Raw genomic sequence first — 57,671 nt, forward strand, 5'->3', positions numbered from 1 at the left:
CGTAAGCTTTCAGTAGAAGATAACATCATGGCCGTACTTGAAACTCGTCAAGAAATGACGAGGGAAGAGCGCCAAGATAAACTGGAAGATTTGTTGGAAGAATTCCACATCCAGCACATCAGAACCAGTGCTGGTATGGCACTATCAGGGGGTGAGCGACGCAGGGTGGAAATCGCTCGAGCTTTAGCGGCCAACCCTCAGTTCATTTTATTGGATGAACCTTTCGCTGGTGTTGACCCAATTTCGGTTAATGACATCAAGAAAATCATTGAGCATCTGCGCGATCGTGGTCTCGGAGTGTTAATCACTGACCATAATGTACGTGAAACACTGGACGTATGTGAAAAAGCCTATATCGTGAGCCAAGGGCACCTAATTGCATCGGGAACTCCGGCAGAAGTTCTCAATAATGAACAGGTGAAACAAGTTTATCTCGGCGAACAATTCCGTCTATGATTATATTAGGAACGGTAAGATTCTGAGCATTACAAGGTAAGTAACACTGAATGAAACCTTCATTACAACTCAAGCTAGGTCAGCAGTTAGCCATGACGCCACAGTTGCAGCAAGCGATTCGCTTATTGCAATTGTCGACACTCGATCTTCAACAAGAAATCCAAGAAGCGTTGGACTCAAACCCATTATTGGAAGTTGAAGAAGGCCAAGACGAGCCTCTAGCAAACGGTGAAGATAAGTCAGCGGTCGAGGCTGCTGATAGCAACAGTGCTAGCGAACCAACAGAAATTGACGTTCCAGATAGCTCCGATGTGATAGAGAAATCAGAAATTAGCTCTGAACTTGAAATCGACACGACTTGGGATGACGTCTACAGCGCTAATACTGGTAGCACTGGCTTAGCTCTTGATGATGATATGCCCGTCTACCAAGGCGAAACCACTGAATCGTTACATGATTACCTCATGTGGCAGCTTGACCTAACACCATTCAGTGAAACCGACCGCACGATTGCATTAGCGATTATTGACGCTGTTGACGACTACGGCTATTTAACTTTGTCGCCTGAAGAGATTCATGAGAGCTTCGATAATGAAGAGATAGAGTTAGACGAAGTAGAAGCCGTTCGTAAACGCATTCAACAATTCGATCCTCTTGGAGTTGCATCACGTAACTTACAAGAATGTTTGTTACTGCAACTGACGACCTTCCCAGAAGACACGCCGTGGCTTGCTGAAGCCAAAATGATACTTGCGGATCATATTGATCACCTAGGCAACCGAGACTACAAGCTCGTCATCAAAGAGACTAAGCTGAAAGAAGCCGATCTTCGTGAAGTCTTAAAGCTTATCCAACAGTTAGATCCTCGTCCAGGTAGTCGCATCACTCCTGATGATACCGAGTACGTAATTCCAGACGTATCCGTTTTTAAAGACAATGGCAAATGGACCGTTTCTATAAACCCGGATAGCGTGCCAAAATTAAAAGTAAATCAACAATATGCTCAATTAGGCAAAGGTAATAGCGCGGATAGCCAGTACATCCGCAGCAATTTGCAAGAGGCAAAATGGTTAATTAAGAGCTTAGAGAGTAGAAACGAGACGCTACTCAAAGTTGCAAGATGTATTGTTGAACATCAACAAGATTTCTTCGAGTATGGTGAGGAAGCCATGAAGCCAATGGTACTCAATGATGTCGCTTTGGCTGTGGACATGCATGAATCCACGATTTCTCGTGTAACAACGCAAAAGTTTATGCATACACCACGTGGTATTTTTGAATTGAAGTACTTCTTCTCTAGCCATGTTAGTACTGACAACGGCGGAGAATGTTCGTCAACAGCAATTCGTGCACTCATTAAAAAACTGGTCGCAGCAGAGAATACTGCCAAACCACTGAGTGATAGCAAGATTGCTGCTCTTCTGGCTGACCAAGGGATTCAGGTCGCAAGACGTACGATAGCCAAATATCGCGAATCCTTGGGAATTGCCCCTTCAAGTCAGCGTAAACGCCTATTATAAGGCACTAACTGAAAAGGAAAGTCTATGCAAATCAATATTCAAGGCCATCACGTTGATCTTACCGATTCAATGCAAGACTATGTAAATTCTAAGTTTCAGAAGCTCGAAAGGTTCTTCGACCATATCAATCAAGTGCATGTTGTACTAAAAGTTGAAAAAATTACTCAAATCGCGGAAGCTACGCTTCACATAAATCAAGGCGAAATCCACGCATCAGCCGATGACGAAAATATGTATGCCGCGATCGATTCGCTGGTAGATAAATTGGTTCGCCAACTTAATAAGCACAAAGAAAAACTAAACAGTCATTAATCATGCAACTGAGCGAAATACTGTCATTGGACTGCACCAAAAGTGCGGTCCACTGCACGAGTAAAAAACGCGCCCTTGAAATGATCAGCCGTATCGTGGCTGATCAAACGGGCCAAGATTCTACCGAGCTGTTCGAATGCATGCTCAATAGAGAAAAAATGGGCAGTACCGGTATCGGAAACGGTATTGCGATCCCTCACGCGAGAATGCAATCAAGCGACAAGGCCATTGCTGTCTTACTGCAATGTGATGAAGCAATCGAATTTGATGCGATTGACAATCGACCTGTCGATCTTCTTTTTGCGCTCCTTGTACCAGAAGAACAGTGCAAAGAGCACCTCAAGACTCTATCCTCTATGGCAGAACGTCTGAGCGATAAGCAAGTATTAAAACTACTGCGTAATGCTCAGAGTGATGAAGAACTTTACGACATCATGATTCACCAATAAGCAGGACTAACTCCATGCGACTAATCGTTGTTAGCGGGCACTCAGGTGCCGGTAAAAGTATTGCGCTTCGTGTACTGGAAGACTTAGGTTACTACTGTGTTGATAACCTGCCAGTTAACTTGCTGGACGCATTTGTTCATTCTGTTGCTGACAGCAAACAGAATGTTGCAGTCAGCATTGATATTCGTAATATTCCTAAAAAGCTAAAAGAACTGACGAGTACACTAGAACAGTTAAAAACTGAGCTTGATGTGACCGTGCTTTTCTTGGACGCTAATAAAGAAACGCTACTCAAACGCTACAGCGAAACACGCCGAATTCACCCGTTATCTTTAGGTGGCACCTCCCTCTCGCTCGATCAAGCCATCGAGCGTGAGAAGCAAATTTTGACGCCACTCAAAGCGCATGCAGATCTGGTCCTAAATAGTAGTGGGCAGTCTTTGCATGAATTGAGTGAAACCGTGCGTATGCGCGTTGAAGGCAGAGATCGCAAAGGGCTCGTTATGGTATTTGAGTCTTTTGGTTTTAAATACGGCCTGCCTTCCGATGCCGATTACGTATTTGACGTTCGCTTCTTACCTAACCCACATTGGGAACCAGCACTACGCCCGCTTACAGGTCTGGATACTCCTATCGCCGCATTTTTAGAGCAACACCAATCGGTGTTAAGTTTGAAATATCAAATTGAAAGCTTTATAGAGAATTGGTTACCTCTGCTTGAGAAAAACAACCGCAGCTACCTGACCGTTGCAATAGGTTGTACTGGTGGTAAGCACCGCTCGGTGTACTTAACTCAGCAAATCGGTGAATACTTCGCCAACAAAGGACACCAAGTACAAATTCGCCATACCTCACTAGAGAAAAACGCTAAGGAGTAGCCGTGGAGTTAAGTCGTAAAGTATTGATTCAAAACCGCCTTGGCTTACATGCTCGTGCAGCAGTCAAACTGGTCGAACTGGCACAGAGCTTTGAAGCGGTCATCACCATCGACAATGAAGAAGACAAAACCGCCACAGCAGACAGCGTAATGGGCCTGTTAATGCTAGAGTCCGCTCAAGGACAATACGTCACGATCCACGCAACGGGTGGGCAAGCGGAAGAAGCACTGGATGCCGTTTGCCACTTGATCGAAGATAAATTTGATGAAGGCGAGTAGTTTACTCGCTTTTTTCTTACCTCCCATTATCTTTCTCTTCCCTGACCTAATAAATAAATTTGCTTAGTATCATAAGTTGTTATTAAAAGGCGCCTAGAATTAAGTTATTATTCAACGCATTGTAAATATCAGGAATTGGGAGGAATGAATGGCAGAGCAAATTGAATTCGACCAAGCTCACCAAGCCCTCCAAGAAGTCACAGAAGCGCTAGAAAATGGTCGCTTCGTCCATGTTCGTCGTCAATTACAGGACATGGAACCTGAGGATATCGCTCACCTTTTAGAAGCCTCCCCACGGAAGAGCCGTGAAGTTCTTTGGCAACTCACCGACCCTGAAGATTATGGTGAAATCCTTGACGAGCTGAACGAAGACGTCAAAGACAGCCTCGTATCCAAAATGGCACCAGAAGCGCTTGCAGAAGCGACAGAAGGCATGGATACCGATGACGTGGCTTACGTACTGCGTAGCTTGCCTGACAACCTGTCACGCGAAGTCCTGTCGCAAATGGACTCCTCTGACCGTCTACGGGTCGAAACCGCCCTATCCTACCCAGAAGACACTGCGGGTGGACTGATGAACACCGACGTCATCACAATTCGTGGTGACGTCGATGTGGACGTAGTTTTGCGTTATCTACGTATGAAAGGCGAGCTTCCAGAAGCTACGGATGCCCTGTATGTGATCGATGAAGAGAGTAAGCTCATCGGTGAACTGCCGATCACGACGCTTATTACCACTCAGCCAGACGTAAAAATCATTGATGTAATGGAAGACGCGGACGAGGCCATCACCGTCGATACTAGCGACTCAGATGTTGCGAGTCTGTTCGAACGCCGTAATTGGGTATCTGCACCTGTTGTTGATGAAAACTTGCATTTGGTCGGTCGTATCACCATCGATGACGTGGTTGACGTTATTCGTGAAGACGCGGAACACTCGATGATGAGTATGGCGGGTATGGACGATGACGAAGATACTTTCGCGCCTGTTGTAAAATCAGCTCGCAAACGCAGTATCTGGCTTGGCGCTAACGTATTAGCCGCCCTTGCTGCTGCTTCCGTTTCTAATATGTTTGAGGCCACATTAGATCAAATGGCGGCCATTGCAGTATTGATGACGATTGTTCCGTCCATGGGTGGTGTCGCTGGTAACCAAACCGTCGCACTAGTGATTCGTGGTCTTGCTCTTGGTCATATCGGTGACTCAAACAAACGCGAACTGTTAATGAAAGAAGCCTCGATCGGCTTACTTAACGGCATCATGTGGGCGCTGATTATTGGTGGTATTGTTGTTGCTTGGAAAGGTAACTGGATGCTCGGAGGAATCATTTCCGCCGCCATGCTGACCAACTTATTGGTCGCAGGTATTGCCGGAGTAACGATTCCAATCCTATTGAAAAAAATGAACATCGATCCTGCTTTAGCTGGTGGTATGGCATTAACAACAGTGACGGATGTGATTGGTTTATCTGTCTTCTTAGGGCTTGCCACAATACTGATTACCTAACAGCAAAAACGAAAAAGCCTGATGAACACATCAGGCTTTTTTGATTCTGAATTGCTAGAAAAGCTTATTCACCCGCCACTTTCATGGTATCCAGTAGGATAGAGCCCGTTTGGATTTGTGAGCGCGTTTCAATATCACTACCAACCGCTACAATCTTGGTGAACATGTCTTTTAGATTACCTGCGATGGTAATTTCTGATACTGGGTATTGGATCTCGCCGTTCTCAACCCAGAAGCCTGCGGCACCGCGAGAGTAATCCCCCGTTACCACGTTCACACCTTGTCCCATGACTTCTGTCACTAGAAGACCAGTACCGAGCTCTTTAAGCATTTGTTCGAAGTTTTGGCCTGTCGACTTCACGTACCAGTTATGAATCCCACCAGCGTGACCTGTCGGCGTCATCTTCATTTTACGTGCGGCATAACTGGTTAACAGATAAGTTGCTAGCGCACCGTCGGTAATGATCTCACGGTCTTGAGTGTACACACCTTCACTATCGAATGGACTTGATGCCAAACCACGCAATACATGCGGACGTTCTGAGATATTGAACCATTCAGGAAGCACTTGTTTGCCTAGATGGTCAAGTAAGAAAGAAGATTTTCGGTACAGGTTACCACCGCTGATCGCCATAACGAGATGGCCAATCAAGCCTGTCGCAACATCAGCCGCAAACATGATTGGGTATTGACCTGTTTTTAGACGCTGCGCATCTAAGCGGTTAACCGTATTCTCTGCCGCCTTACGACCCACCGTTTCTGGGGTCCATAAGTCATCACGATGACGTGCCACGGTGTAGCTGTAATCACGTTCCATCTCGCCGTTTTGACCAACGCCAATTACACAACAGCTAGTACTATGGCGGCTAGACGCATAACTAGCTAATAAGCCATGGCTATTGCCATACACTTTCACGCCGTAATGACTATCATAACTCGCGCCATCACTTTGTTTGATTGCACTGTTATAACTTAGCGCCTCTTTTTCTGCTGCAATCGCCACATTGGCAGCATAGTCTGGATCGGGTGCGTCAGGGTGGAAAAGATCAAGCTCAGGGATATCTTGCACCATGTATTCTTTTGCTGCAGGGCCTGCAAATGGGTCTTCAGATGTGTAATGTGCAATATCTAGCGCCGCTATAACGGTTTGCTCGATTGCCGCTTCACTTAAATCAGACGTGGAAGCACTGCCTTTGCGTTGACCTCGGTAAACGGTAATGCCCAGCGCACCATCGCTGTTGAACTCGACATTCTCTACTTCACCCATACGAGTTGAAACACTTAAACCAGTGCTTTTAGTAATTGCGACTTCGGCGGCGTCAGATTTTGCCGATGCAAGCTTTAAGGCTCTTGCGACGGCTTGCTCTAGCTCGGTACGTTGCTCAGCAACCTGCTGTTTAATATCCATTGTCTTTCACATCTTGTCTTTGATGAACAATAGGATAACAAGAATTTCGCTTTCTCCCCATGATTCTTGTTAAAATAGTCATAATATTAATCAAAACACAGGCAACTGAAATGGCACGTAAGAATCAAAAAGCGCCATGGGAACCAGAAGAAGAGATCATCTGGGTAAGTAAATCCGAGATGAAGCGAGACATGGAAGAACTGCAAAAGCTAGGTGAGGAGCTTGTCGGCCTCAAACCTTCAGTTCTAGAAAAGTTTCCATTGAGCGAAGATTTGCGAGAAGCAATTGCTGACGCGCAACGCTTTAAAAATGAAGCGCGTCGTCGCCAATTACAACGTATTGGTAAATTGATGCGTTACGAAGATCCAGAGCCAATCCAAGCCGCACTGGATAAAATTCGTAATAAGCACTCTCAATTAACGGCTGTATTCCACAAACTTGAAGCGTTGCGTGATCGCGTAGTGGAAGAAGGTGACAAAGCCATTGATGACGTAATGGAAATGTACCCAGAAGCGGATCGTCAGCGTCTACGCCAACTTGCTCGCCAAGCAGCGAAAGAGAAAAAAGCTGGGAAACCAGCAAAAGCGTACCGCGAAATCTTTCAGATCCTTAAAGGTCTAAACGAAGAAGAGTTTTAATTCGAGGGCTCACGCAATGAGCATTCGATTTAAACGCAAAAAGCAGACGTCAATGTCTGCTTTTTTTATCTTTGGTTTTACAGTCAGCGTTACACTAAGCGATTCACGCGGTCTCCGCGCTCGAAAGCGTTAATGTTCTCAATCAAGATTTCCGCTAAACGTTGAATAGATGAGTCGCTGCCCCATGCAACATGCGGTGTCAGTAACAAATTAGGTAAACTCATATTGGCAATCAGCGGATTGCTCTCATCAGCCGGTTCTTGTGTAAAAACATCAAAACCAGCCGCTGCAATTTCTTGCTGTTTTAAGGCATCCACCAGTGCGCTCTCATCCACCAAACCTCCACGCCCTGTATTAATCAAAATGGCGTTGGACTTCATTTGTTGCAACTCTGCTTGACCAATTAAATTCTGAGTATGATCGTTGAGCGGGCAATGCAAGGTCAGCGCATCGGAGCGTTTTAATACTTCCTCAAACGGCACATAACCAGGCCGACATTCTGCCGCCCCTTTACGCTCAGAAAACAACACGGTCATTCCTAACGCTTGAGCCAGATTCGCCGTCGCTTGCCCTAGCGCCCCGCTACCAACAACACCTAACGTGCTACCACCAATATCCCCGATTGGGTGCGTAAAAAAACAAAACTGCTGGTTACGCTGCCACTCACCTGCGGCAATATCTTGGTGGTACCCAAATAAATTCCGTCTTAAAGCGAATAACATTGCCATCACATGCTCGGGCACCGAACGCGTCGCGTAACCACGTACATTAGCAACCGCAATATCATGATTAGCACAGTAGTTCACATCGACGTTGTTAAAACCAGTTGCGGCAACCGCGATCATCCGTAATTTGGGTAGCTGCTCTAATACATGTTGGTCAAGCAGGACTTTATTGCTAATCACGATATCGGCATCTGCTAACCTTTCTATTACCTGCCCAGGCGCAGTTAGGTCGTACTCACGCCAGTGGTGCGGAAAGCTAGGTCGTGGGATCTCAATATGTTCTGGGATGGTCGCTCGATCTAAAAATACGATGCTTGGCAAAGACATAACAACTCCTTGTTCACGGCTGAAAGACAGGATACATCAACCACAGTAACGAAATAGCCAAAAATAGCGAACTAGAAAGAACCGCTGTTGAGTACAATTGGCATTAAGGGTGTGGCAACGTTTTATAATCAGGCAATGTACGCTCTGGCGAAAAATAGTTAAAGATCATCGCCTCGGCTTCAGAATAAAAGTCACAGGGTACAAAAATACTGCTCAGCTGATCCGTAGCTGGATGATAAAAACTTAGCTCCGCAGCGTGCAACTCTAAACGTTCTGAAAACTGATACGCCTCTTCGCTTGCATAAAACTCATCACCCACAATCGCATGACCAATCGCCATCAAATGCACGCGTAACTGATGCGATCGACCAGTAATGGGGAGTAACCGCACAACGGTCGTATGGGTGCCATCAGGGTGCACTTCACGCTTCACTACTTGGAATAAAGTTTGAGATGGTTTGCCGTCGTCAAAACATACTTTTTGTCGTGGACGATTTGGCCAATCACAATTTAATGGAAGATCAATATTCCCTTCTTGCGACTCAACATGCCCCCAAACACGTGCGTAATACACCTTGTGAGTGAGGCGATATTGGAACTGCTTTTTTAATGCTCGCTCCGCGGGTTTGTTTTTCGCCAGCAACATCAACCCTGATGTCGACATATCCAAGCGATGCACAACTTGAATTTCTGGATGCAACTCTTTGAGGCGGCTCCACATGCTGTCGTAATGCTCTGCAAGGCGACCAGGGACAGACAGCAGCCCTGATGGCTTATTCACTGCCAGAATGTCGTCATCCTCAAAAACGATATCAACCCAAGGGTCGGTGGGAGGGGTATATTCAAGCATTGCCATGGGAGATCTCTACAAAATAAAAACGCCGCGATTATATACCCAAATAGCACCCAGATGCAGGATTCTGAAGAAAAGTTCAACCCAATAAAACAAAGTCAATCCTTTAGCATAAAAACTAAAAATAGCACGTTGTAAATTTAGTTTGACAACAAGACGCATAACTGAATAGAGTGCTAGATGCACACAGCATGATATTCGCAAAGAATACTTAAAATAAATACATCAAAACACAGCATTTAAAAGACATTACCGTTGCGCAGTATAGGGCGATCGCTCAGCTTGTCATGTACTGCGGTATGTATCTCTTTAGAAAGATACATAAGATAAAAAGGACAATAAGCAATGGACTCCGCCGTTATAGATAAACCCCAATCCAAACTTTCCTTATTTTTTCGTTCGCTAGGCCCCGGCATATTAATGGCATCTGCTGCGGTCGGTGGCTCTCACCTCGTGGCATCAACCAAGGCTGGTGCGATTTATGGTTGGCAATTGGCTGCACTGATTCTGCTCGTAAACCTGTTTAAATACCCTTTTTTCCGAGCGGGCGTACAGTACACCATGGGGACAGGGCTGACCTTGGTTGAGGGCTACGCGAAATTAGGTCGGCCTTATCTATGGCTATTTCTATTTCTGAGCGTGGTATCGGCCGTCATCAATACCGCCGCTTTGTTGATGTTTAGCGCTAGCTTGCTGGGCTACTTCATTCCGTTTTCACTATCAATGGCATCACTCAGCATCATTGTGATTGTCACCTGCCTGATCATATTATTTGCTGGCCATTACAAAGCGCTCGATACGCTATCTAAAGTGATCATGTCGGTGTTAACCATCGCGACTTTACTCGCTGTTTCTATCGCCTTTGGTAACCCTGTTGAACAAGTGGCCAACTTCGAGCCGCCGTCACCTTGGTCTATTGCGGCTATTGGTTTTATCGTTGTGACAATGGGGTGGATGCCTGCACCGATAGAGATCTCCTGTTTAACCTCAGCATGGCTAAAACGCCAATCAAGCCAGCAAGAAGTAACATACCGCTCTGCTCTATTTGACTTTAATGTCGGTTATATTGGCACGGCGTTTCTTGCCATTATCTTTGTATCGCTAGGCTCTTTGATGCTTTATGGTTCTGGCGTTGCGCTTGAAAGCTCTGGCGTTGGCTTCTCCCACCAATTGGTTGGCTTATATGCGGCAACGATTGGCGAATGGTCTCGTTACTTAATCGCGGTAATTGCGTTTTTCTGTATCTTTGGCAGCACGATTACCGTTATTGATGGCTATTCGCGCGTTATTTCGGATTCTCAACGCCTACTGCGCTCGCAACCAGACACTAACCCTCAAACCACTTCAGCGATCATGCTGGTAGTCTCCTTACTTGCATTGGGTATTGTGGTTTTCTGGGCTTCTGCGTTATTGCCTATGCTGAACTTTGCGATGATCCTCGCCTTTATGACCACGCCATTCTTTGCTCTGCTAAATTACACCTTAGTGAGCAAAACTGAGTTACCGGAGCCTTTGGCTGTTGGACCTAAACTAAAGTGGTTATCGATTGCGGGCCTGATTTACTTGTTTGGCTTCTTGGCTGTGTTTATCTGGTGGAAGTGGTTGATGTAAATGAGGTAGCTATCAGTGATTAATGCATTCCGCATAAAGAAACTAAACCGTAAATAAAGAAAAAGGTCTTCAACTGAAGACCTTTTTAATGAGCAATAAATACTTACTTAGTTGTGGCTCACCACAATCAAACGCAGCGAGTCGAGCTGAACCTGAGCTTGGTTGATGTAACCAGTGAGCTCTTTAATTTGTGCGTCGATAGCTTCAATTTCTTCGTCACGAATATTTGGGTTCACCGCTTTCAGTGCTTGCAAACGCTCAAGCTCTGCATTCAAACTGTGCTGCATATCTTGATGAGCTTGTTTGCGTACTTCTTCAACCTTCTCTTCAATAAGAACATCACCGGCTTCAATTAAGCGGTGTACATCTTTCTGTACCGACGTAACCAACTTGCTACCTAAGTGACGGTTTACAGGGCTGAGCTGGCGGTTAAAGCTTTCAAACTCCACTTGAGCAGACAAATCATTACCACGCGAGTCCATCATTAAACGGATTGGCGTTTTCGGTAAGAAGCGCGCGATACCACTGCGTTTTGGCGCTTGCGCATCTACCGCGTAAATCAACTCAAGAAGAATAGTCCCGACTGGTAACGCTTTGTTTTTCAATAGAGATACCGCAGACGTCCCCACCCCTTCACTCATAAGAAGATCGATACCACCCTGGATCATTGGGTGTTCCCAACTGATAAAGTGCATATCTTCACGAGATAACGCTGTATCACGATCAAACGTGATCGTCGCTCCTTCGTATGGCAGACCTGGGTAGCTTGGCACCATCATGTGCTCAGATGGGGTCACAATCAGGGCGTTTTCACCTTTATCGTCTTGATTCAAGCCAATCGTGTCAAAAAGAGAAAGTGCGAAGGTGACCAGATTGGTATCGCCGTCAGTTGATTCAATTTTCTCAACGATTTGTTGTGCTTTTTCTCCGCCATTCGAATGCATTTCTAATAGGCGATCACGGCCTTGCTCCAATTGGGATTTCAGCTCTTTATTCATTTTTGCTGACGCTTCAATGATCTCATCTAGCGTGCTGGTATCACCAGAGGCAAGAATTTCAATCAGATCATCGGAGTACTTATCGTAAACAGCACGGCCTGTTGGGCAGGTTTCCGAAAAAGCGTTCAGGCCTTCATCGAACCAACGTGCTAGGATCGCTTGCGATGTGCCTTTCAGGTAAGGAACATGAATGTCGATATCGCGATTTTGACCGATACGGTCCAAACGACCAATACGTTGCTCAAGCAAGTCTGGGTTAAATGGCAAGTCGAACATGACAAGTTGGTTGGCAAACTGGAAGTTACGACCTTCAGAGCCGATTTCGCTACAGATAAGAACTTGTGCTCCACCTTCTTCTTGCGCAAAGTAAGCCGCCGCTTTATCACGTTCAAGAATCGACATACCTTCGTGGAAAACAGTGGCGCGGATACCTTCACGCTCACGCAGTGCTTGCTCCAATTGCAGCGCGGTACTCGCACGAGAAGCAATCACGAGGATTTTCTCGCTGCGCTTCTCTTTTACTTTTTCAAGCAACCAATTCACACGCGAGTCAAACTGCCACCAGCTCGCGTCATCGCCTTCAAATTCTTGGAAAATTTCTTCCGGGTAAAGGTTCTTCATCGCACGTGCTTCAGAACTCATCTTACCGCCAATCATTCCAGCAACACGCATTGATGTAGTGTATTGCGGTGGAATATCCATTGGCATCAGATGCACGTTACGCTTAGGGAAGCCTTTGATGGCCGCGCGCGTGTTACGGAACAGAACACGCCCTGTACCATGACGATCCATCAAGTTATCGATCAGCTCTTGGCGTGCCGACGCTTTAGCTTCTTCGTCCGCTTCACTTTCGATAATACGGAAAAGTGGTTCTACGTCTTGTTCAGACAACAACTCAGTGATCTGGTTTTTTGCTTCATTAGGTAGCTTTTCACCGGAAAAGAGTGAAGTAATCGCATCTGCTACGGGCGCGTATTGCTCTTCTTCCTCAACGAACGCTTCGTAATCATAGAAGCGGTCTGGATCCAACAAACGCAGACGAGCAAAGTGACTCTCACGACCAAGCTGCTCTGGCGTTGCAGTCAGTAGCAACACACCTGGAGTACGTTCAGCCAAGCCTTCTACCACTTGGTATTCACGGCTCGGTTTATCTTGGCTCCATTCAAGGTGATGCGCTTCATCGACAACCAGTAGGTCCCATTCACCTTCCAGTGCTTGTTCAAAACGCTTGCGGCTCTTGCGTAGGAAATCCAAAGAACACAGCACATATTGCTGAGTATCAAATGGGTTTTCTGCATCCGCAAACGCTTCGATACAGCGCTCTTCGTCAAAGATAGAGAAATGCAGATTGAAACGACGCATCATCTCAACCAGCCATTGATGCTGCAGTGTTTCAGGCACCACAATCAAAATGCGTTCGGCACGACCAGACAGAACTTGTTGGTGGATGATCATGCCCGCTTCGATGGTTTTACCCAAACCTACCTCATCCGCCAACAAGACGCGTGGCGCGTGACGACGGCCAACTTCGTGCGCGATGTAAAGCTGATGAGGGATCAAACCTGCACGCATACCACATAGGCCACGCATTGGGCTCTTATGCTGCTCAAACTGGTTGGTTAGCGCACGGTAACGCAGAACAAAGTTGTCCATACGGTCGATTTGACCGGCGTACAACTTATCTTGAGGTTTGTTAAAACGAATTTGGTTGCTAAGGAAAATCTCACGCAGAACAACAGCGGTTTCTTGCGTGTCTTCACGAGTACCGAAATAGGTGTAAAGACCTTCATCTTCCAGTACTTCTTCTACTTTTAGAGACCAACCTTCTTGGCAATCGATGACATCCCCAACATTAAAGGTGACTCGGGTAACAGGTGCATCGTTACGTGCGTAAACTCGGTTTTCCTCTGACGCTGCAAACATCAATGTCACAGTACGAGCATCCATTGCTACAACGGTACCTAAACCTAAATCGCTTTCCGTATCGCTAATCCAGCGCTGCCCCAAAGCAAATGTCATGAATTGACTACCTCGTTATTAGTTCTTGATTCGTATTTCTTGTTGGTCTACTCATGCCCGTGGGCATGGATAATAGTTTAGATCTGATTCTGGCTTCTGCTATGCCGATAGCATTCGTCATTTCAGTATGAACTGAGTATTTTTTAAGCCAGCTCAACATGATAAATCGGACGTAGCCTATACGCAGAAAAAGGTCGCTAATCTTACTTGAAGCTGTGATTTAGGTCACGCCGAAACCGCACCAAGCAGAAACTTTTTTTCCCAAACTCTAAATGCAATCAAATTGTAAAATACTCATGCCAATTATTAAGTTGTAGAACGTAAATATTACGTATACTTCTAATGAGGGGCGTTTAAAACCATTGCATATGATTTAAGCGCGTTAGTACACGATTAGGATCAACACGGGTTTGCAGTAAGTTGTCTTGCTACTCGGTTGCACACTAGCCGACATCAGCCCGACAACCTCTATTGCAAGCAATCAGAGTTAGGTCACTTCACACCTATTTGGAAACGACCTAACAACTCGCATGCAGAGCCGTACTACGGCAAGGAGACGCTATGGGCGATACCGATCGGAAACTGTTTGTACTCGATACCAACATTCTTCTTCATGAACCCTTTGCCATCTTCTCTTTCCAAGAACACGATGTCGTTATCCCCATGACCGTGTTGGAAGAACTCGACCGAATCAAAGACAGTAAGCGCGACGTTGCAAGAGATGCGCGCGTGGCTATTCGCACCTTGGAAGATTTGTTTAAAGAAGCAACGCCAGATGAAATCTCTGAAGGCATTCCTGTTTCTAAAGACAACCCCGACCAGGGTACTATTTCCATTTTGGCGGATTTTGAACTGCAGGAAACCGTCAAAGCCTTCGCCGACAAAGCCGGTGACAACCGTATTCTCAACGCGGTGCTTTATCTGCAAAATAAACGTGCACCACGTGAAGTGGTACTGATCACGAAAGACATCAACATGCGTCTGCGAGCCAAAGGGGCTGGTGTACGCTTTGTTGAGGACTATAGAACCGACCAACTGATTGACGACATTCAATACCTAACCAAAGGCTTTCAATTACGTGAAGGTGATTTCTGGAGCGGTATTGAGGAAGTAGAAAGCTATGCACTGGGCGGAAAAACTTACCACAAACTCAGTCGCGAACCCTTCGACCCAACCTTTATCAACCAATACGTTATTGATGAAGACAGTGACTTTGCTGGTCGCGTAGAAACCATCAATGAAGACAAGCTAACGCTTCTCGACCTGAGCCGCGAACGTCTAATGCATCGTAAGGCTTGGGACATCACACCTAAAAATATCTACCAGGGAATGGCGTTAGATGCCTTACTCGATCCAGAAATTGACTTGGTGATTCTAACGGGTGCGGCGGGTAGTGGTAAGACATTACTGGCAATGGCAGCAGCATTGGAGCAAACAATTGAAAAAAGCATGTTCGATAAAATTATCGTAACACGTAACACGCCAGATATCGGTGAATCCATCGGCTTCTTACCCGGCTCCGAAGAGGAGAAAATGATGCCGTGGTTAGCGGCGGTGACCGATACCTTGGAAGCGCTACATAAACACGATCACTGCACTGAAGGCTCATTGAAGTACATCTGCGATAAAGCCAACATTCAATTTAAATCGATCAACTTTATGCGTGGCCGTTCGATTCAAAATGCGTTTGTACTGCTTGATGAGTGTCAAAACCTCACTGCATCACAAATCAAAACCATCATTACCCGCTGTGGCGAAGGAACCAAAATCGTCTGCTCCGGTAACTTGGCGCAGATTGACTCTCATTACCTCACCCCAGTGACATCAGGATTGACGTACATGGTTGAGCGCTTCAAGAACTTTGAAGGCAGCGCAAATATTCACCTCAACGGCGTGGTTCGTAGCCGCTTGGCGGAATTTGCTGAAGAAAACCTGTAATTGACACCGACTCACAAAGCAAAAGAGCGCCTAATGAGCGCTCTTTTTATAACGATTCGACTGAGTTACTCCGTGCCACCCACTGTCAGTGAGTCCAGCTTCAAGGTCGGCTGACCAACACCAACCGGCACACTTTGACCTGCTTTACCACATACGCCAACGCCCTTGTCGATACTTAAGTCGTTACCGACCATAGACACTTGCTGCATTGCTTCGATACCTGAGCCAATCAACGTCGCACCTTTAACAGGGCGCGTAATTTTACCGTTTTCAATCAAGTATGCTTCGGATGCAGAGAACACAAACTTACCCGAAGTAATGTCCACCTGGCCGCCACCAAAGTTTGGCGCATACAACCCTTTCTCGACCGTCGAGATAATTTCTTCTGGCGTATGTTCACCTGGAAGCATGTAGGTGTTGGTCATACGAGGCATTGGCAAGTGTGCATACGATTCACGACGACCATTACCTGTTGGGTTCACACCCATTAACCGCGCGTTTAGCTTGTCTTGCATGTAACCTTTCAGCACACCATTTTCGATAAGCGTGTTGTACTGGCCGTTTACCCCTTCATCATCCACATTCAATGAACCACGAAGGTCTTTTAACGTGCCATCATCGACGATGGTACATAGTGAAGACGTCACTTGTTGACCCATTTTTCCAGAGAACACTGACGACTCTTTGCGGTTAAAGTCACCTTCTAGGCCATGACCTACCGCTTCGTGTAGCAATACGCCAGGCCAGCCAGAACCCAATACCACTGGCATCATGCCAGCTGGTGCTGCTTCTGCTTCAAGGTTGATTAACGCCATGCGAATCGCTTCGTCTGCGTAATGAAAAGCTTGTTTCACACCATTGCTTTCCGTTAAAAAGAAATCGTAACCGAAACGGCCGCCACCACCAGCGCTACCGCGTTCACGTCGTTCACCTTTTTGTGCAAGCACACTAATAGACAAACGCACCAAAGGACGAATATCGCCTGCATAAGTACCGTCTGTTGCCGCAACAAGCATCTGCTCATGCACACCGCTGATGCTGATCGAGACCTCTTTAATCAATGGTTCTTTAGTGCGGATGTAAGCATCTAGAGATTTGAGCAATTCTGTTTTTTGCTGCTTTTCCCATTCAGCTAGTGGATTCACAGCGGCGTAGTACGCTTGGTTTTCGGTGCGTTTAAACGCTTGGACTTTACCATTCTGCCCTTGCTGAGCAATACCGCGCGCCGCCATTGCACTCTGCTTCAGGCCTTCAGGCTGGATTTGATCAGAGTAGGCAAAGCCGGTTTTCTCGCCAGTTACTGCACGGACACCAACACCACAATCAATGTTAAAAGAGCCATCTTTGATGATGCTGTCTTCTAGAACCAGAGACTCATGCCAGCTGGACTGAAAGTAAATGTCCGCATAATCGATCTGGCGCGTCGCAATGCTGGCAAGCGTGTCAGCAATGTCTTGTTCTGTCAGACCATTTGGGGCAAGGAGTGCCTGTTCTATTTGGTTTGTGCTCATAGTTAGCTCTTTTATTTCCGTCTCAATTCATTTTGAAAGCGACTGTGTTGAGTCAGCGGCATATTCTGCCTTACTTGTTGGCTTTGTGACAAATCTATCTCAGTCACCAATAAACCTACTTCATCCTGAAGCTGTTTATGGATACGTCCCCAAGGGTCAACGACCATTGAGTGTCCCCATGTTTTTCGTCCACATGGATGCGTTCCAGTTTGTCCGCTTGCCAAAATCCAACATTGTGTCTCAATCGCTCTAGCTCGCAATAATACTTCCCAGTGAGCTTGCCCCGTCACAGCGGTAAACGCAGCGGGCACCACAATGATATCCGCCCCTTCTTGACGCAATACTTTATAAAGTTCTGGGAAACGTAAATCATAACAAATACTCAATCCAACACTGCCGATATCAGTTTCCGCAACGACTATTTGATTACCCGCCATAAACGTATCCGACTCACGATAACTACCATAACCATCGGCTACGTCGACATCAAACATATGCAGTTTGTCATAGTGAGCAATGCATTTACCGTGCGGCGGCAATACAAGTGTTGTGGTGGTGACACCTTTTGCGGTTTGAATGGGCATGCTTCCGACAATTAGCGTTAACTGGTTCTTTCTAGCGATTTCACAGAGCCGCTGTTGAATCATGCCACTGCCAAGTGGCTCTGCATGTTGATGATAAGCTTCGCGACTGGAAAATAGCACTGTATTTTCAGGAGTAAGAACAAGTTTGGCACCTTGCTTGCTCGCTAAAGCACACTGTTTTTCAATGAAGTCCAAATTCGCGTTAATATCCGGACCCGAAGTCATTTGAATAATGCCAACACGTTCCATGTGTTTCCTCCCTATTCCATTATATTCGGTGAGTTATTTGGCCTGTTCACGCAGTTTTTCTGGCAGCTTGTATTCACCTTTACTTCGCGAAATTTCTTTCACCGTTGGTGAATCTAGTGGGCCTTTCACTTCATAATTGACTTGAGTGAAGACCTCAACCACCGGAGATATCACCGTAGAGATGGCCAAGACATACAAAGCAGTTTGAGGCGCAACGGCAAACGCGGTCAGCATTGGTAGGCCTGATGTGATGTCTGGTGTGAATTTCACTTCCGCATCAACCATTCTGCTGTTCATATTAGCGATGCCGCGGATTTGCATTTCCCCTGCTAACGCATCCATTACGATATCATTGGTGATAAACACACCGTCTTGGATTTTGCCCGTTCCCGTGATCGAGTTGAATGCCATGCCTTTATCGAATACGTCGGTAAAGTCGAGCTGCATCTTACGGATGATAGAATCCAAGCTAAACAAGCCTAACAAGCGTGCCGCACCACTAACTTCACTGATCACGCCTTTACCAAATTCCGTTGAGACGTTTCCTTGCAAGGTTTGTGTCTTCATTGACCAAGGTGCGCCGTCCCATTCCATATTGGCATTGATCTCAAATGGTGCTTGTTGAATGCCTGATGTAATACCAAAGCGCTCCATAAGATCGGTGTTGTTATCACCTTTCATTTTCATGGTTAATTTGGAATGACTACTCTCTTTCGTCAGGTCCCACCAACCACTCATATCAATGCGGTTTTTGCCGCTACTAAAGGTGATATTTTTCCACTCCAAGCGGTTCTCGCGACGCTGCAAATCAACATTCACTTTGCCCACTTTGTAGCCTTGCAGCCAAAAATCATCAATGTTCAAAGTTAAGTTTGGCATCTCAGCGTGAAACTTGCGGTCAAAATTGGTAATCAAAGGTGCGTTTTGATCTTCACTCGCAAAGATTGAGCTGCGCTCTTTGGTCATCTCTTCAAACCCTGGGATGTAGAGATGCAAGTGCTCTAAAGAGACCGATAGATCATAGGGTTTCAGATAGTTAGCTTTCCCTTTAACCTCTTGACTGTCCACATCGAGTTGCCAACTCAAATTTTTCTTGCTTGCTGAAAAATCCACATCATGAAACTCAATCCCACCGAGCTGTAAGTTTGGCGTTTCAACTTCAATGCGTGTCGGCAATGGAATGGTCGGCGTTTTCATGCTTGCCAAAACAGACGATGAAGGCTTGCTCTCAGAGACCTGCGCAAGCTCAGCCCATTGGTCTAAATTCAGTTCTTCGACACGCACCGAAGCATCGTGCCCGACAATAGGACTAATCCGGAAGCCACCTTTGCCAACCATTAAATGAGTCGCAGTCAGAACCGGGACATCGCCAGCGATATCTATCTCAGTTTGATACTTCACATTTGGGATCTGTAGTCTTGCTGAAATACTCTCTTGGTTGCCGGATGCTTGCAGTTTCGCTTGCCCAGACTCGCCAATTTGTTTCGCTAAAGGATAAGGATATTGACTAGCCAGACGATTTAGCTGCGCCAGCACTTCAAGCTGATAAGTGAAACCAACATCATTGAGTTGCAAGTCAATGTCCATTTGCCACGGCGCATGGCCAGAAACAAGGTTTAACCAACGCTCACCGACATAGGGTTTGAGAGGCTCGACATCCCAATCTCCTAGTGTATTAATTGTCACGTTGTAGCCTTGCTCCGCACTCTCTCCATGGAAATCAAGAGAGATAGGCTGTTGTAATAATTCGGCCGACAAACCCGATGTGGTAACCACATCATTGTCGAAGGTGATACGCCCTGTGGCGTTTTCAAGCGTCATTGGCGGCGCTTCAATATCAACACGATTTTCTGTTAAATCGGCATAACCCCAAGCGCGAGACTCTTTCTCAAAATCAAACGGTATATTGAGTTGAAACTCAGAGTAAACGGGACCACTCACTTGCAGCGCTGTCAATGCGGCACCGACTGAATCCACTAATGGCGTCGCCATCATGTAGTCACGGACTTCATTACCCGGCGCGCTTGCTTTCGCTTCAATCTCAATGTGCCCACCTTCTGCCAACTCAGGGATTCGCCCAGTGATACGCTTGGCATGAACGCCATTTAGTGTGGCTGATTTTGAATCCAAATACATGGCATCATTTTCAAACAGCAAGTCTAGCTGCAAATCCGTGATGGTTGGCCATGCCGTATCAAAGCTAAATTTTGCGTCTTTTAATCCAACCCAAGCTTGGAACATGCCATTATGTTCTTTGTAAGGAAAATCACCTAACTCGCCATACCACAACAATTTCGCTGTATTCACTTTTCCGCCCTGAATCGCGGTCGAAAGATAGTCGGTCAAGTCTTGTCCAAGTGCCAGAGTCGGTAGATAGCGCCATGTTTCACCCGCGTTGTAGAGATCCGCTTCGGCATAGAACGATAAAAATGGGCTTTGTTCTTTTGGAAAATCAAGACGGAATGCCCCCAAGACTTGAAGATCAGGCGTTGCTGCCGTCACTTTATCCGCCCACAAGCGCCAACCCGCATCATCTTGCTGCCAGATAATATCGACTTCACCTTGTTTGATATTCAGCGGAGCTTGGAATACATCGCCGTACGGAAAGACATCATCAATGACGGTGACTTTTGCTTTAGCTTGATTCACATCCCCCGATACGCTGCCCTGTACGTGATGAAACCCGGGTAGGAGCTCCCATTGTGTCATCGCGAGTTCATCCAGTTCAGCCGAGTAGCGTAAGGTGTCTAAACCACCGTTCATTGACAATCGGACATCTTCGACCCGACCTTTCGGTGCTAGTTTGTTAATAAGGTCACTGGTCGACTCTGACTCTGGAGCCAGCTTGATGAGCGGAATGAGTGCTTCGATGTCGAGCTGAGAGAGATTAAGCATCCAGCCGTTTGGTTGCCAATCAAACGCGACGTCTAGCTCTGGCCAAGGGGTATTATCGGTTCTGATCTGAAGTGAGTGGCCATTTACTTTCCAGCCTTGTTTATCTGGTCGAAGACTGAAAATTCCAGACTCAATAAACAGCTCATGATGTCCATCTTCATTCCACACCAACTCGGAAGGCAGCAATTCAACATAAGCATCATGCGGTTGGCTATGTTTGAGCGTCAGCCAAGTATTTAAGCTGACTTTACCCGATTCTGCTCCTGACTCTTCTTGCATGTAAGTGGTCAGCCAAGGTGTGACCGAGACATCTTGAGCACTCACGTAAAACTCACCAGATACATCGCGCAACGAGCCATGATCTTTAAAGTTAGCGCTTACTAATAATGAGTTCAGGCGAACATCGGCAATGCTAACCGTGCCTTCGGCTACGTGACGTTTCCCTTGATTGCTCCAACGAAGCTGCTCGATATCTAAACGGCGAGTTTCACCTGACACAGACTTATACCAAATCCGTGAATCGCTAATAGTGAAGTCTTCGAACTGACGTAAAAGAAGTGAGTCGAGTTGGTCAATGAGTTTCACTTCGCTCTTATCCACTTCGGGCTTCGGATCTTGACGATGAGAAGTCGGCAGAATGTCTACAGTGTGAATATCTAAAGCGAGGTTATGAATGGTAAGGTCTGCAACTACAGGTTTAAGTTGAAAAAGAGATTGAATAAGATCGAACTCAATCTGGACTTCTTCAACAGCGAAGCGTGCATCTTGCACGTTTGGTAGATTTGCCTCTAAGCCCAGTAACGCGATTGAGGGATGATTATTGCGCCACGTCCCTGCGACATTAGCAATAGAAACGTCAAAACCTGTGCCTTGCTTGACCCAGGTTTTGATCTCATCTTGGAAATGGTTAAGTTGCGGCAATGTGACGCGCAGCGTGGTCACTAATATGGCTAATAACACCAATACAGTAACTAAACTCCACGCACAAAAACGCCCAAAACGGTTAACACCAGAATTCACAAATGTTCCAAATTACATCATTACGACGTCAAACTGTTCCTGAATGTACAGGGGTTCAGCCTGAACTCGCACTTGCTTGCCAATAAATACTTCGAGCTCAGCCAGCGCATGAGACTCATCGCCCAATAGCGCTTCAGCAACAAACGGCGATGCGTACACGACAAAATTATCGGCGTCGTAAGCACGGTTCACACGAGTAATCTCGCGTAATATCTCAAAGCATACGGTTTCGACCGTTTTCACGCTGCCACGGCCTTCACAAGTAGGACAGCCAGAACACAAGATATGTTCAATACTTTCTCGTGTGCGCTTACGCGTCATTTCAACTAAGCCAAGCTGGGTAAAGCCGTTGATGTTGGTTTTTACTCGGTCTTTCGCCAGCGCCGTTTCCAGTGAGGTAAGTACTCGCTGACGATGCTCTTCGGATGCCATATCGATAAAGTCAATAATGATGATACCGCCGAGGTTACGTAAACGTAGCTGACGCGCAATAGCTTGCGTTGCCTCTATATTGGTATTGAAGATAGTCTCTTCGAGATTACGACGACCAACAAATGCACCCGTGTTGATGTCGATGGTGGTCATGGCTTCGGTTTGATCGATGATCAAATAGCCGCCCGATTTTAGCTCGACCTTGCGCTCTAAAGAACGCTGAATTTCGTTTTCGGTGTCGTACATGTCAAAGATTGGCTTGTCACCTTCGTAAAGCTCAAGCTTATCTGTTAACTCCGGTACATACTCAGAAGTGAATTCTTTCAGGTTTTCATATTCAAGGCGGGAGTCGACCATGATCTTATCGAGCTCTGTGCCAACAAAGTCACGCAGAATGCGTTGAGCTAAGCCGAGTTCACCGTAAAGTGTTGAACGCGTTTTGTATTTTGAGCGACGCTCCATGACTTTTAGCCACAAACGCTTTAGAAATGCCGCATCTTGAGAGAGCTCTTTTTCATCAGCGCCTTCTGCCGCGGTACGAATGATAAAACCACCGTGCTCATCGCAGTAATGGTTCACCACCTTTTTCAAACGCTCACGCTCTTTCTCACTTTCAATACGCTGCGAAACACCGACATGGCTGGCCCCCGGCATAAAAACAAGATAACGCGAAGGTAAGGTGATATCCGTCGTTAAACGTGCACCTTTCGTGCCGAGCGGATCTTTGACCACTTGCACAACAATGTCTTGTCCCTGGCGTACCAGCTCAGAGATATCACGGACTTGAAACTGCTGTTTTTCGTTTTCTGCCACACATTCGGTATGAGGAACAATATCTGACGCATGTAAAAACGCCGCTTTATCTAAACCAATGTCGACGAAAGCCGCCTGCATACCTGGTAACACTCGGCTTACTTTGCCTTTGTATATATTGCCCACAATACCGCGACGCGATTCGCGCTCGATATGTATTTCTTGTAGTACTCCACCTTCAATCATGGCCACACGAGTTTCACTCGGGGTCACGTTAAGCAGCAATTCTGCACTCATGTGCACACCTCAAAACAATTATAAAAATTCTTGAATTAGCTGATCGGTTTCGAACAAAGGTAAGCCTACTACAGCGTGATAACTGCCTTCGATTCGGGTGACAAATCGCCCTCCGAGTCCCTGAATACCATAACTTCCAGCTTTATCGCATGGCTCTCCTGACTGCCAATATTGTTCGATTTCTTCGTGAGTCAGTGGTTTGAACCACACGTCAGTGGTAACGACCACTGAATGTTGTTGTTCCGATGATACAACGCTCACCGCAGTCATCACTTGATGGCGACGACCCGATAAGTCAGTAAGCATACGCTTTGAATCTTCAAAACTTTTTGGTTTTTCTAGCACACGGTCATCGCATACTACGACCGTATCAGAGCCCAATACAACGGAATCAGGCTTAGCCAACGCTAAGCCTGCCTGAGCTTTTTCCAAAGAAAGACGCAACACGTAATCTCGTGCTTGCTCATGAGCTTGTTTGGCTTCCTCAATATCAGGCAATACGATCTCAAAATCATAACCCAGTTGAGCAAGCAGCTCTTTTCTTCTCGGAGAACCCGAAGCGAGAACGAGAGATAGGCTCTTTTTCACCGCATTACCTTACGTGCCAAGCGCGACGAACTCGTCGCATTAATAAAAACATCCATGGCCAAAGTATACAGTTTATTGCCGCCGTCCACAGAGATAATGGATTAAATACTACGTCCTGGTTCAAATATTCCCCACAGAATATCAAAACTTCCAATAACGCAGTAAAAAAGGCAATTAAAATCGACTGTTGCCACAATGCCATGTTGCGAATCAACAGGAAATTCAGCGCCACAAGGTAGATAACGATCGACATCATCATGCCACGAATTCCAAGCGTTGAGCCGATCAAGATATCCCACAATAAGCCTAACACTAGCGCAGTCCCGACGTTCACTCGGTGCGGTAGTGCCAACACCCAATAACACGTAACAAGGAACAACCATGAAGGGCGTAACACATCTAACACACCTGGCCACGGAATGGTTTGCAGTACCAGCGCAACGAAGAAACTGACGCCAATCACCATTCGGCTACTCAATACATTATTGGCCATCGGTTACCTCTTGTTCTTGCTCTAACCCTTCATCTACATTGGACCGCAGTACTTTGTGTTGACGGTCTTCATTCGGCCAAATCAGCAGTAGGTAGCGTAAGCGATCAAATTCCACAACCGGCTCAGCCTTGATTGAGGCGAACTCTTGACGCGTATCGTGATCCACATTGGTAACCGTCGCGACTGGATATCCCTCAGGGTAAATGCCACCTAAACCGGATGTCACCAATAAATCACCAACCTGAATATCTGTGCTGGTTGGAATGTGCTCTAGTTGGATTTCATCCATTTCACCATTGCCCGATGCGATCACTCGGATATCATTGCGGATCACCTGGACAGGAATTGCATTTTTCGCGTCCGTTAGCAGCAGAACACGTGCGTTGTGCGCTGCGACAAACGTGACCTGACCAACAATGCCTTTCTCGTTGATAACAGGCTGACCAACGTAAACACCATCAATACGGCCTTTATCGATCACCACTTGATGACGATAAGGTGAAGTATCCACCGCCATTACTTCTGTCACGACTTTCTTTTCATCACGGACAAATGAAGATCCTAACAACTTACGTAGGCGTTGGTTTTCTTCTTTATATTGGTCGAGCAAGATAAGCTCGCTTTTCAGGCGTAACACTTCTCGCTTTAAGCTGCGATTGCCTTCAACTAATGCCTGATGAGAATTAAAACGTTCAAATACGCCATCGAACATACTACGAGGCAAATTCGCTGCGTACTGAATCGGTGCAACCATACTGTTTAGTAGGTATCGAACGTTGGAAAACGTATCTAGACGACTATCGGCCAGCATTAAGCTCGCCGACACGATGACAGCAAAAAACAGACGTAATTGCAGAGACGGACCTCTGCCGAAAATCGGTTTCATCTTGTTTTTGACCTGATTGCTTCCATGATTATTGAGCCTTACTTGGCAACCTAAAAATACTTAACTAAATACTTTTAGGTATGGAGCATGTTTGAATTACAGAGAGAGCAGAAATGAAGGTGAAGCCCGACATGAGCTTCACCTAAACCTTTATTCTTCAGAGAACAGATCGCCACCGTGCATGTCGATCATTTCTAGTGCTTTACCGCCACCACGCGCAACACACGTTAGTGGATCTTCCGCGATAACCACAGGAATACCAGTTTCTTCCATTAGTAAACGGTCTAGGTCTTTAAGTAGTGCACCACCACCGGTTAGTACCATACCGTTTTCAGAAATGTCTGAAGCAAGCTCTGGTGGACACTGTTCTAGTGCAACCATGACTGCTGATACGATGCCAGATAGCGGCTCTTGAAGCGCTTCTAGGATCTCGTTTGAGTTCAAGCTAAAGCTGCGTGGTACACCCTCTGCAAGGTTACGACCGCGAACTTCAATCTCTTGAACTTCATCACCAGGGTAAGCAGAACCGATTTCGTGTTTGATCTTTTCAGCCGTTGCTTCACCAATCAAGCTGCCGTAGTTACGACGTACGTAGTTGATCACTGCTTCATCAAAGCGGTCACCACCGATACGTACAGACGATGAGTAAACCACACCGTTTAGAGAGATAACGGCAACTTCAGTTGTACCACCACCGATATCGACCACCATTGAACCTGTCGGCTCAGATACGCGTAAACCAGCACCAATTGCCGCCGCCATTGGCTCGTCGATTAGGTAAACTTCACGCGCACCAGCACCAAGTGCTGATTCACGAATTGCGCGACGCTCAACTTGGGTAGAACCACAAGGAACACAAACAAGAACACGTGGGCTTGGCTTTAAGATGCTGTTATCGTGCACTTGCTTGATAAAGTGCTGAAGCATTTTTTCGGTTACGTAGAAATCAGCGATTACGCCGTCTTTCATTGGGCGGATAGCGGAAATGTTGCCAGGTGTACGACCAAGCATCTGTTTTGCTGCGTGACCGACTGCAGCAACGCTTTTTGCAGAACCTACACGATCTTGACGAATAGCAACTACAGAAGGTTCATCAAGGACAATTCCTTGCCCTTTTACGTAAATTAGAGTGTTGGCTGTACCTAAATCGATAGATAGATCGTTAGAAAACATGCCACGAAGTTTCTTAAACATACTCTTCGCTCATCCTGCAAAAATATAGAAGACAAAAATTGCTCTAAATGTACCAATGCCTCGCTGTCACAGCAAGGTATTGGTACACAAACATGAGCAGAAAGCCTCAATTTCTTGCAGTTTCCTAACTTAAGGGCAAAAACCTAAGTTGTTACTGTCCGGTTAACCCTGGCTCACCACGGTAAATCACGCGATCGTTACCACGATGAATACCAAAGGTGACGACGGATGATGGGTTTTCTTCGGAGCCATCATTGTTCCAGTCGTATTTGAGCCAAGGGAGGTTGTTACCACTAGGGTCGAGATTAAGCCAAACTTCAGCTTGTTGACGTCCACAGTCTGCGCGCTCTTGCTTAGCAATAAGTTCACGCATGGCACCATCGTTAACCGTCGTTCTGACGCCTTCAAGTAAAATGTCGCAGTCGGAGCCATCATCAGGCCAAACTGGCTCCTGGCTTTTTAGAGTTGGGGACACTGTTGTCCCGTTATCCTTACTGTTTAAAACGAATCGGGTATCTCTCCAATACTCCACTCTAAGGGGGATATTAACAGATTTACCCTGATTCACTCCCACATCATCCAGAGCTATGCGACCAAACCTGACATCAGGTTGCGATTGTAGCTGTTGCGAAACCATTCTATCTTCAGTGCTATTTTGCCCTTCTTTTAAGAACATCGTAGGATCAACATAGCCAGATACTTTAGTTCCATTATTATTAAGTGAAAGCGAAATAGACGTTTCGATGGAACTATCCTTGTCTGCCGGTAGTTTTGAATTAAATGGACCATCGGGACTCGGCAAAGATAAATCTTTACGCCAATAAACTGAGTTATCCCAAGTTTTGCTCCACACAGCTCCCGACCAGTTATCACTAGTCAAATCGGAATCCAAAATGCTAAGTCTATCTGAGTAACCACCAGCCAAATACAAATCTGCTTTTAAAGAATTGGCAAAACCACCATAATTTTGAGTTGTGTAACCGTTAGCGTTATATGCTGTGACTTCAAACTTAACCGATTCAAAATTCTGTCCCATATATACAGATTGATTCTGATTATCAGGGTAGGTCCACTCTGTCCCGGTGACTTTAAAGTAATCCGGATAGAAGCGCCCAATGGTTGACTTACCATCGGCTATTTTAAATGCATTACTACCAAGATATAGAGATGTGCCAATATCATCGCCATTTTCATCTTTAGCAACTGGTGCCTCAGCAATAAGCTCGAAAACACCGACTTCTGAAACCGATTGATCAAACGTCACACTGCCACGAGACCATTTACTTGATTCTGGTAGCTTCTCATTTAGAAGTTTGGCTAATGAACCATTAGACGGGTACTTCACTTTATTACTAACCGTAATAGTCTTCTCTTGATAGTTCTCAGCAACCGTATCATCATCTTGCAATGCCGAGATGGTTAACTCAAAAACTTCACCAGCAGCAACAAACCCCGAAGAACAGCCATTTTCACTGTTGGTGCACTCTCCGCTCTTATCACCACTCTTTGCAGTAACTTTCAGTTTTGAAGGAAAACTAACGAAGCTGCCGAATCCATCCGAGTCATCAACACCTTCAACACTGGCTTTAAGTTTGACCTTTCCAGCTTCAGAGTATCTCAACTTAAAGAATGCCTTGCCTTCATCATCAAAATAAACATTAGGCAGGTATTTATTAGCTCTGGTTAGCTCGACATTTGAACTCCATTCCACAGCCTGATCTTTCACTTTTTTCTTGTAAGAAATCACGACAGGTTGAGAGCTATCGATCGGTGCCACTTCATAATCAATCGACATATTAACACCGCGAGATTCACCGCCGTCTTCAGTTCGAGTTGAACAAAACGATAGGTAGTCCTCCCCCGTAGTTTCGCGACTAGCAACTACATCATTAACATTCACCGCAAGCACATTTGAAGCGAAGGTTACATTACAGTTGTTAGCAGATAGTGGCCCGCCATTAATTCGACATCGTGCCCCTTCAAAGCCAAACTGTGGTACGGAACTTTGATCGATACCCAAAGTAACATCGCCAGCTCTTGAACCTTGCAGCTCAAGCTGAGTTTCATTCTCAAACTGTACATTTGTACCACCAACCCAGTTGGCAACATTATTGCCAGTAGATGGAAGTAAAGTGACAGAGAGAGGCGTTAAGCTGCCATCATCGTATGCATCTCTAGGATATTGCTCAGAACAACTTTCATTCATACAAGCTCTAAGTGTCACATCAGAAGCCTGACACGTACTGCCTGAGCCTGAGTAGTCAAACTCGAAATGATGAATACCATCTGTTAATCGCGAGTACTTGTCCGCACAGACTTGGAAGTTATCCACTTCATGATAGTTCGTTGCAGCACCTGTTGATGCCGTCACTGACAAACGGAAGTTTGTTGGAGCTTGGCTAAAGTGCCCTTCTTTACGCACATCAAAATCTGAAATAACAGTACTCCATCCCCCACCATTAATACTTCTTTCAACTTTCAACATCATATGCTGACCATCTCTTGAATTCAGAGTGATCTTATAGCGATGTAAATCGTTATGGTTGTCGATGGAACTCGAGAACTGCTTACCTTTTACATATCCGTAGCCCTTCAGCCACTTTCCTTGATTGTCTTGAGAACCCGAGCCACGAATACCAACATTGTCTGGTTTACCCTTTCCATTTGGTCTTGTTTCTCCCCCCTCTTGATAGAAATTGCCGTACTCATCAATACCTATACCTAGCCAACCACCAGCGAATCCTTCAACATCGCTGCTGACCTCACCACCATGGTATTTCTTGAGCTTCATCCCATAACCAAGGGGGCCACCAAAAGCACCAGTCTTAGGTGGCACATTAGCGTCAGAAATTACAAGGGCAATGCCATCGCCTCCCCCGCTTCTACTGCTATAAGCATAATGATCAAACTCGATTTCAAGATAGTTTTGATCCGAAGGGAAAATGTAGTTATAAGCAGATGCTGTAGCTTGACGCGTTCTATCATCATTCAGACGGAACTTGCCACCGTGAATTTTAGGGTCAACACTGTCACCAAACCCCATGACAGACCAGTTTGATAACGAACCTGAATTGAAGTTTTCTTCTGGCAATAATGAACATTGCTGTATAGGTGGTGGTGGGGCACATGAATAATCAGGCTTTTGTATCACAACATTGCTTTTCATTGTTAAATTTTGAGATGTCACTGAACCATGTATTGTGATCGGGTTTTCAAAACTCACCGTTTGACCAAGAATAAAACCATAGAAATTATCGTTGGCTGTAGAAAACATAATATCGCCTGTTGGCGCGTATAACATCACATTGTTTTGATTGGCCAAATGTATTGAATTGGACATATTGAATGACGTAACAATATTTATTCTAGAACTTTTACCAAAAGAATATACGGTGGCTCCTGTATGCTCCTTCAAAATGCCAAAAGTAACCGTTGAGTTATCTCGTGTTTGAAATAAGACATTACTGCCTTGAGTAATATCAACTGATTCAACTTGGACACCATCTGCAATGACAACCGTTAATTTATCAAACGAGGCACCATAGTTATTGATCGTCAAATTCTTCAAGCCGCTAAGAACTGTAACCTCTGCTTCTTTAGGGCGAAACCAACGAGATTCGTAACGACAGATACTTGGATTATCATCACAGAACTCTTCTATTTTATATTTTTTAAAAAACCAAGAATCCGTCTTGTCAGGATTTATATCTAACGAAAGGCTACCAAAATTCGGAGTAATATTTGTTGGCGTTTCGGCTTTACGGCTTTCAACCAAACCATCCTTACCGACTTCAACTCCATCGCCTGAAACACCATCTGCTGGGAAACAACCATAGCCATTACAACTTGAGGCGGCAGGGTTTTTATATAGCTGCCAACTATTGCCTCCTTCGTCAAAACCAACACGAAGGTTATCCCAGTTAGCGCCTCCTTGCCAATTTTGTTGATAGTTATATATATTGGCGTTATCAGCTAGATATTCACTAGACCACCCTGTCGCATGAGCTGTATCGTTGGTGATATTTAACCTGCTGGTTGACCCCTTCCAACCTTGAATCGGTTCAGGAAAAAGCTGACAAACGTTTGCTGGAAGCTGATTTTCCAACGCGGTGACACCACTAGAAAAAAAAGTAGCTAGGGCAAGAGCCACAAGTGTCGATTTTTTGTTATTCATTTTTACATTTACTCCCTAACCCAAATCTCTTGTTGGCGCTGTACTTGTGCAACCCCGGAACCACAAATTGCTGTGGTTTGCACTCTGAAAAGAGATTCAGCTTCAGAGGTACCTGCGTTAAAGGTACCAATGTTTGAACATGTCATAGTATTGATTCGGCAACCCGAGCCTTGTGTAACATTTGGTGTAGCGCCACTTACCGTATTGGAACAAAAATTGGCCACATCAGGGTTAGTATCGTTTAAAGGATATAGTTGAGTCAGTGCCCACTCATTGGCAGATTGAGCAACAAACCAAGCTTTTGTTCCCAAAAACTCTCTTGTTAATCCGCTTTGGTTCGACCATGTCACTTTCATTAAAGAGGAAGCCAAAAAGCCCATCACGATAATGACGAACAGCACGATGATTAAGACATTGCCTTGAGGCTTTCTTCTATGGGACATTGAGTACCTGCACATCTTGTTGGTAAACACTGCGCTCACCGTCTTGAACAAATTCCAAATTGATATGGACAAGGCCACCGCGCTGAAGGGTTGCTTCTTTGTAGTGCATCTCACTCTTGGATGTATCGATATTTTTCGCAACCGTGATCGAGCGATTGTATCTAGAGTCTTGACGAGTCAACTCACCGCTATCACTATCAAAGCAATACGTAACCTGAGAATTATCTTTATAGATATAGTGACGGTCGGAGATTGAACTAGAAGCCAAGTAATCAGCCGCATCACTGAGAGTAAAAGGCTCTAGTGTTTTCCCATCTTCACCTACAACCCTATGAAGGCCCCCAACTTGAAACGATTGAGAAAGCTTAGGCTCAGTTAATTTTCTAATGTCATCGATCGAAGGGCACTTACCACCAAATTCCGTTGGAAATAAATCATTATATCGACTAGGGTTAATCACTAAGCAGCGATTGGTCCTTAATGTTTTTAACTTTGGATCATTACCAAGCAAGAACTGTAAATCTTGGTTGTGAGTAAGATAAAAACCAGAGAACTCGATAGGCACAAACGCCAAACAGTTGCTTGAGGGTTCATAAAAACTATTTGGTACAGCATGGCGGATTTCACGTGTCATCTTTTCTAAAACAAACTGAGCCTGCGTTTGTATTCGTTGGCGATCGATAGTATCAGCGTAACCTTTCATTCCTAACTGGACATACCCAGCTATCCCCAACATGATGAAGCTGCCGACCACAATCGTAACTATCATTTCCATTAAGGTGAAACCACGATCTTTCATCAGTAGTTCCCCTTAATAGCTGTTAAAGTAAGGGGCTGCGTGTTCCCCGCAAAAATCCTTAATGTTACTTTTTTGTATTCGGTTATTTCATCGGGAGCTTTATCCGTCAGATCATCATAGGCAACGCTAACTTCTAATCTAAAGTTTTTGTACTGCTCAGTACTGTCCGCACCAAGTACGTCACTGATATTCCCTCTAGAGGCACCATCACACTGAGAAGCTGTTGTAGATGTGCTCCAACACCCGATATAGTCATCGACATCATTGAAATCACTAGGCGTTGTTTCCAAGGAACCGTCTAGTTTTTTATCCGCACCTAATTTATTTACGTCAGTGCAGCTCACTCCATTCTCACCACATCGAATGGTGCCGCCATCAAAATCACTGTTTTCATCAAAGCCTCGCGCCAATATCTGAGACATAAAACCTTGGCCTAATGCGGCGGCGCGGGTTTGATAATGAGGAATAGCTGAATCTCGAACTTGAGGGACAAGAAAAGAAGTAAACGCCACCATCGCAATACCCATTAAAACAATTGCGATGATCATTTCTATCAAAGTCATGCCACTAGATTTCTTCATGAGCATGTACCTTTAGAAACATAACCTTGAGAATTAATTTCAACTTGGCAGCGGCTTCGACCATGCTTATCTTCAATCAGGATTGAAACTCCACCACTCGCAGAATTTATAGGATTACCCAACAAATTAAACTCGATTGGATTAGTTACGGCATTGGTCAGTGAAAACTTTGCGGACTTATCGATAACCACGTCACTACGAGCATCTTGCGCACTACCTGTTAGTTCACAGGCAGCAACCGAACCAACACATGAGCTAGAAACTTGTAAACGAAAGTTATTATCAGTTTTTTTTTCAAAATTCGACTGCATACGATTCACCTGCACTTGGCGAATCACAGAAATCACGCGTTCTTGTAATGCATATGCAGAAAAACTGCCTGAGCCCATAAAACGGCTGGCTGCAAAAAGTGAAAGGATAGAGAGGAGAACAATCACGAGGATTAACTCCATTAAAGTGAACCCTAATGCAGAGCTGCGAATTTTCATAACCCAACCTTAGGCTTAGAACAAGCGAGATAAGTATACGATGAAATTATGAGAATAATGATAGATTTATAATTTTTCGATCCGAAGTGTGAACAGATGAACAAATAACCAATGTCTAGTGACTTTACTCTTTTGAACGACCAATCTCTTCTTCAATTCGATCGTAAGTTTCTTTGTTGCTTAGCGTCTCAGAAACGTGCTCTGCGGTCTGCTTAGTTTGCTCCCACTTCGCTTCGTAAGTTTCTGGCTCAAAGCTGATAAATCTTGGTAATACCACATAACCGATCACACCTAAGATAATCAGCACAACTACAAACTCTATTGCACTAAGACCCGATGATTTACGCATATGAACTATTCCGAAATTAACCAAAGTAGAGAGATTAAAGGCCAGACTAGCTGGCCTTTATCAATGTATTACTTAGTACATACTGCAGAACTAGCAACAATCTCAGTTTTCGCTGGAGTGTTATCACCTGTAGCAGCAGTGTATCTAACACAGCTCTTACTGTAGCCTTTAATGCCGTATACCATGTTTGCAGGATCTTTATTGCTATTGTCTGCAATAAGCTCCCAGTCTCCAGAATCAATACCATCGACCGCTAGCTTAAGAGCCTCTGTAGTTGCTTCAGGGTAACCATAATCCAGCTGTAAAGTTGAGCCAGCAACACTAATCGCTCCATTTTCACCAGTTTCTTGGCTCTTGATTGCTGCCTTACCATATACAATGCCTGAAGCCCCATCAATCGCGCCTTTCAGACCTTGAAGTGCAGAAGCTCGAGCATCATCTTGTAGGTTAAGGAAGCGTGGTGCTGCAGTTACCGCTAGAATACCTAGGATTACAATTACCACTACCAATTCGATAAGGGTGAAACCACCTTGTCTTTTCATTGTTTACTCTCTCTATGTAAGCATGCAGTACAACTGCAAAGTTTCGTTTAGGTCACGCGACCATTTTGGATATTGTCAAAACGGTTTGGGGCAGCAACGTTCACTAAAACTGACCGTGAAGTGGATACTGTATCTACCGCTTGAGCAGAATGACGATTCGCCATTATTCAGTTCATGCTGCAATGAGAAAAACACATTATTGTTTACCCTCTATTACAGCGTCTTACTTATGGTAATGATTGCATTATACCGACTTTCAATACCAATTATAGTGATTAGGTGTCAAAAAATTCACTCTGCCGACATTTCGACGTCTATTTTCAGTTGATTAGCTGTTGAAATAACTACAATCGACTGACCATTTTCATAAGTATACTGACAGACATAACGATCAGTTTTGATGGCTCCACTGATATCTATTAACTTATTAGTCATTATTTTACGTTGTGGATAATGCACTGCTAGCCAATAACCACAATCTAAAACACCTTGTTGAGTAAAGGGAGACACTAGCCCGCCCTCAGTCATGGTGAGATTAAAACCATCCATCAGCATATGTTTTGGCTCGCCTTGTACTAACCAAGCTTGACGATAACGCTGAACACTATCTTGCATCCAAACTCTCGCCAACTTCGCTCCGGTCACTTGCGCCTGCTCGGTAACAGGACGTAATTTGACCGCCAAGCCAACAGCAATGATGGTAGCAATTACCCCAAAAACGATTAGCGTCGCTCGACTTTGATTTTCAACCACCGATTAGCCGCCTTTGATGATGTCTAGCATTCCCCACATTGGCAGGAAGATACCCAGTGCTAGCACCATAACCATGCCTGCGACAATCACCAAAAGTAGCGGTTCTATTCTTGCGGTCAGTGTTTTTAGATCGTAATCAACTTCTCTATCGTAAAAATCCGACACTTCTAGCAGCAGCTCATCAATACGGCCGGTTTCTTCCCCTACTGCAATCATCTGAATCACCAAAGGGGTAAAGATTTTACTGTTGATGGCAGTCACTGAGATGGTGCTACCCGCTTCAATCGCGGATTTCATCTCAAGAATTCGATTTTCTAAAAAGCGGTTCCCCAGGGCTTCCCCGGCTAAAGCTAAAGACTGGTTAAGTGGAACGCCTGACTTAAGCATCAACGAGAAGGTTCTGGCAAAACGGGAAAGCTGCGCGCGATTAACGATATCGCCCACAATTGGAAGCCGAAGCCGAAACTTATCGAACTTTTCCCGACCATCAGCCGTCGCCACCCAGGCTCTGAAAACCGCAAACGCGCCAATCATTGCCACAATCAACAACACCCAATAATTAACAAAGAAATTAGAAGTAGCGATCAAAATACGCGTCGGCAGTGGTAACTCAACACCAAAGCGCGTAAACATCGATGCAAACTCAGGGATCACCAAGATATTCAATATAAACATGGCGATGGTGATAAAGATAATGACAAACGTCGGATAACGCATCGCCGCTTTGATACGTTTACGAGTCTCGAGTTCCTGCTCGTAGTAATTCGCCAGTTGCAATAGTGCTTGATCGAGTCGACCCGTATTCTCACCTACGTTGATCATAGAAACGAACAGTGGGCTGAATACTTTGCTGTGTTGCTGCATCGCAGAAGACAAACCTCGGCCATTACTCAGTTCAGAAACGACATCTTCCAGTGCCTCTTTGAGCTGTTTGTTTTCACAATTTTGCAGCAGGCCACGCATAGAACGCAGCAACGGTACGCCCGCTTTAGTTAAGCTAAACAACTGGCGAGAGAAAAGAATGATCACTTCCAATGGAATGGCTGGCACAAATAGCTTAGACAAGCTCATTTGGCTTTTTGCCGACTCTTTCTCTAACCGCACATTGAGCGGGATGATCCCTTTGTTCATCAACGCTTCCGCTGCAGCTTCTGAGTTCACGGCCTCGATTTTGCCGTTAGTGGATGAGCCGTCTAGAGTACGACCTTGATAACGAAAAGTTGGCATTCACTTACCTATATGAAAATGGGATCAGTCTTACCAGAAGCGTCACCTTCACCTAGGGTCATCACTTCATCCAAGCTGACGGTGCCTTGCAGCGCCAGTTCCATCGCCGAGGCAAGCAGCGGCTTATAGTTTTCTGAGCGGCGCGCGGCTTGCGCAAAGCCAACCGCATCATTAGCGCGCAACTTATCCATCATCTCTTGCTCAAGTTCGAGCATTTCAAACACACCGATTCGGCCTCGATAACCAGTCAAATTACAGTTTTGGCAACCTGCGCCTTTATAAAAAATGGTGCTAACTTGATTTGGGAAACGCCCAGCTAACCACTGCTGGCGAGACTCATCTAAGTGGTCTTCTGTTTTACAATCGGGGCAAACTCGGCGCACAAGACGCTGCGCCACCACAGCTCTGACTGCACTAGCAACCAAGTAACCCGGCGCACCCATATCGATCATACGTAACGCACTGTCGACAGCATCGTTGGTGTGAAGAGTGCTCAATACTAAATGCCCCGTTAGTGCAGCTCGCAGACCAATTTCTACCGTCTCTTGGTCACGCATCTCACCAACAAGAATGATGTCTGGGTCTTGACGTAAAAAGGTTCTAAGAACACGCGAGAAAGTTAGATCGATCTTGCTGTTAACCTGTACCTGAGTGATACGAGGCAGACGATATTCAACCGGGTCCTCTGCTGTAATGATCTTTTTCCCAGGTTCGTTGAGCTCACTCAATGCGCCGTAAAGCGTGGTGGTTTTACCGGAACCTGTTGGCCCGGTAACCAAAATCATGCCGTGCGGACGCGCCAGCTGTCGACGTAAGCGAGCAAGCAAGTCTGGCGGCAAGCCTGACTCTTCTAACGGACGCAAACCAGCAGACTGGTTAAGCAGACGCATTACCACAGATTCTCCGTACTGCGTTGGTAACGTCGACATACGAATATCAATTGATTGGCCACGCACTTTGATATTGAATCGGCCATCTTGTGGCAAGCGCTTTTCAGAAATATCTAGGTGTGCCATCAACTTCAGTCGAAGAACCAAAGCCGATGCAATATTCACTTCATTTAAGAGCGTTTCATGCAATACGCCATCAATTCGCTGGCGCAAACGCAATACTTGATCGTCTGGCTCAATATGAATATCCGAAGCTCCAACCTGTACCGCATCTTCAAACATGGAATTAACCAGCTTTACAACGGTAACCTCTTCACTATCGGCTTCATCAATACCGTAATCAAAGCTTTGTACATCTTTATGCTCTTCATGCAGCTGTTCAGCAAAGGAGGCGATCTCTTTAGTACGGCGGTAATAACGGTCAAAGCTTGAAATAAGCTGACGCTCTGAAGCCACAATGAACTCAAGGTTGTATTGACCTAACAAGTTCATCAATGATTCTTGAGTGAACAAGTCCGCAGGGTCGCTCATAGCAACGCGCAGGGTGTCCCCATTTCGAGCAACGACCATCGCACGTAAGCGACGAGCGTGTACCTCAGGTAAAATCTGCACGGCTTCGGCATCCACAGGTGCACGACCAAGATCGATCAGTGGCAAACCAAGCTGCTGAGACAAGAAGTCCAACATTTGCTTTTCAGTAATAAAGCCAAGGTCAATTAACGCATCCCCTAACTTCTGCCCGGTACTGCGTTGTGCGTTTAGTGCTTGCTGGATTTGTTCTTCAGAGACGATACCTTCCTCAACCAGAAGATCGCCCAAGCGTTTTCTCAACTGAATTTTCATTGTGCGCTCTCCAACTCTTTCAAGATGCTCAAACGGTCACGGATAAATGCTTGCGATTGATTCGAAATGCCAACTTTACCCAGGGCTTGGTTGTAAGAGTTGATCGCGGTAGTAAAAGCCAGGGCACGCTCTTGTTGAATAGCTAAACCTAACCACCAGCGTGCGTTTTCCGGTTCACGCTGAGTGAGGAGTTGATAGCTCTCAAGCGCAATGTCATTTTGCTTGTGTTTTTGTGCCAATGCCGCACGCATCGCCAAGTAATCTCGACTTGGTACTGGAGGCAAATGAACAAGCGGGCTCAGCGCCGCTTCAGGTTGATTAGCTTTCACTAACAACTTAGACAAGGCCAAGCGAAGTACTTGGTTGTTCGTATCTAGGTTAATGCCTTCTTGAATAATCTCATATGCTTTACGTGTGTCACCTTTACCAAAGTACAACGCTGATAACTTTTGACGCGTGTCTGCATTCATTGGCTCATAACGCAACGCCTCGGCATAAGCCGATAACGCCGTTTGCATATCGTTAGCATCCAGTGCTTTTTCCGCTCGGCTAACCGCTTTAAGAGATAATTGACGATGTGTAAGCTCAACCTGCTCAATACGCATTGAGCTGTTTTCTGATGTCGTGCGGGTTACGGGATCGTATTGTTCCTCGCTCGGCATCGTTGCTAACTGCGCGAGTAAAACTGCCTCTTCAGAGGCGGTATTTATCTCAGATCTTGGCGTGAACCTATCAGTCTCTTGCATGTGAGGCTGTTGCGCTACCGGCTGTGTGGCTGGTTTAGTGTAAACCACATGAGTTGTATCGGGCGTCATTTTACTCGTTGGCGAATGAGTGCGCTCCGATGAAACAATTGGTGAGACATTCACAGACGACAATGGCATAGCGTCGGTTTGAAACTGTGATAGCTCGCCTGAAGGAACAGGACCGCGAGAGACCGCCCAGCTACCAACCGCAAGGCTTAACGAAAAACCGGCGACAAGCCAAAGCCAAGGTTTACTGCGTGAGACACTTGGAATCTCCGCACGAGTAAGCTCTGACGGCGATGTTTTTTCAGCAAGTTCTGATAATGCTTTATTGATGGCACTCAAGGTTGACTCCATCCCCAAAATACGGGTGTTTTAAACTTAGGTTTACGGGCATCAAACGTATCGTGCATAGCGGCGTAAACGTGATGATTTTTCAATAGTGTGCAACGCTCATTAAATGCAGCAAGCAACGACTTGTGGCTAATTTGGTTTATCAAGCGCGGAATCCCCATGGATGAACGCCAAATCGCTTTTTTCTGTTCAATAGAAAAAATGTGCGCCCCATTGCCTGCTTTATCTAAACGATTATTGATATAAGCCACGCCTTCATCGATAGAGAGAGGACGTAACTGGCAGCTAAACGTAATGCGTTGACGAAACTGCCTTAGCTCATGGTTAGCCAATCTTTCATCCAACTCAGGTTGTCCGAATAACACCAATTGAATGAGCTTATCTTGTTCCGTTTCTAGGTTGCCAAATAGACGCAATGTTTCTAAAGCTTGTGGGGAAAGAGCTTGCGCTTCATCAACGATCAAGACGGTTTTCTTTCCCAAGTAATGTACTTGAATCAAGTGCTCTTGAATGAGGGAAACGATACGCAGCGGATCATCGTTCTCGATACCCAACTCTCTGGCGACAGCAAACTGCAACTGTTCCCCATTCAACACTGGATTGGGTAAGTAAATAAGCTCAACTTCAGATTCAATCTGCTCGATCAGCTTACGGCATACCATGGTTTTTCCAGTGCCTACTTCTCCCGTCACCTTAATCACCCCTTCTCCCATTTGCACGGCAGCTAGGATGGTTTGGATCGCCTCATAGTGAGGGACTAACCCCAAGAACATTTCTGTATTTGGGGTTAACGAAAAAGGCTGAACTCGGAATCCAAAGTGTGACAAGTACATACTCGAATCACAAACCTATTGAAAAACAGAACCTTTCCCAGCGCTTATTGCGCATCTGGGAACCACTCTTGCAGCAGATCACGAGAGCGCTCTAGCTCTTTCTGCCAAGAGTTCACGCCAACTACGGTCGGTTTTAGCAAGATGACCAATTCTGTTTTCTCAGTTACGTTATTCACGTTGCGGAACAAATGCCCCAGTGCTGGTACATCGCCCAAAAATGGGACTTTAGAAACAAGCTCACGATTTTGCTGTTTCATCAACCCGCCGATAACCACAACATCGCCATCTTTAGCACGAATAACCGAGTCTGATTCACGAATAGAGCTTTTCGCTAATGGCAGTTGGATGTTTTGGAAATCTCCGCCCAAGTTCAATTGCTTCACTTCTTCCGTGACTTCAATAACTGCGGGGTGAACATGCAGGAACACATTGCCTTTGTTATCAATTTGCGGAGTCACATCGAGGGAAATACCCGAGAAGAATGGCGTCAGTTCCACTTCAGGAACTGCATTTGAGTTTTCACCGTTGCCTGCATTGCTCGATAGCTCGGTAACAAAGTACTCATCGGTACCCACTTTGATGACAGATTTTTGGTTGTTGGCAGCGGTAATACGAGGGCTCGAAAGGACGTTCAAGTCACCTTGCGTAGACATGAAGCTCAACACGGCATTGAAGTTACCATCCGAAATAGTCACGTTAGTTTGACCGCCCAATAGCGTGCCAATCGCATCCAATGGTGGTAATGTCGACGCAGGGCGGTTGACTACGATACTACCCGAGTTACCAATTGACGCCGATAAGTTTGACCAGTTGATGCCTTGTTGGTAGCCATCATTCAACGTCACTTCTAGGATTTTAGCTTCAAGAATGACCTGGCGCTGCATGCGCTCCTGCGATACACCTAAGAACTCGCGTACTTCGCGAATATCATCTGGAAATGCTCGAACCGTAATAACTCCCGCTTGTGGCGTTACAACCACACTTTGCCCTTTGCCTGAACCAATTAGATTCGCAACGGCTTGCTGCAGCATCGGCCAGAAGTCACTTTCAGTGATGGTTTCGATGCGTGTACCGCCCGTAGATGTGGTCGAGCTATCGTTGTTGTTTCCATTGTTAGAGTCTGACGAGTCAGAACTGTCTGAGCTACCACCAGAATTAGACGTACCAGCCGAGGTTACAGAGCCCGTAACAATGCTGGTTAATGAGCGACCAGAACGCTTGAACTGCAGGTAATCGACTGGAATGGTCACCGTACGCATACCTGCTGGGTAGATTTGAATAACTTTGCCAGACTTCACCACGTCATAGCCATACATATTCTGTACGACATTCAGAACTTCATCCAATGTCACATCTGACAAGTTGACGGTGATATTACCTTGTACCGATGGGTGAATCGCCACGCTGTACTCTGTGCCTTTCACCAACGAGGCGAAAAAGCTTCTTGCATCGACCGCATTCGCTTGAATACGAAAACGCTTCGAGGTGCCTTGCTCTGATGCAACGTTCGAGTCTAAATTTGGCATCAAGTCTGCCTCAACAGAAGAAGGAATTTCTTCCAATGTGCGGCTGTTCGCTTGATTGATCGATTCATTGAGCGCTTCTTTAACTTCCACTGGATTCCGATGACCCATTGAACATCCCATTAAAGAAGCAATCGTTATTCCTACAACTAATTTGCGCATATCTGATCGGGCTCTGGTTATTATTGTTTTACGTTTAAATCAAAAAGCTCTAGGTCCCACTGACGGTTACCACGCTTTAAAGTTACAAATTCACTATTAATGCTCGCGACGCGATAACCCTTAAATAGCTCGCCTTTTTCGACAAGTTTGTTATCCATAATCGCGATACAATCAGTACTTGGCTTACACACAATACTGTTGAGCTTAGGCAGTCGGTACCGTTTAACTTTTGGTTTCGCTGACGTTTCAACCGCTGGCTTTTCCCAACCAAGTGGGGCCGTTGGGTCCTGGTTTGCCCAAGCGGTTCCTGCCGCTGCCATAACAAGCAATGAGATGATGAGTTTGTTAACCACCAATAAACTCCTCTCTAGATCCTAGTGTGTAGACTTCTAACACAAGCTTCGCTTTCGGGTACTCTTCGACTTTATAACTAAAGCTGCGCCAGTAATAACTCGCAGGAAGGCTCTCCAATTTATTCAGATAATTAGCAATAGAAAAATAGTCACCAGTCAGTTCCATACGAACAGGATGCACGTAGTAACCAGAGTATTGCGATGCTTCTTTATCTTCCGTTATTGGCTCAGATGGCAAGGTTTGCAGAGACAAAAGGTGAATGCCACTTTGCTGCTCCAACACATTTTCAAGCAGCTCAGCCATTTGCGAAGGTGTAATAAGATGCTCGATGATCTCCGCTAATTGCATCGAAAGATGCTGACTCTCAGCTAACAGATTAGATATCGCGCGATCAATCTCAGCATTTGGATCTTTCTTAAGTTGCGCCTGAATACGTAGCGTATCGATTTCAATCTTTTGATTGGCTTGCTTTAAATTACTTAGTTGCCTCTCATTACTGATGATCTCGTTAAGCTTTGGCTCCAATACCAGCGTAAAGAGCAACATGATCACGACAACTAAACCGCACAAAGCGGTGAGCACTTTTTCACGCGTACTCATTTCGCCAAAGCGCCCTTCTAATGAGAGCCAGAATTCGTTCATTTCTCTTTATCCTCGCGCGTTTTTAGTTCAAACGTCACAATATCCTTATCATTTCGACCTATTTTGACGTCGTCAAACGTTCGGCCAACCAAGCTAATTTCATTTTTAAATTGGCTGACCCAATTTGGCACTGAGCTCGGTTTTTTCGCTAGTCCCTTCAGGTCTAAGGTATGGGTATTGATTCGAATTTCGGACAAAGAAATTTCTTGGTTTCCTAGCTTCGCTAATGATTGCATCACGCCAGAGTAACCCGTGCGTTGCGAGTCATCGTATTTCCCGACAGCTTTAAGCGAGTCTCGCTTCGCCTTGACTTCACGCTCTAAGCGGGCTTTAGCTGCCAGCTTATTATTGTCAGGTTGATGTTTACGTAGCTTGACTTGATAACGTTCAAGCTCTGACTTCATGATATCGCCTTTACTTTTTACAATAGCAATCTCATCTTCCAAACCGCTGCTCTGCCAAGTCACATAACCGTAAGAAAATAGAATTGCAGCCGCCGCAACGCCCCAAGATAACGCGATATTTTTTAGCGTCAGGAGCTCTTTTTTCGGCTTTAAGTAATCGGGATATAAGTTGACGCGTCGAGTATTTGAAGTAGCCGCAGTGTCAGCCAAAACATGTCCTGATAGCTCATGTTCTGGTGGTAATAACGGTGAAACCTTAGTACTTAAACGGTAATTCAGAGCCTGAACAAGCTCGCTCTCATCCTCTTCATCGCAGCACACTTTCAATTGATGTAATTGCACGTGGCGTAACTGAGATGAAAGATAATCAATCGAACGTTGCAGTTCTAACGACAGACTGTCCATCTGTAAATCGCTAGACGGAACCCCCGTTAACGGTGGCGTCACACTGCGAATTGAGCGGTGGAACGCAATAGTATTTTCGACAAAAGCGCTTATACGGAATTGACCACGCACACTGCGTTGTAATAATAGGAAGTTTCCTAGTTCACCCGCAGTCTCTCCCCAAATATCGTCTTCAGGAAGAATGGCCTCTAATGGTAACTGGGCTCGACTGGCCAGTAACACAATCTTATCCAATATTTTTCGCGATAAGACGTATGCTTGCACTTTGGTTGAATTCGGTAACTCGACCGCATCGGCAATAATGTCGATAGCACGCTCAGAGATCAGTTCTTTCAACAAAAACGGTAATGCGGCTGGCCATTCTTGACGCGGCATGACTGGTTTGTCGATTTGGTACATCTGGTAATAGTTATGAGAAAGAATAACCGTTAATGAATCATACGCACTCGCTGCAACGCTCAATGCTTGCTCAACGGCTTTTTCCCAATTGGACTCAGAAATATCAAATTGGTATGGACGACTACTTTTGATTGAAGATGATAAATAAACGGCGTCTGGCTGAATAACCAAAAAGCAGGAGCGATCACCACTAGATGATCGCTTAAGCTTGTCGAATAGTGCTTTGAAATCCATGATTATTATCTTTATTTTTTCCGCCAGCGATTTCGTCTTCCCAATTTAACTTGGGATTCTGATTGAGAATTCGGCAACGCTTGGGGACGAGGAAGAAACTGCTGCTCCGCAGAAAAGTAACGCCCTTGCCCACCATAAACCCCGAGCTCAATTAATGTGTTGAGCTCGTTCTGATTCTCAATTCCCACTGCTATAATTTTAGTTTTACTGTTTGCCGCCGCACCTAGCATACTGCGGACAAATAGCTGGTTTTCATGTCGTTGGTCGATTTTTGCTACTAAACTGCGATGAAGTTTAAGGTAACGAATGTCCACTTCTTTTAAATAGTGAGTGCTGACGATGGTACGCCCAGCCTGCCCAACCATTAAGTGGCACCCTAAACCGGCCAGCATTTTAGCGACTGGTCGCATAAAGTCTAAGTGTCTTACAAATTGTGCTTCAACAAACTCAAAACTGAGACACTTTCTCTGCTCACGTGACAACTGTAAGAGTTCATCACGAAACCATTTAAAGTACTCTCGGTTAGAAAATGGCGTTACATTCAAATTGAGCGCATACGATCTTGAGTTATCAAAATTATCCTTAAACTCTCTTAAGAATTTATTAATAACCGACTTATCCATTTGCGCTTCATAACCAACCTGTCTGATCGCAGAAATGAACCGAGACGCTTTAACAATCCCATTCTCAGGATCGCGAATCCGACATGTTAACTCTTCATATAATGATTTTTTATGCGTCGCGTCACTTATTGGGTGCACAGATTGTGCGTAGAGTATCACACTTTCAGGTGTAAGTGCTGTGTCAAATAACGTTCTCCACCTCACACTTCCGCGAGCTTCTTCATCGTGGTTCCATTTTTTGAAGCGACTCCAATTATTGTTATTTTGTAGTTGCGCACTACGCAAAGCAGTCTCGGCTTCATCAATGATTTGGCTGTGTCGCTCACCTTCTTTATAAGTGGTGATGCCAATATGGCACCAGTTGTCTGGATCAAGTGGCTCTGGCGGCATTAACTTTTCTAACTGGCGAATGCATTGCGAGGCAAGGTTAGCCACATCTTTCGCACTTTGGTGCGGTAGAAAAAGCGCAAAATCAGCATCGTAATAACGGGAAAATACAACATCTGGGTATCGTTGAACTAAATTGGACAATAAACTCCCAACTTCAACAATAAACTCATCCGTAATTTGCTTATCTTGCTCTTCTTCAACCAGTTTCCAGTCTTGAATACGCACTAGCAACACGGCGCCGCGAGCCCCACTTTCTAGTAACGCCGATTCCAACTTGCTATCAAATAACACTCGGTTAGCGGTACCGGTTAGCTTATCAAGGAAGGTTTGAGTTCGAATAAAGGTATCAAATCGGCTTCGCTCTTGACGCGCATCTTGTAACTCTTCGATTAATACATCGAGCGCTTCACTGGCGGTGTAAGGCCATTCTTTTTTGTCACCTTTGGCATACTGCTCCACCCTACCAGCCAGGATCATTCTGCCTCGCTCTTCGAGCATTTCGGAGCCTTCTAATTGCTCCTTAAGCCATGCCACGCCGCGCATTAAGCAGAAGATGATCAATATAACGGCAAGCGTGATCGACCAAAGCGCCTGCATTGAGTAGCTGTAACCTAAGTAAGGGGGAATTGCTTTAAAGTGAATCGTGTAATCTTGATTGTGAGTCAACTGGTACTCAGCCTCAAACAAGACTGACGCTTCCATTTGATGAGAAGTATCTTTGAAGCGATAAACAACGGCGTTGTTGGTCGACAACGTCATTTCGACAATATTGGAAGCCTGCAGCATTTTCGGCATCCAGCGCTGCATAGAATAAGCGGCGTCAGGATCTTCCATCTCCTTGTCGACCACCTCTACGATCCCTTCTAAATAATGGGTGAGATATTCCTGCCCAAGACGTTTAAAAGAGAGGGTGCCACCGACAAACAAGATAAACATGGCGCAGATAACGATCATGGTGACAAAGGCCACCAGCCGTGTGCTTAACTTAAGAGTTGGGGTATACCTCATGAATACCAAATTCCTTTTTTATTCATCATATACCTTATTGAAATATTTATACTTGATAAGAGTTCATCAAACAATCGGATTAGTCTGATAGTGAGAGGCTGGAGCATAAAGAAAATCACACTCATTGATAAGTTTTATTGTTACGCCTAACCTTGCCAAGATAAGCCTGTGAGATCATCAGATTGCGACAATAAAAAAGGCCGCGATATTCGCGGCCTTTTCGATTCAAGCATAAGCAGAATTTAGAACGGGATATCGTCGTCAAAATCCATTGGTGGCTCATTGTACTGCTGCTGTGATTGCTGCGGAGCCTGTTGTTGTGGTTGCTGTTGCTGAGGCGCATTGTACTGCTGCTGAGCTGGCTGTTGAGGCTGACCCCATCCACCTTGTTGCTGCTGTTGACCGCCCATAGGTGCACCGCCACCTTGAGCACGACCGCCAAGCATTTGCATAACACCATTGAAGCCTTGAACAACGACTTCAGTTGAGTAGCGATCTTGACCACTTTGATCTTGCCATTTGCGAGTTTGCAGTTGCCCTTCAATGTAAACTTGAGAGCCTTTACGCAAGTACTCACCTGCTACTTCCGCAAGTTTGCCGAACAACACAACACGGTGCCATTCCGTTTTTTCGCGCTGTTCGCCAGTCGCTTTATCACGCCATGAATCAGAAGTCGCAATAGTAATGTTTGCTACTGCACCGCCATTCGGCATGTAACGAATTTCAGGGTCGTTACCTAGATTCCCCACCAAAATAACTTTGTTAATTCCACGGCTGGCCATGATGTGCTCCGTTTCACTCTGGATATATAAAATTTTAGCGCATTAGAATAGCACGCTTTAATGTTTTGATTAAAGTCTAATACCATTGTGATCTATTGAGTCATCCTCTAGAACCCAAATCGTATTTCAACTTACGTGTGTAGCATTTTTGATTCGCGTTGCAGACATCGTTTCGTGAAGCTTTGAATTCGAACGCATTTATTCAGTAAAGCGATGGTTATGGCCTCTCTTTAATGCCAGTTTATGGCTTCTATTGAACCCAGGGAGATTGGAACACGTGAGAAAGTCGGCTTACGCAAGAAAGCTATTTCTGATCAGTATGGAAGATAATGCGCAAAAAAAAGTGGCGGCACTCGAAAAGTACGTTGATATGAGCATCCCGGTGATTTCAACCGCAGCACTCATGGAAGCCAAGCCACAACACCGTAATAAAATTCTACTGATCGACTTCAGTGAACATAAATCACTTGTTCAATCGATCAAAAACTTGCCTCTTGTATGGAAAAACTTTGAAACCGTTGTCTTCAACGTGCCTAAAAGACTAACCACAGATGAACTTCTTTCATTTGGTCAATTAAAAGGTGTGTTTTATTCTGAAGATACGCTAGAGCAAATTGGAGAAGGGTTAAAAGGCATTGTTAACGGTCAAAACTGGCTGCCGCGTAATGTAACCAGTCAACTTTTACACTATTACCGCAATGTCATTAATACTCATACTGCACCAGCTACGGTAGACCTAACCATTCGTGAGCTACAAGTACTGCGTTGCCTACAAGCTGGCGCCTCGAACAGTCAGATGGCCGAAGAGTTATTCGTCAGTGAATTCACCATCAAATCGCACTTGTATCAGATATTCAAAAAGCTATCCGTAAAGAACCGAGTACAGGCAATCGCCTGGGCAGACCAAAACTTAATGTCGTGATGCAATGTTAGCGGCTCTGATAACTGAAATGACGAGTCGCTCATCTTTTTTCCGCACCGAGTCTCACATTTTTTCCTACTTTATTCATGATTCATTGATACCTCTCGTGTTAAAGTTATGCGCAGATTCTTGATAAAAACGAGATAGGATATTCCCCCAATGATAAAAAAATGTCTGTTCCCTGCTGCAGGCTATGGCACACGCTTCCTACCGGCAACGAAATCTATGCCAAAAGAGATGATGCCAGTCGTTAACAAACCGCTTATTGAATACGGTGTCGAAGAAGCAATCCAAGCTGGTATGAACGGCATGTGTATTGTGACAGGTCGTGGCAAGCACTCGATCATGGACCACTTTGATAAGAACTACGAACTGGAACATCAGATTAGCGGTACCAACAAAGAAGAGCTGTTGGTAGATATCCGTGAAATCATTGAATCTGCAAACTTCACTTATATACGTCAACGCGAAATGAAAGGCTTGGGCCACGCGATTCTAACTGGACGAGAATTGGTAGGCGATGAGCCATTTGCTGTTGTTCTTGCTGATGACCTTTGTGTGAACGAGCAAGAGGGCGTACTGGCTCAGATGGTGGCACTATTTAAGCAGTTCCGCTGTTCTATCGTTGCAGTGCAAGAAGTACCAGCCGAAGAAACACACAAATACGGCGTTATCTCTGGTGAAATGATCAAAGACGACATCTATCGCGTAGACGACATGGTAGAAAAACCAGAGAAAGGCACGGCGCCTAGCAACCTTGCTATCATTGGCCGCTACATCCTGACTCCCGATATTTTTGAACTGATTGAAAACACTGAACCTGGTAAAGGTGGTGAAATTCAAATCACTGACGCGCTGCTAAAACAAGCAAAAGCGGGCTGTGTATTGGCTTACAAATTCAAGGGCAAACGCTTTGACTGTGGTAGCGTTGAAGGTTACATCGAAGCAACTAACTATTGTTTTGAAAACCTGTATCTAAAAGATGAAAAAACCTCTGAGCTAGGTAAGCACGCAACACAAAAAGCTGTATAAAGCATCGTCGTAGTACGAAATTACTGTATCGAAAGCCCAGCACAACGCTGGGCTTTTTACTTTACTGTTTTTTTATCCAGTAATTTTCTTTGCACATTTCTCACACTATGTAATACTTGCCCCACTTGGTTATACATAGAGCAAAAACGATGGATAAAATAGAAGTTCGCGGTGCCCGAACCCATAACCTTAAAGACATTAATCTTACAATCCCTCGCGATAAACTGATTGTCATTACTGGACTAAGTGGCTCCGGTAAATCCTCTCTCGCTTTCGATACATTGTATGCAGAAGGCCAACGACGCTACGTAGAGTCTCTCTCTGCCTACGCTCGTCAGTTTTTGTCTCTGATGGAAAAACCCGATGTCGACCACATTGAAGGGTTATCACCTGCGATTTCTATTGAACAGAAATCTACTTCTCATAACCCGCGTTCAACCGTCGGTACAATTACCGAAGTCTACGACTACTTACGTCTATTGTATGCTCGTGTGGGCGAACCCCGCTGTCCAACGCACCATGCCCCTCTTGCTGCACAAACCATCAGTCAAATGGTGGACAAAGTCCTAGAGATGCCGGAAGGCAGCAAAATGATGCTATTGGCACCTATTGTCAAAGAACGTAAAGGTGAGCATGTTAAAACACTTGAGAACTTAGCGGCTCAAGGCTTTATTCGTGCGCGTATTGATGGAGAAACTTGCGATCTTTCCGATCCTCCAACCCTTGAACTACATAAAAAGCACACCATTGAAGTTGTGGTAGACCGCTTTAAAGTTCGTCCAGACTTACAACAGCGCTTGGCCGAATCTTTCGAGACCACGCTCGAATTATCAGGCGGAATTGCGGTTGTCGCGCCAATGGATGGCGACGGTGAAGAGATTATTTTCTCCGCCAACTTCGCTTGTCCACAATGTGGTTACAGCATGCAAGAGTTAGAGCCGCGACTTTTCTCATTCAACAACCCTGCTGGTGCATGTGGCACTTGTGATGGCTTGGGTGTTCAACAATACTTCGATCCAAGCCGAGTCATTCAAGATGATTCATTAAGCTTGGCACAAGGTGCGATTCGCGGTTGGGATCAAAAGAACTACTACTACTTCCAAATGCTCACCTCATTGGCCGATCATTATGGTTTTGACCTCCATGCCCCTTTTAATTCTCTGCCAAAGAAAACGCAAGATGTCATTCTAAAGGGCTCAGGTCGTACTGAGATTGAGTTTAAATACATCAACGATCGTGGCGATATTCGCGTTAAACGCCATCCATTCGAAGGTATTCTGAATACCCTAGAACGTCGCTATCGTGATACAGAATCCAACTCTGTCCGTGAAGAGCTTGCAAAATACATCTCCACTAAATCTTGTTCAAGCTGTGGCGGTACTCGTCTACGCCTTGAAGCACGTAACGTGTTTATTGCTGATACGACACTACCTGAGATTGTTGAACTCAGCATTGCTGATGCATTGGAATTCTTCCATTCCTTGAAACTGGAAGGTCAACGCGCCCAAATCGCTGAAAAAGTGATGAAGGAAATCAACGACCGCCTGCAATTCTTAGTTAACGTCGGTTTGAACTACCTAAACTTATCACGCAGTGCAGAAACCTTATCAGGCGGTGAAGCTCAACGTATTCGTTTAGCAAGCCAAATTGGTGCAGGTCTTGTTGGTGTCATGTACGTCTTAGATGAACCGTCGATTGGCCTCCACCAGCGTGATAACGAACGACTCCTAAAAACACTGACTCATTTGCGCGATTTAGGTAATACCGTACTTGTGGTAGAACACGATGAAGATGCGATTCGCTGTGCAGATCATGTCATAGATATTGGTCCTGGTGCTGGCGTACATGGTGGTAATGTTGTTGCGGAAGGCACCATGGAAGAGATAGTCGCGAATCCGAATTCTCTGACAGGTCAGTACTTAAGTGGTGTTAAAGAAATCACAGTACCGAAAGATCGCACGCCGCGAGATCCGAAAAAAACGGTTGAGCTATTAGGCGCAACAGGTAATAACCTTAAAAACGTTAACCTTTCAATTCCTGTTGGGTTATTCAGCTGTATTACAGGGGTATCTGGCTCAGGTAAATCAACGCTGATTAATGATACTTTCTTTAAAATTGCGCATACCCAACTTAACGGAGCGACAACGGCTCAGCCTTCACCTTATAAATCGATTAAAGGTCTAGAGCACTTCGATAAAGTCATCGATATCGATCAAAGCCCAATTGGCCGTACACCTCGCTCTAACCCTGCAACCTATACGGGGATCTTTACACCAATCCGTGAACTGTTTGCAGGCACACAGGAGTCGCGTTCTCGCGGTTACAAGCCGGGCCGTTTTAGTTTTAACGTACGCGGTGGTCGTTGTGAGGCCTGTCAGGGTGACGGTGTTATCAAAGTAGAAATGCATTTCCTACCAGATGTTTATGTGCCATGTGATGTGTGTAAAGGTAAACGCTACAACCGTGAAACGCTCGAAGTACGTTACAAAGGTAAAACTATTGATGAAGTACTAGAAATGACGGTCGAAGATGCACGCACCTTCTTCGATCCAGTTCCTGCCATCGCTCGCAAACTACAAACACTGATGGATGTGGGTTTGTCGTACATACGATTGGGTCAAGCGGCAACAACACTCTCCGGTGGTGAAGCACAGCGTGTGAAACTGGCGCGAGAGCTATCCAAACGTGATACAGGAAAAACCTTGTACATTTTGGATGAACCAACAACCGGCTTGCACTTCCATGATATCCAGCAGTTGCTCACTGTACTGCACAGACTTCGCGACCACGGAAATACTGTCGTGGTGATCGAGCATAACCTGGACGTCATTAAGACTGCGGACTGGATTATCGATCTTGGTCCTGAAGGGGGTCAGGGTGGCGGCGAGATAATCGCTCAAGGCACTCCGGAAGATGTGTCGCAAATCGAGGGGTCGCACACAGCTCACTTCCTCAAGCCTATGTTGAAGTAGAAAAAACAGGTAAAGTATCGAGACCAGCAAGTGCTGGTCTTTTTTCATTCAAAACAACGCAATAACTATGGCTACTATACATGTAAGTGGAACAAAGCTTTCTCCCGAAAAAGTACAGGTTCCCCTCAATCGCAAGTTTCTCATTGCCTTGGCAACACTATTTGTGTTGGCAATGCACTTTTTCATGCCCAACCCCGGCGGTTCGGGGCTTTCGCTTTCGTTCAATGCGACAACTTGGATTGCTTTTAGCTTTGCATTAGGCATTGGGTGTTACCAACTTGCGAATAATCGAGTACTACGTTACTCAAAACTAACCATCGGCTTGTTCATTAGTACTCTTATCATGACGGTGCCCATTCTGTACCCAAATGCGAATAGCAGTTTGGCAGCCAATAAGCTCATTGGCCTGTGGTGTGGTGTCCTGTTCTTTATTGTTTTACAACAATTTCATTTCAGTAATAAACATCGCCAACGCCTATTATGGTTCATTGTCCTTGCGGTTGTTATCGAAGCCATTTTTGGTTTGACACAATATCTGTATCTCAAACCAGGCAATCCGTTTGGTTACGACACGGTGGCCAATCGTCCTTATGGTATTTTCCAACAGCCCAATGTAATGGCCAGCTTTCTTGCGACAGGGTTGGTGATTGCCAGCTATTTACTTGCACGTCAGCCCTACAAATACGATCGTAAGTTAAGCGATGTTTACCTTCTCTATGCCGTACCAGTTTTAACTTTACCACTAATTGTGGCGTTGGCTTCACGCACTGGTTGGTTAGCCTCGGTCATCGCCGTGTTGTTGGTCATTCCATACATGTACCGCTTTGCAACCAAAGGGCGCTTTATCCGCTGGGTTGTGTCACTTGTAAGTGGGCTCTTACTCTCAGTCGTTGTCATGCATCTTGCCTTTCCTGATGGAGGTGGGTTAGCCGCAGAAAAAGTAAATATGGAGTCTCCTCGAGCGTATACTTTTCCGCAAACATTAGACATGGTGATTGAAAAGCCTTTTACTGGTTATGGATATGGTAAGTTTGAATCTGAGTACATGCTGTATACGGCTCGTCAACATGCCCTAAATGAGAATTACCCAGCTGGTTTGCCAGCCATGGATCATCCGCATAACGAGCTGCTTTACTGGGGAGTAGAAGGTGGCTTGCTGCCAATACTCGGCATCTTCTTAGCGATGGCACTGGTACTGTATCGAATCTATCAAGCCAAACGCGGAACTCGTCTTGCGTTGCTGGCCTTGTTTATACCTATCGTATTGCACTCACAACTGGAATACCCTTTCTACCACTCTCTCGTGCATTGGTTGATCTTCGTTATCCTACTGTACTGGGTCGATCAGCGCGTCTCTCGTTATCGACAAGTCGGCTTTAGTAATGTAACCAAAAGCTTGCTGCGTGTTTTTAGTTTGGTACTTCCCGTTGCGTTTACGTTTTACATGGTAAGCGCATTACATACGAATTATGTATTGACGAAGTTTGAGACTACTAGACCAACTAACCCTGATATTCTGAATCAAGTCAGTAACCCTGTAGTTTGGAAAGACAGGTTTGATTGGGATGTCTATAGCACGTTTTTAAACCTTGGGCTGTACCAACAAGACGCAACCTTGATTCAGCCTTATATCGATTGGTCGCTAAAAATCATCAAAGATAAGCCTCGCCCTGCATTTTATAATAATTTGATTTTGGCCTACCAAGGCTTAGATGACTCAAGTAAAGCGGAGCAAATTAGAGCTGAAGCGCAGTTTTTGTTCCCGAAGATTGATTTCAGTGACGTCAATTACCAGCCACCTTCTCAAGCAATATCTGCCTCACCAGCCCCCACTGCAGGAGCTGAGTAATAAATACCAAAAAGCGAAGGGATGACCTTCGCTTTTCTTTATCTCATTGCTGTATGATTTTATTCAGTGAGTGACTCTTCTAACGCTTTTAAGCACAGCGCAACGTTTTCAGATCGAGCGCCGTAACCCATTAAGCCAATACGCCACGCTTTACCAGCTAATGCCCCAAGGCCTGCACCAATTTCTAGGTTATAGGTTTCTAGCAAGTGAGCACGAACTTTTGCTTCATCAACTCCTTCAGGCACGTAAATCGCATTTAATTGTGGCAACCGATGGGCTTCGTCCACAACAAATTCAAAGCCTAACTTTTGTAAGCCATTTTTGAGTTTTTCATGCATCAGTTGGTGACGAGCCCAAGCGTTTTCTAATCCTTCATTTTTCAGTATCAATAAAGCTTCATGAAGCGCATACAAGCTATTAACTGGCGCCGTATGATGGTAACTACGCTTGCCTTCTCCACTCCAATACCCCAAAACTAAACTCTGATCGAGGAACCAACTCTGTACTGGTGTTGTTCTTGCTTGAATCTTTTCAAACGCGGCAGGAGAAAACGTCACTGGTGAGAGCCCAGGTACACATGACAAACATTTTTGACTACCAGAGTAAACCGCATCCAGTTGCCATTCATCCACTTTTAACGGCACACCACCAAGCGATGTCACCGCATCAACAATAGATAATGCATTATGCTGTTTCGCCAGCTTACCCAATGCTTGAGCATCACTGACTGCACCAGTTGAGGTTTCCGCATGCACAAAAGCAAGAATTTTTGTATCTGGGTGCTGTTCGAGTGCTTGCTCGACTTTATCAATGGAAACAGGCGTCCCCCATTCATCATCGACGATAACAACTTCGCCACCAGCACGGACGACATTTTCGCGCATGCGTTCACCAAATACACCGTTACGGCAGACGATCACTTTGTCGCCTTTCTCGATCAAGTTTACAAAGCAGGTTTCCATCCCTGCGCTACCAGGCGCTGAAACCGCAATAGTGAACTCATTGTCAGTTTGAAAGGCATACTTCAATAGCTGCTTGAGCTCATCCATCATACCGATAAACAGAGGATCAAGGTGACCTACCGTAGGACGGCTTAGTGCTTGTAACACTTGAGGATAAATATCAGAAGGACCAGGTCCCATTAAAATACGGTGAGGCGGAATAAAGCTTTGGATCGACATGTCAGCTCCTTGATTATCTTTTATCCTGAGCATTCTAAAAGTTCTATTCAATAACATGGCTCAGGTGTAGGGTTCTTCACCCTAATAGATTTTTCCTCTATCAGCAATTAGCCGTAAGTATGGAGGTCAAACCAGTGTCACAAAATCGTTAATAAAAAACACCATAAAGGTTGAAATATTGATTGACATTAAGGCCTCAAAACCGTTCAATGTTTGAGCTTTATGTAGAAGAGGAGCGCTACCCAGGTAGATGATTTGTGGAACCGCAATTCCAACACCAATCATTGAGGGGGAGTAGTGCCGAGGTAAGTCAAAGTTGCAGGATTTGACTTGTCGGTTGAATTGGGCTGAATCCCATCAACTGTCATCAGCGCAGTCTGATGAAGGGCTTCTGAGGGTAAATTTTTCAAATAGCATTCTAAATACCTCTCTTTTTGCTCTGTTCCTTTTCTCACTAAACATTGGATGTACAATTTTTTAGGAAGTCGTGGGAGAACGCAGTGAGCGCATTTAACGTAGCTAAATTCGGTGGAACCAGTGTTGCCAACTTTGAGGCAATGAGTCGTTGCGCCACCATTATCGAAAACAATCCAAATACTCGCCTGGTCGTGAGCAGCGCTTGCTCTGGCGTCACCAACCTATTGGTAGAACTCGCCAACGGTGTTCAGGATCAAACGCACCGTACTGAGCTGCTGCAAAATCTGGCCAACATTCATGACGCCATTTTAACTCAGCTCGAAGACAGCACGAAAACTGCTGCCGAGGTGTATGGCATATTAGATACCGTAACCAGCCTGGCCGAGGCTGCATCTATCCAAGCTAGTGCGAAGTTAACCGATCATTTAGTCGCATGTGGCGAACTCATGTCGACGCATATTCTAACTCAGTTAATGTGTGAGCGAGGCATTCAAGCTGTGCGCTTTGATATCCGCGATGTGCTGCGTACTGATGACAACTTTGGTCGCGCAGAGCCAAACATTGAAGCAATTTCGACGCTTGCGCAAGATAAACTCGTACCACTTTGCCAACAATCCGTTGTTGTTACTCAAGGCTTCATAGGATCTGACGAAGCCGGTAATACAACAACACTAGGTCGAGGAGGCAGCGATTACAGCGCCGCCTTAATTGCTGAGAGCGTCAAAGCGGCAGGGTTAGAAATCTGGACTGATGTTCCGGGCATCTACACAACAGACCCGCGAATTGCGCCAAAAGCCTCACCAATTCCTGAGATCAGCTTTAGTGAAGCTTCAGAAATGGCTAACTTTGGCGCTAAAATCCTTCACCCTTCTACGCTAGTACCTGCATTGCGCCACGACATTCCGGTATTTGTGGGGTCATCGAAAGAGCCTGAAAAAGGGGGAACTTGGATTCGCCACCAAGTCGAAAGCTCACCGTTATTCCGTGCGCTAGCTTTGCGTTGTAACCAAACCATGGTAACGCTACGCAGCGCCAATATGTTCCACGCATACGGTTTCTTAGCAAAGGTCTTTGAGATCCTTGCAAAGCATAAGATCTCTGTCGATTTGATCACGACATCTGAAATCAGTGTATCGTTAACACTTGATCAAACTGATACATCTGGCGGAGCACCACAGCTGCCGCAAGCTGCACGAGAAGAGTTAGAAGAGTTATGTAAGGTAGAAGTTGAACATGACCTATGCCTCGTTGCTCTCATTGGTAACAACATGAGTGAGAGTAAAGGCTACGCGAAACAGGTTTTTGGCACGCTAGAAGATTTTAACCTACGCATGATTTGTTATGGCGCTAGCCCTCACAACTTATGCTTCTTGCTCCATGAATCGGTATCGAAACAAGCCATACAAAAACTCCACACGGAGTTGTTTGAGAAGTAAGTTCAACTCAATAAAACAAAGGGCTGCGTATCTGCAGCCCTTTGTTGTTTCATTAGTTGTTATATTTGGACGAGGTAAACATCAATTTAACCATTAATGTTTGGCCCTAACCATTTTTCAGCCTCGATCCTATCCCACCCCTTACGATCGGCGTAACTCTCTAGCTGATCTTCTTGGATCTGTGCGATCGCAAAGTAACGTGAGTCAGGATGAGAGAAGTACCAACCAGATACTGACGCACCCGGATACATTGCATAGCTGGAGGTTAGAGTCATGCCAATATTCTCTTCCACATTAAGTAGCTCCCAAAGCGGTCCTTTTTCAGTATGCTCAGGGCACGCTGGATAACCTGGTGCAGGGCGAATACCTTGGTATTTTTCACGAATGAGATCATCGTTAGATAAATCTTCATCCGCAGCATAACCCCAAATTTCTTTACGGACACGCTCATGCAAATACTCAGCAAACGCTTCGGCTAGGCGATCCGCCACCGCTTGAATCATAATTGCGTTGTAATCATCTCCCTGTGCTTTGTATTCATCAGCAAGCTCTCGTTCACCAATACCACCAGTGACAGCAAATGCCCCTATCCAATCATGTTTACCCGACTCTTTAGGTGCGATGTAGTCGGATAAACAATAGTTGAATCCTTTTGGTTTCTCGGTCTGTTGTCGCAAGTTACGTAATACTTTCACAACGTCGGTACGAGTTTCATCAGCATAAACTTCAATGTCGTCCCCCACGCTCGCAGCAGGGAATAAGCCACACATTCCACGCGCTTTTAACAGGCCTTCTCGCTCAACTCGATCAAGTAACTCGTTGGCATCTTCGAATAAACGTTTTGCTTCTTCACCAACTTCTTCATGTTGGAAAATTGTTGGATACTTACCCACAAGTGACCAAGTCATAAAGAATGGTGTCCAATCGATGTATTGACGTAATATAGCCACATCAAAATCATCGAAGATATGAATGCCAGGCTTAACAGGCACTGGAGGAGTATAAGCTTCCCAATCGATCGCAACTTTATTCGCTCGAGCCGCTTCTAATGTCACTGGTTTGGTTCTCGGTTTCTTTCGATTATGTTGATCACGT

47 protein-coding genes and 1 riboswitch (2 of these 48 only partly in view) are annotated in these 57,671 nt (G+C 45.3%); of the genes, 15 read left to right on the forward strand and 32 right to left on the reverse strand.

Annotated features, from left to right (window positions below; all coding sequences use genetic code 11):
* The 7 genes from lptB to mgtE all read left to right on the forward strand — a co-directional run.
* Window positions 1-456: the 3' portion of an LPS export ABC transporter ATP-binding protein gene (gene lptB, locus R7E38_RS17560; RefSeq protein ID WP_005381111.1), read on the forward strand. Its footprint begins 270 nt before the window's first position; only the last 456 of its 726 coding nucleotides appear in the window; its start codon lies beyond the left edge, outside the window; its stop codon occupies window positions 454-456.
* Window positions 457-506: 50 nt separating this feature from the next.
* On the forward strand, window positions 507-1,976 hold the full coding sequence (locus R7E38_RS17565; RefSeq protein ID WP_005381112.1) for an RNA polymerase factor sigma-54: 1,470 nt from the start codon (window positions 507-509) through the stop codon (window positions 1,974-1,976).
* A 24-nt stretch (window positions 1,977-2,000) separates the two neighbouring features.
* Entirely contained in the window at window positions 2,001-2,288 is a 288-nt protein-coding gene (gene hpf / locus R7E38_RS17570) for a ribosome hibernation promoting factor (RefSeq protein ID WP_005381114.1), read from the forward strand.
* Window positions 2,289-2,290: 2 nt separating this feature from the next.
* Window positions 2,291-2,737: a PTS IIA-like nitrogen regulatory protein PtsN gene (gene ptsN / locus R7E38_RS17575; protein WP_005381116.1), complete on the forward strand. Its 447-nt coding sequence runs from the start codon at window positions 2,291-2,293 to the stop codon at window positions 2,735-2,737.
* 14 nt (window positions 2,738-2,751) lie between these two features.
* Complete coding sequence (rapZ, locus tag R7E38_RS17580; RefSeq protein ID WP_149191738.1) at window positions 2,752-3,615, forward strand: RNase adapter RapZ; 864 nt, start codon at window positions 2,752-2,754, stop codon at window positions 3,613-3,615.
* Between the two features lie 2 nt (window positions 3,616-3,617).
* A complete protein-coding gene (locus R7E38_RS17585) occupies window positions 3,618-3,893 on the forward strand; it encodes an HPr family phosphocarrier protein (RefSeq protein WP_005381120.1) in 276 nt (91 codons plus the stop codon).
* Window positions 3,894-4,041: 148 nt separating this feature from the next.
* A complete protein-coding gene (gene mgtE, locus R7E38_RS17590; RefSeq protein WP_005381121.1) occupies window positions 4,042-5,400 on the forward strand; it encodes a magnesium transporter in 1,359 nt (452 codons plus the stop codon).
* Window positions 5,401-5,464: 64 nt separating this feature from the next.
* Here mgtE and pmbA read toward each other — a convergent pair whose 3' ends face one another.
* Complete coding sequence (gene pmbA / locus R7E38_RS17595) at window positions 5,465-6,808, reverse strand: metalloprotease PmbA (RefSeq protein ID WP_226084023.1); 1,344 nt, start codon at window positions 6,806-6,808, stop codon at window positions 5,465-5,467.
* Window positions 6,809-6,918: 110 nt separating this feature from the next.
* Between pmbA and yjgA the strand changes: the two genes are divergently transcribed.
* Window positions 6,919-7,446 (forward strand): ribosome biogenesis factor YjgA, encoded by a 528-nt coding sequence (gene yjgA, locus R7E38_RS17600; RefSeq protein WP_005381124.1) that lies wholly within the window; start codon window positions 6,919-6,921, stop codon window positions 7,444-7,446.
* Window positions 7,447-7,535: 89 nt separating this feature from the next.
* Here the strand turns inward: yjgA and R7E38_RS17605 are convergent, their stop codons facing one another.
* Window positions 7,536-8,498 carry a D-2-hydroxyacid dehydrogenase gene (locus R7E38_RS17605; protein WP_226084022.1) on the reverse strand — a complete coding sequence of 321 codons (963 nt, stop codon included), beginning with the start codon at window positions 8,496-8,498 and terminating at the stop codon, window positions 7,536-7,538.
* A gap of 103 nt (window positions 8,499-8,601) precedes the next feature.
* On the reverse strand, window positions 8,602-9,354 hold the full coding sequence (locus R7E38_RS17610; protein ID WP_053303451.1) for a pseudouridine synthase: 753 nt from the start codon (window positions 9,352-9,354) through the stop codon (window positions 8,602-8,604).
* A gap of 342 nt (window positions 9,355-9,696) precedes the next feature.
* On the opposite strand from R7E38_RS17610, the gene R7E38_RS17615 reads away from it, so the two are divergent.
* Window positions 9,697-10,962: an NRAMP family divalent metal transporter gene (locus R7E38_RS17615; RefSeq protein WP_226084021.1), complete on the forward strand. Its 1,266-nt coding sequence runs from the start codon at window positions 9,697-9,699 to the stop codon at window positions 10,960-10,962.
* Window positions 10,963-11,069: 107 nt separating this feature from the next.
* Here R7E38_RS17615 and rapA read toward each other — a convergent pair whose 3' ends face one another.
* On the reverse strand, window positions 11,070-13,979 hold the full coding sequence (gene rapA, locus R7E38_RS17620; RefSeq protein ID WP_213917297.1) for an RNA polymerase-associated protein RapA: 2,910 nt from the start codon (window positions 13,977-13,979) through the stop codon (window positions 11,070-11,072).
* A 561-nt stretch (window positions 13,980-14,540) separates the two neighbouring features.
* Here rapA and R7E38_RS17625 point away from each other — a divergent pair.
* A complete protein-coding gene (locus tag R7E38_RS17625; RefSeq protein WP_005381133.1) occupies window positions 14,541-15,917 on the forward strand; it encodes a PhoH family protein in 1,377 nt (458 codons plus the stop codon).
* 65 nt (window positions 15,918-15,982) lie between these two features.
* Here R7E38_RS17625 and tldD read toward each other — a convergent pair whose 3' ends face one another.
* From tldD to R7E38_RS17755, 26 genes are all read right to left on the reverse strand, one after another.
* Entirely contained in the window at window positions 15,983-17,428 is a 1,446-nt protein-coding gene (tldD, locus tag R7E38_RS17630) for a metalloprotease TldD (RefSeq protein ID WP_005381134.1), read from the reverse strand.
* Window positions 17,429-17,439: 11 nt separating this feature from the next.
* The gene (locus tag R7E38_RS17635) at window positions 17,440-18,261 is read right to left on the reverse strand and encodes a carbon-nitrogen hydrolase family protein (RefSeq protein ID WP_005388437.1); all 822 of its coding nucleotides are present in this window, start codon (window positions 18,259-18,261) and stop codon (window positions 17,440-17,442) included.
* Window positions 18,262-18,294: 33 nt separating this feature from the next.
* Window positions 18,295-22,176, reverse strand: coding sequence for a YhdP family protein (locus tag R7E38_RS17640; protein ID WP_318081938.1), 3,882 nt, complete (start codon window positions 22,174-22,176; stop codon window positions 18,295-18,297).
* A gap of 12 nt (window positions 22,177-22,188) precedes the next feature.
* A complete protein-coding gene (gene rng / locus R7E38_RS17645) occupies window positions 22,189-23,658 on the reverse strand; it encodes a ribonuclease G (RefSeq protein WP_005381138.1) in 1,470 nt (489 codons plus the stop codon).
* 18 nt (window positions 23,659-23,676) lie between these two features.
* On the reverse strand, window positions 23,677-24,246 hold the full coding sequence (locus R7E38_RS17650; RefSeq protein WP_005381139.1) for a Maf family protein: 570 nt from the start codon (window positions 24,244-24,246) through the stop codon (window positions 23,677-23,679).
* A 4-nt stretch (window positions 24,247-24,250) separates the two neighbouring features.
* Window positions 24,251-24,739: a rod shape-determining protein MreD gene (gene mreD / locus R7E38_RS17655; protein WP_005381141.1), complete on the reverse strand. Its 489-nt coding sequence runs from the start codon at window positions 24,737-24,739 to the stop codon at window positions 24,251-24,253.
* Window positions 24,729-25,625 (reverse strand): rod shape-determining protein MreC, encoded by an 897-nt coding sequence (gene mreC / locus R7E38_RS17660; protein ID WP_005381142.1) that lies wholly within the window; start codon window positions 25,623-25,625, stop codon window positions 24,729-24,731. The genes mreD and mreC overlap by 11 nt, the downstream gene beginning before the upstream one ends.
* A gap of 150 nt (window positions 25,626-25,775) precedes the next feature.
* Complete coding sequence (locus tag R7E38_RS17665) at window positions 25,776-26,819, reverse strand: rod shape-determining protein (protein WP_005381144.1); 1,044 nt, start codon at window positions 26,817-26,819, stop codon at window positions 25,776-25,778.
* 151 nt (window positions 26,820-26,970) lie between these two features.
* A complete protein-coding gene (locus tag R7E38_RS17670; RefSeq protein WP_318081939.1) occupies window positions 26,971-30,993 on the reverse strand; it encodes a DUF6701 domain-containing protein in 4,023 nt (1,340 codons plus the stop codon).
* An 8-nt stretch (window positions 30,994-31,001) separates the two neighbouring features.
* Window positions 31,002-31,436 carry an MSHA biogenesis protein MshP gene (locus R7E38_RS17675; RefSeq protein ID WP_256913810.1) on the reverse strand — a complete coding sequence of 145 codons (435 nt, stop codon included), beginning with the start codon at window positions 31,434-31,436 and terminating at the stop codon, window positions 31,002-31,004.
* On the reverse strand, window positions 31,426-32,235 hold the full coding sequence (locus tag R7E38_RS17680) for a PilW family protein (protein WP_256913809.1): 810 nt from the start codon (window positions 32,233-32,235) through the stop codon (window positions 31,426-31,428). The genes R7E38_RS17675 and R7E38_RS17680 overlap by 11 nt, the downstream gene beginning before the upstream one ends.
* A complete protein-coding gene (locus tag R7E38_RS17685; RefSeq protein ID WP_256913808.1) occupies window positions 32,235-32,816 on the reverse strand; it encodes a type II secretion system protein in 582 nt (193 codons plus the stop codon). The genes R7E38_RS17680 and R7E38_RS17685 overlap by 1 nt, the downstream gene beginning before the upstream one ends.
* Complete coding sequence (locus R7E38_RS17690; protein WP_256913807.1) at window positions 32,813-33,304, reverse strand: type II secretion system protein; 492 nt, start codon at window positions 33,302-33,304, stop codon at window positions 32,813-32,815. The genes R7E38_RS17685 and R7E38_RS17690 overlap by 4 nt, the downstream gene beginning before the upstream one ends.
* Window positions 33,305-33,428: 124 nt before the next feature.
* Complete coding sequence (locus tag R7E38_RS17695) at window positions 33,429-33,653, reverse strand: type II secretion system protein (RefSeq protein WP_199266800.1); 225 nt, start codon at window positions 33,651-33,653, stop codon at window positions 33,429-33,431.
* A 68-nt stretch (window positions 33,654-33,721) separates the two neighbouring features.
* Entirely contained in the window at window positions 33,722-34,195 is a 474-nt protein-coding gene (locus R7E38_RS17700) for a type II secretion system protein (protein ID WP_318081940.1), read from the reverse strand.
* 291 nt (window positions 34,196-34,486) lie between these two features.
* Window positions 34,487-34,948 (reverse strand): hypothetical protein, encoded by a 462-nt coding sequence (locus tag R7E38_RS17705; protein ID WP_012841372.1) that lies wholly within the window; start codon window positions 34,946-34,948, stop codon window positions 34,487-34,489.
* A 3-nt stretch (window positions 34,949-34,951) separates the two neighbouring features.
* Window positions 34,952-36,175: a type II secretion system F family protein gene (locus R7E38_RS17710; protein WP_048626840.1), complete on the reverse strand. Its 1,224-nt coding sequence runs from the start codon at window positions 36,173-36,175 to the stop codon at window positions 34,952-34,954.
* An 8-nt stretch (window positions 36,176-36,183) separates the two neighbouring features.
* On the reverse strand, window positions 36,184-37,908 hold the full coding sequence (locus R7E38_RS17715) for a GspE/PulE family protein (RefSeq protein WP_158159799.1): 1,725 nt from the start codon (window positions 37,906-37,908) through the stop codon (window positions 36,184-36,186).
* Window positions 37,905-38,999: a tetratricopeptide repeat protein gene (locus tag R7E38_RS17720; RefSeq protein WP_318081941.1), complete on the reverse strand. Its 1,095-nt coding sequence runs from the start codon at window positions 38,997-38,999 to the stop codon at window positions 37,905-37,907. Before R7E38_RS17720 ends, R7E38_RS17715 begins: the two co-directional genes overlap by 4 nt.
* Entirely contained in the window at window positions 38,996-39,841 is an 846-nt protein-coding gene (locus R7E38_RS17725) for an ExeA family protein (RefSeq protein WP_053303467.1), read from the reverse strand. Before R7E38_RS17725 ends, R7E38_RS17720 begins: the two co-directional genes overlap by 4 nt.
* Before the next feature lie 44 nt (window positions 39,842-39,885).
* Window positions 39,886-41,526: a pilus (MSHA type) biogenesis protein MshL gene (mshL, locus tag R7E38_RS17730; RefSeq protein ID WP_005388471.1), complete on the reverse strand. Its 1,641-nt coding sequence runs from the start codon at window positions 41,524-41,526 to the stop codon at window positions 39,886-39,888.
* A 20-nt stretch (window positions 41,527-41,546) separates the two neighbouring features.
* Entirely contained in the window at window positions 41,547-41,879 is a 333-nt protein-coding gene (locus R7E38_RS17735; protein WP_005381196.1) for a hypothetical protein, read from the reverse strand.
* The gene (gene gspM, locus R7E38_RS17740) at window positions 41,872-42,522 is read right to left on the reverse strand and encodes a type II secretion system protein GspM (RefSeq protein WP_005381197.1); all 651 of its coding nucleotides are present in this window, start codon (window positions 42,520-42,522) and stop codon (window positions 41,872-41,874) included. Before gspM ends, R7E38_RS17735 begins: the two co-directional genes overlap by 8 nt.
* Window positions 42,519-43,964: an MSHA biogenesis protein MshI gene (locus R7E38_RS17745; RefSeq protein ID WP_226084016.1), complete on the reverse strand. Its 1,446-nt coding sequence runs from the start codon at window positions 43,962-43,964 to the stop codon at window positions 42,519-42,521. The genes gspM and R7E38_RS17745 overlap by 4 nt, the downstream gene beginning before the upstream one ends.
* 11 nt (window positions 43,965-43,975) lie before the next feature.
* Window positions 43,976-45,985: an RNase E specificity factor CsrD gene (csrD, locus tag R7E38_RS17750; protein WP_005381201.1), complete on the reverse strand. Its 2,010-nt coding sequence runs from the start codon at window positions 45,983-45,985 to the stop codon at window positions 43,976-43,978.
* A 242-nt stretch (window positions 45,986-46,227) separates the two neighbouring features.
* Window positions 46,228-46,767 (reverse strand): single-stranded DNA-binding protein, encoded by a 540-nt coding sequence (locus R7E38_RS17755; RefSeq protein WP_005381235.1) that lies wholly within the window; start codon window positions 46,765-46,767, stop codon window positions 46,228-46,230.
* 277 nt (window positions 46,768-47,044) lie between these two features.
* Between R7E38_RS17755 and R7E38_RS17760 the strand changes: the two genes are divergently transcribed.
* From R7E38_RS17760 to R7E38_RS17775, 4 genes are all read left to right on the forward strand, one after another.
* Window positions 47,045-47,689: a LuxR C-terminal-related transcriptional regulator gene (locus R7E38_RS17760; RefSeq protein WP_005381237.1), complete on the forward strand. Its 645-nt coding sequence runs from the start codon at window positions 47,045-47,047 to the stop codon at window positions 47,687-47,689.
* 159 nt (window positions 47,690-47,848) lie between these two features.
* Window positions 47,849-48,721, forward strand: a complete 873-nt coding sequence (gene galU / locus R7E38_RS17765) for a UTP--glucose-1-phosphate uridylyltransferase GalU (protein WP_005381239.1) — start codon at window positions 47,849-47,851, stop codon at window positions 48,719-48,721.
* Between the two features lie 149 nt (window positions 48,722-48,870).
* Window positions 48,871-51,693: an excinuclease ABC subunit UvrA gene (gene uvrA / locus R7E38_RS17770; RefSeq protein WP_054575329.1), complete on the forward strand. Its 2,823-nt coding sequence runs from the start codon at window positions 48,871-48,873 to the stop codon at window positions 51,691-51,693.
* A 67-nt stretch (window positions 51,694-51,760) separates the two neighbouring features.
* On the forward strand, window positions 51,761-53,542 hold the full coding sequence (locus tag R7E38_RS17775; protein ID WP_226084013.1) for a PglL family O-oligosaccharyltransferase: 1,782 nt from the start codon (window positions 51,761-51,763) through the stop codon (window positions 53,540-53,542).
* A gap of 59 nt (window positions 53,543-53,601) precedes the next feature.
* Here R7E38_RS17775 and R7E38_RS17780 read toward each other — a convergent pair whose 3' ends face one another.
* The gene (locus R7E38_RS17780; RefSeq protein ID WP_226084012.1) at window positions 53,602-54,723 is read right to left on the reverse strand and encodes a pyridoxal-phosphate-dependent aminotransferase family protein; all 1,122 of its coding nucleotides are present in this window, start codon (window positions 54,721-54,723) and stop codon (window positions 53,602-53,604) included.
* A 220-nt stretch (window positions 54,724-54,943) separates the two neighbouring features.
* A riboswitch (Lysine riboswitch) is annotated at window positions 54,944-55,122 on the forward strand.
* Window positions 55,123-55,223: 101 nt separating this feature from the next.
* Between R7E38_RS17780 and lysC the strand changes: the two genes are divergently transcribed.
* A complete protein-coding gene (gene lysC, locus R7E38_RS17785; protein ID WP_017821324.1) occupies window positions 55,224-56,576 on the forward strand; it encodes a lysine-sensitive aspartokinase 3 in 1,353 nt (450 codons plus the stop codon).
* Window positions 56,577-56,662: 86 nt separating this feature from the next.
* Here lysC and metH read toward each other — a convergent pair whose 3' ends face one another.
* Window positions 56,663-57,671, reverse strand: the end of a protein-coding gene (metH, locus tag R7E38_RS17790; RefSeq protein WP_149191727.1) for a methionine synthase. It continues 2,672 nt past the right edge of the window; the window shows 1,009 of its 3,681 coding nt (coding positions 2,673-3,681); its start codon lies beyond the right edge, outside the window — the gene reads right to left on this strand; it ends in the stop codon at window positions 56,663-56,665.

The organism is Vibrio sp. Vb2131 (assembly GCF_033338535.1).
Taxonomy (GTDB): Bacteria; Pseudomonadota; Gammaproteobacteria; order Enterobacterales; family Vibrionaceae; genus Vibrio; species Vibrio alginolyticus.

Coding starts and splice junctions, on each gene's coding strand:
- R7E38_RS17565 (WP_005381112.1), top strand. CDS start 507: ATGAAACCTTCATTACAACTCAAGCTAGGTCAGCAGTTAGCCATGACG.
- hpf (WP_005381114.1), top strand. CDS start 2,001: ATGCAAATCAATATTCAAGGCCATCACGTTGATCTTACCGATTCAATG.
- ptsN (WP_005381116.1), top strand. CDS start 2,291: ATGCAACTGAGCGAAATACTGTCATTGGACTGCACCAAAAGTGCGGTC.
- rapZ (WP_149191738.1), top strand. CDS start 2,752: ATGCGACTAATCGTTGTTAGCGGGCACTCAGGTGCCGGTAAAAGTATT.
- mgtE (WP_005381121.1), top strand. CDS start 4,042: ATGGCAGAGCAAATTGAATTCGACCAAGCTCACCAAGCCCTCCAAGAA.
- pmbA (WP_226084023.1), bottom strand. CDS start 6,808: ATGGATATTAAACAGCAGGTTGCTGAGCAACGTACCGAGCTAGAGCAA.
- yjgA (WP_005381124.1), top strand. CDS start 6,919: ATGGCACGTAAGAATCAAAAAGCGCCATGGGAACCAGAAGAAGAGATC.
- R7E38_RS17605 (WP_226084022.1), bottom strand. CDS start 8,498: ATGTCTTTGCCAAGCATCGTATTTTTAGATCGAGCGACCATCCCAGAA.
- R7E38_RS17610 (WP_053303451.1), bottom strand. CDS start 9,354: ATGGCAATGCTTGAATATACCCCTCCCACCGACCCTTGGGTTGATATC.
- R7E38_RS17615 (WP_226084021.1), top strand. CDS start 9,697: ATGGACTCCGCCGTTATAGATAAACCCCAATCCAAACTTTCCTTATTT.
- rapA (WP_213917297.1), bottom strand. CDS start 13,979: ATGACATTTGCTTTGGGGCAGCGCTGGATTAGCGATACGGAAAGCGAT.
- R7E38_RS17625 (WP_005381133.1), top strand. CDS start 14,541: ATGGGCGATACCGATCGGAAACTGTTTGTACTCGATACCAACATTCTT.
- tldD (WP_005381134.1), bottom strand. CDS start 17,428: ATGAGCACAAACCAAATAGAACAGGCACTCCTTGCCCCAAATGGTCTG.
- R7E38_RS17635 (WP_005388437.1), bottom strand. CDS start 18,261: ATGGAACGTGTTGGCATTATTCAAATGACTTCGGGTCCGGATATTAAC.
- rng (WP_005381138.1), bottom strand. CDS start 23,658: ATGAGTGCAGAATTGCTGCTTAACGTGACCCCGAGTGAAACTCGTGTG.
- mreD (WP_005381141.1), bottom strand. CDS start 24,739: ATGGCCAATAATGTATTGAGTAGCCGAATGGTGATTGGCGTCAGTTTC.
- mreC (WP_005381142.1), bottom strand. CDS start 25,625: ATGAAACCGATTTTCGGCAGAGGTCCGTCTCTGCAATTACGTCTGTTT.
- R7E38_RS17665 (WP_005381144.1), bottom strand. CDS start 26,819: ATGTTTAAGAAACTTCGTGGCATGTTTTCTAACGATCTATCTATCGAT.
- R7E38_RS17670 (WP_318081939.1), bottom strand. CDS start 30,993: ATGAATAACAAAAAATCGACACTTGTGGCTCTTGCCCTAGCTACTTTT.
- R7E38_RS17675 (WP_256913810.1), bottom strand. CDS start 31,436: ATGTCCCATAGAAGAAAGCCTCAAGGCAATGTCTTAATCATCGTGCTG.
- R7E38_RS17680 (WP_256913809.1), bottom strand. CDS start 32,235: ATGAAAGATCGTGGTTTCACCTTAATGGAAATGATAGTTACGATTGTG.
- R7E38_RS17685 (WP_256913808.1), bottom strand. CDS start 32,816: ATGAAGAAATCTAGTGGCATGACTTTGATAGAAATGATCATCGCAATT.
- R7E38_RS17690 (WP_256913807.1), bottom strand. CDS start 33,304: ATGAAAATTCGCAGCTCTGCATTAGGGTTCACTTTAATGGAGTTAATC.
- R7E38_RS17695 (WP_199266800.1), bottom strand. CDS start 33,653: ATGCGTAAATCATCGGGTCTTAGTGCAATAGAGTTTGTAGTTGTGCTG.
- R7E38_RS17700 (WP_318081940.1), bottom strand. CDS start 34,195: ATGAAAAGACAAGGTGGTTTCACCCTTATCGAATTGGTAGTGGTAATT.
- R7E38_RS17710 (WP_048626840.1), bottom strand. CDS start 36,175: ATGCCAACTTTTCGTTATCAAGGTCGTACTCTAGACGGCTCATCCACT.
- R7E38_RS17715 (WP_158159799.1), bottom strand. CDS start 37,908: ATGAAAATTCAGTTGAGAAAACGCTTGGGCGATCTTCTGGTTGAGGAA.
- R7E38_RS17725 (WP_053303467.1), bottom strand. CDS start 39,841: ATGTACTTGTCACACTTTGGATTCCGAGTTCAGCCTTTTTCGTTAACC.
- mshL (WP_005388471.1), bottom strand. CDS start 41,526: ATGCGCAAATTAGTTGTAGGAATAACGATTGCTTCTTTAATGGGATGT.
- gspM (WP_005381197.1), bottom strand. CDS start 42,522: ATGAACGAATTCTGGCTCTCATTAGAAGGGCGCTTTGGCGAAATGAGT.
- R7E38_RS17745 (WP_226084016.1), bottom strand. CDS start 43,964: ATGGATTTCAAAGCACTATTCGACAAGCTTAAGCGATCATCTAGTGGT.
- csrD (WP_005381201.1), bottom strand. CDS start 45,985: ATGAGGTATACCCCAACTCTTAAGTTAAGCACACGGCTGGTGGCCTTT.
- R7E38_RS17755 (WP_005381235.1), bottom strand. CDS start 46,767: ATGGCCAGCCGTGGAATTAACAAAGTTATTTTGGTGGGGAATCTAGGT.
- galU (WP_005381239.1), top strand. CDS start 47,849: ATGATAAAAAAATGTCTGTTCCCTGCTGCAGGCTATGGCACACGCTTC.
- uvrA (WP_054575329.1), top strand. CDS start 48,871: ATGGATAAAATAGAAGTTCGCGGTGCCCGAACCCATAACCTTAAAGAC.
- R7E38_RS17775 (WP_226084013.1), top strand. CDS start 51,761: ATGGCTACTATACATGTAAGTGGAACAAAGCTTTCTCCCGAAAAAGTA.
- R7E38_RS17780 (WP_226084012.1), bottom strand. CDS start 54,723: ATGTCGATCCAAAGCTTTATTCCGCCTCACCGTATTTTAATGGGACCT.